Annotated in this window: 38 protein-coding genes and 1 pseudogene; 22 read left to right on the plus strand and 17 right to left on the minus strand. The window is 28.6% G+C overall.

Going from position 1 to position 51,779, the window contains the following annotated elements; all coding sequences use genetic code 11:
* The 3 genes from ACH2BC_RS06470 to ACH2BC_RS06480 all read right to left on the minus strand — a co-directional run.
* A partial coding sequence (locus ACH2BC_RS06470) for a hypothetical protein (protein WP_395053171.1) occupies positions 1-1,563 on the minus strand: 1,563 nt, incomplete at its 3' end.
* On the minus strand, positions 1,556-6,565 hold the full coding sequence (locus ACH2BC_RS06475) for a translocation/assembly module TamB domain-containing protein (protein ID WP_395053172.1): 5,010 nt from the start codon (positions 6,563-6,565) through the stop codon (positions 1,556-1,558). The genes ACH2BC_RS06475 and ACH2BC_RS06470, both read right to left, overlap by 8 nt.
* 85 nt (positions 6,566-6,650) lie before the next feature.
* Positions 6,651-7,895, minus strand: coding sequence for an NAD(P)/FAD-dependent oxidoreductase (locus tag ACH2BC_RS06480; RefSeq protein ID WP_395053173.1), 1,245 nt, complete (start codon positions 7,893-7,895; stop codon positions 6,651-6,653).
* Positions 7,896-8,040: 145 nt separating this feature from the next.
* On the opposite strand from ACH2BC_RS06480, the gene ACH2BC_RS06485 reads away from it, so the two are divergent.
* The 6 genes from ACH2BC_RS06485 (at position 8,041) to ACH2BC_RS06510 (ending at position 12,301) form a co-directional block, all read left to right on the plus strand.
* Positions 8,041-8,511, plus strand: coding sequence for a transcriptional regulator (locus ACH2BC_RS06485; protein WP_395053174.1), 471 nt, complete (start codon positions 8,041-8,043; stop codon positions 8,509-8,511).
* 2 nt (positions 8,512-8,513) lie between these two features.
* Complete coding sequence (locus ACH2BC_RS06490; protein WP_395053175.1) at positions 8,514-9,155, plus strand: nucleotidyl transferase AbiEii/AbiGii toxin family protein; 642 nt, start codon at positions 8,514-8,516, stop codon at positions 9,153-9,155.
* Positions 9,152-9,535, plus strand: a complete 384-nt coding sequence (locus ACH2BC_RS06495; RefSeq protein WP_395053176.1) for a DUF2809 domain-containing protein — start codon at positions 9,152-9,154, stop codon at positions 9,533-9,535. The genes ACH2BC_RS06490 and ACH2BC_RS06495 overlap by 4 nt, the downstream gene beginning before the upstream one ends.
* Before the next feature lie 278 nt (positions 9,536-9,813).
* Complete coding sequence (gene dnaK, locus ACH2BC_RS06500) at positions 9,814-11,700, plus strand: molecular chaperone DnaK (protein ID WP_395053177.1); 1,887 nt, start codon at positions 9,814-9,816, stop codon at positions 11,698-11,700.
* 167 nt (positions 11,701-11,867) lie between these two features.
* Positions 11,868-12,104 carry a DUF4258 domain-containing protein gene (locus ACH2BC_RS06505; RefSeq protein ID WP_395053178.1) on the plus strand — a complete coding sequence of 79 codons (237 nt, stop codon included), beginning with the start codon at positions 11,868-11,870 and terminating at the stop codon, positions 12,102-12,104.
* 2 nt (positions 12,105-12,106) lie between these two features.
* Positions 12,107-12,301, plus strand: coding sequence for a DUF2283 domain-containing protein (locus tag ACH2BC_RS06510; RefSeq protein WP_395053179.1), 195 nt, complete (start codon positions 12,107-12,109; stop codon positions 12,299-12,301).
* Positions 12,302-12,354: 53 nt separating this feature from the next.
* Here the strand turns inward: ACH2BC_RS06510 and ACH2BC_RS06515 are convergent, their stop codons facing one another.
* On the minus strand, positions 12,355-13,242 hold the full coding sequence (locus ACH2BC_RS06515) for a Brp/Blh family beta-carotene 15,15'-dioxygenase (protein WP_395053180.1): 888 nt from the start codon (positions 13,240-13,242) through the stop codon (positions 12,355-12,357).
* Between the two features lie 111 nt (positions 13,243-13,353).
* Between ACH2BC_RS06515 and ACH2BC_RS06520 the strand changes: the two genes are divergently transcribed.
* Positions 13,354-14,085 carry a bacteriorhodopsin-like gene (locus ACH2BC_RS06520; protein WP_395053181.1) on the plus strand — a complete coding sequence of 244 codons (732 nt, stop codon included), beginning with the start codon at positions 13,354-13,356 and terminating at the stop codon, positions 14,083-14,085.
* 128 nt (positions 14,086-14,213) lie between these two features.
* A complete protein-coding gene (locus ACH2BC_RS06525) occupies positions 14,214-14,810 on the plus strand; it encodes a hypothetical protein (RefSeq protein WP_395053182.1) in 597 nt (198 codons plus the stop codon).
* Between the two features lie 69 nt (positions 14,811-14,879).
* Here the strand turns inward: ACH2BC_RS06525 and ACH2BC_RS06530 are convergent, their stop codons facing one another.
* A complete protein-coding gene (locus ACH2BC_RS06530) occupies positions 14,880-18,350 on the minus strand; it encodes a hypothetical protein (RefSeq protein WP_395053183.1) in 3,471 nt (1,156 codons plus the stop codon).
* 162 nt (positions 18,351-18,512) lie between these two features.
* On the minus strand, positions 18,513-19,574 hold the full coding sequence (locus ACH2BC_RS06535) for a glutaminyl-peptide cyclotransferase (RefSeq protein WP_395053184.1): 1,062 nt from the start codon (positions 19,572-19,574) through the stop codon (positions 18,513-18,515).
* Between the two features lie 564 nt (positions 19,575-20,138).
* On the opposite strand from ACH2BC_RS06535, the gene ACH2BC_RS06540 reads away from it, so the two are divergent.
* The 5 genes from ACH2BC_RS06540 (at position 20,139) to ACH2BC_RS06560 (ending at position 25,093) form a co-directional block, all read left to right on the plus strand.
* Positions 20,139-20,705, plus strand: a complete 567-nt coding sequence (locus ACH2BC_RS06540; RefSeq protein ID WP_395053185.1) for a helix-turn-helix domain-containing protein — start codon at positions 20,139-20,141, stop codon at positions 20,703-20,705.
* An 11-nt stretch (positions 20,706-20,716) separates the two neighbouring features.
* Positions 20,717-23,983, plus strand: coding sequence for a PAS domain S-box protein (locus tag ACH2BC_RS06545; protein WP_395053186.1), 3,267 nt, complete (start codon positions 20,717-20,719; stop codon positions 23,981-23,983).
* A gap of 4 nt (positions 23,984-23,987) precedes the next feature.
* Positions 23,988-24,419 carry a response regulator gene (locus ACH2BC_RS06550; protein ID WP_395053187.1) on the plus strand — a complete coding sequence of 144 codons (432 nt, stop codon included), beginning with the start codon at positions 23,988-23,990 and terminating at the stop codon, positions 24,417-24,419.
* 157 nt (positions 24,420-24,576) lie between these two features.
* Positions 24,577-24,822: a hypothetical protein gene (locus ACH2BC_RS06555; RefSeq protein ID WP_395053188.1), complete on the plus strand. Its 246-nt coding sequence runs from the start codon at positions 24,577-24,579 to the stop codon at positions 24,820-24,822.
* A 112-nt stretch (positions 24,823-24,934) separates the two neighbouring features.
* Positions 24,935-25,093, plus strand: a complete 159-nt coding sequence (locus ACH2BC_RS06560; protein WP_395053189.1) for a lmo0937 family membrane protein — start codon at positions 24,935-24,937, stop codon at positions 25,091-25,093.
* Between the two features lie 65 nt (positions 25,094-25,158).
* On the opposite strand, the gene ACH2BC_RS06565 is transcribed toward ACH2BC_RS06560, so the two are convergent.
* From ACH2BC_RS06565 to ACH2BC_RS06575, 3 genes are all read right to left on the minus strand, one after another.
* Entirely contained in the window at positions 25,159-30,270 is a 5,112-nt protein-coding gene (locus ACH2BC_RS06565; protein ID WP_395053190.1) for a T9SS type B sorting domain-containing protein, read from the minus strand.
* Between the two features lie 87 nt (positions 30,271-30,357).
* Positions 30,358-31,173 carry an ABC transporter permease gene (locus tag ACH2BC_RS06570; protein WP_395053191.1) on the minus strand — a complete coding sequence of 272 codons (816 nt, stop codon included), beginning with the start codon at positions 31,171-31,173 and terminating at the stop codon, positions 30,358-30,360.
* Between the two features lie 37 nt (positions 31,174-31,210).
* Positions 31,211-32,104: an ATP-binding cassette domain-containing protein gene (locus tag ACH2BC_RS06575; RefSeq protein ID WP_395053192.1), complete on the minus strand. Its 894-nt coding sequence runs from the start codon at positions 32,102-32,104 to the stop codon at positions 31,211-31,213.
* A 198-nt stretch (positions 32,105-32,302) separates the two neighbouring features.
* Here ACH2BC_RS06575 and ACH2BC_RS06580 point away from each other — a divergent pair, with 198 nt between their 5' ends.
* Together ACH2BC_RS06580 and ACH2BC_RS06585 are read left to right on the plus strand one after the other, a co-directional pair.
* Entirely contained in the window at positions 32,303-33,340 is a 1,038-nt protein-coding gene (locus tag ACH2BC_RS06580; protein ID WP_395053193.1) for a quinone-dependent dihydroorotate dehydrogenase, read from the plus strand.
* 63 nt (positions 33,341-33,403) lie between these two features.
* A complete protein-coding gene (locus tag ACH2BC_RS06585; RefSeq protein WP_395053194.1) occupies positions 33,404-34,267 on the plus strand; it encodes a hydroxymethylglutaryl-CoA lyase in 864 nt (287 codons plus the stop codon).
* Positions 34,268-34,745: 478 nt separating this feature from the next.
* On the opposite strand, the gene ACH2BC_RS06590 is transcribed toward ACH2BC_RS06585, so the two are convergent.
* Entirely contained in the window at positions 34,746-35,444 is a 699-nt protein-coding gene (locus tag ACH2BC_RS06590) for a DUF3307 domain-containing protein (RefSeq protein ID WP_395053195.1), read from the minus strand.
* A complete protein-coding gene (locus tag ACH2BC_RS06595) occupies positions 35,441-36,130 on the minus strand; it encodes a fumarate hydratase (RefSeq protein ID WP_395053196.1) in 690 nt (229 codons plus the stop codon). Before ACH2BC_RS06595 ends, ACH2BC_RS06590 begins: the two co-directional genes overlap by 4 nt.
* Positions 36,131-36,495: 365 nt before the next feature.
* Here ACH2BC_RS06595 and guaB point away from each other — a divergent pair, with 365 nt between their 5' ends.
* Entirely contained in the window at positions 36,496-37,968 is a 1,473-nt protein-coding gene (gene guaB, locus ACH2BC_RS06600) for an IMP dehydrogenase (RefSeq protein ID WP_395053197.1), read from the plus strand.
* 1 nt (position 37,969) lies between these two features.
* Here guaB and ACH2BC_RS06605 read toward each other — a convergent pair whose 3' ends face one another.
* The 4 genes from ACH2BC_RS06605 to ACH2BC_RS06620 all read right to left on the minus strand — a co-directional run bounded on the left by ACH2BC_RS06605 (position 37,970) and on the right by ACH2BC_RS06620 (position 41,951).
* Entirely contained in the window at positions 37,970-38,527 is a 558-nt protein-coding gene (locus ACH2BC_RS06605; protein WP_395053198.1) for a hypothetical protein, read from the minus strand.
* 3 nt (positions 38,528-38,530) lie between these two features.
* Positions 38,531-39,724 (minus strand): AAA family ATPase, encoded by a 1,194-nt coding sequence (locus tag ACH2BC_RS06610; RefSeq protein WP_395053199.1) that lies wholly within the window; start codon positions 39,722-39,724, stop codon positions 38,531-38,533.
* Positions 39,725-39,788: 64 nt separating this feature from the next.
* Positions 39,789-41,132: an adenylosuccinate lyase gene (gene purB / locus ACH2BC_RS06615; protein ID WP_395053200.1), complete on the minus strand. Its 1,344-nt coding sequence runs from the start codon at positions 41,130-41,132 to the stop codon at positions 39,789-39,791.
* A 126-nt stretch (positions 41,133-41,258) separates the two neighbouring features.
* Positions 41,259-41,951, minus strand: coding sequence for an NAD-dependent deacylase (locus ACH2BC_RS06620; RefSeq protein ID WP_395053201.1), 693 nt, complete (start codon positions 41,949-41,951; stop codon positions 41,259-41,261).
* 123 nt (positions 41,952-42,074) lie between these two features.
* Here ACH2BC_RS06620 and ACH2BC_RS06625 point away from each other — a divergent pair, with 123 nt between their 5' ends.
* From ACH2BC_RS06625 to secDF, 6 genes are all read left to right on the plus strand, one after another.
* Positions 42,075-42,734, plus strand: coding sequence for a TrmH family RNA methyltransferase (locus tag ACH2BC_RS06625; RefSeq protein WP_395053202.1), 660 nt, complete (start codon positions 42,075-42,077; stop codon positions 42,732-42,734).
* Between the two features lie 247 nt (positions 42,735-42,981).
* Positions 42,982-43,656 carry a chitosanase gene (locus ACH2BC_RS06630; protein ID WP_395053203.1) on the plus strand — a complete coding sequence of 225 codons (675 nt, stop codon included), beginning with the start codon at positions 42,982-42,984 and terminating at the stop codon, positions 43,654-43,656.
* A 544-nt stretch (positions 43,657-44,200) separates the two neighbouring features.
* Positions 44,201-44,662 carry a hypothetical protein gene (locus ACH2BC_RS06635; RefSeq protein ID WP_395053204.1) on the plus strand — a complete coding sequence of 154 codons (462 nt, stop codon included), beginning with the start codon at positions 44,201-44,203 and terminating at the stop codon, positions 44,660-44,662.
* 5 nt (positions 44,663-44,667) lie between these two features.
* Positions 44,668-45,000, plus strand: coding sequence for a hypothetical protein (locus ACH2BC_RS06640; RefSeq protein ID WP_395053205.1), 333 nt, complete (start codon positions 44,668-44,670; stop codon positions 44,998-45,000).
* A 921-nt stretch (positions 45,001-45,921) separates the two neighbouring features.
* Positions 45,922-46,905: a patatin-like phospholipase family protein gene (locus ACH2BC_RS06645; RefSeq protein ID WP_395053208.1), complete on the plus strand. Its 984-nt coding sequence runs from the start codon at positions 45,922-45,924 to the stop codon at positions 46,903-46,905.
* Positions 46,906-47,127: 222 nt separating this feature from the next.
* Positions 47,128-50,157, plus strand: coding sequence for a protein translocase subunit SecDF (secDF, locus tag ACH2BC_RS06650; protein ID WP_395053206.1), 3,030 nt, complete (start codon positions 47,128-47,130; stop codon positions 50,155-50,157).
* 364 nt (positions 50,158-50,521) lie between these two features.
* Here the strand turns inward: secDF and lgt are convergent, their stop codons facing one another.
* Both lgt and ACH2BC_RS06660 read right to left on the minus strand, forming a co-directional pair.
* Positions 50,522-51,445: a prolipoprotein diacylglyceryl transferase gene (gene lgt, locus ACH2BC_RS06655; protein WP_395053207.1), complete on the minus strand. Its 924-nt coding sequence runs from the start codon at positions 51,443-51,445 to the stop codon at positions 50,522-50,524.
* A 75-nt stretch (positions 51,446-51,520) separates the two neighbouring features.
* Positions 51,521-51,779 (minus strand): annotated as a pseudogene (locus tag ACH2BC_RS06660) (alpha/beta hydrolase); the annotation flags it as partial.

The following is a 51,779-nucleotide window of genomic DNA, read 5'->3' on the forward strand; positions in this document are numbered from 1 at the left end:
TTTCATAGTATTGGTAAAACTATAAGTGTAGGTTGGACCAAAAATTAACTGTTTTTCTACAACATTTTTTAATGATTGATTATTTTCTGCTTGTTGATTGTATAAATCTGTAACATTTTGCGGACTAGAATAAGTAATTTCAGTTACATTAAACTGGTGTTCTTTTCGTTCATTTTCTTTCCAAGAATAACCAAATGCACCTTTAAATGTTTGTAAAGAATATAATTTTATCCTTTTTTGAAACTCATAACCTATTGTTGCTTTGGTTCTAGGTACAAATCCGCTTGACGATACAAATTTAAAAGGAGAAATTATTCTTGGCCAAATTAAGTTGGCTTCTGTACCAAATCTATACACATTAAATCCGTTATTTTCGCCACCAAGTTGCACTTCAATTCCACCAAATGCTGAAATACTTAACATTTCTGCACCACGAAATGTGTTTCTATTACTCCAATTAATGTTTAATTCAGTTCCAGTATAATTGGCAGAATTTGTCTTAGCCAAAATTTCAATTCTAAAAGATTTTCTCGGTAAAGGCGTTAAATAATAATAAGCATCAAGATAATTTCCAAGCGTATCTGAAACTACAAATTGGTTTTTTACAAATTTAAAAGTTCCCAAAGTAACCAATCTGTTCAAAGATAAATTATGATTGGTTCTGTTGTATAAATCGTCTTTTTTAAAGTATAAAGTTCTATCAAAAATTCTTGGTTTAAACGTTCTTGCAGTATCATAAATTGTAAAATCATTATATTTTTCGGGTTTTGTAATGCTATCCGTTGCTAAATTATAATTGGGATAAATAACTATCTTATTAATTCTATAAGCTGTTTTTGCCTTTTCTGGAGTTTCGTTTTTAACCTTTAAAATTAAATCTACTTCGTGTTTTGCAACTGTACTGTCAACTTGAACCTTTAAATAATCAGCATTAAAATAAAAAAAACCTTTTTCTTTTAATCGAGTATCAATTCTTACTCGTTCATTTTTAATAATATCTAAATCGTAAGCATCGCCAATTTTTAACAAACTTTTTATTTGAATTTCGCTAATAGCAGATGCTATTTCACTACTGTCTTTAGGAAATTGAACCGATTTTATTTTGTATTGCTGTTTAGGATTTACAGTATATTCTGCAATTGCTTTTTTTCCAGTTTTGGTGCTGTCTGCATTTGTTCTTGCATTAAAATATCCTTTATTTTCTGCATAATTCTGAATCAAGTTTTTGTTGTATTCTAAATCTACTTGACTAAAAAAAACTGGTGCTTCGCCAACTTTATTTTTTAACCAATATTTAAAACCTTTTTCTTTTTTAACTTCTCCAACAAGATTGTAAATAAATAATTTAGGTCGTAATCCAAATATTTTTTTATTAGGTTTTGGTCTCAATAAAGCAGTCATTTTCGAGTTTAATTCTTTGCTTTCTTTTTTAGAAATGTCTTTTCTGTCAACTTTTATTTTTCCTCCAACATACAATAATTCGCCTTCTGGCAAATATTTTGTATTGCTACAAGCCGAAATTATTAATGAAATTAGGGTTATATAAATTATTTTTTTAATCATTATTTTTCTTTTTACTGTCTTTTTCAATTGCTTTATTTTTCTGAAAAATCTCTTTAAACTTATTGTAATCTATAGTTATAATAAATCCAACTCCGGTTTCTATAACCTGACCTTGCAAAGCAACTTGATACATGTTTTTTCTGTAAGCACGAATTTTAAATCGTCCATCTTTAGAAAGTTGATAATCGGCAGAAATGTCTCCTGCAATATTATTAGTTTGTTGGTTTTCTTGTTTCGGACCTTCAATTCCAAAGCTACTTCCAATAGTAACTTTCAATCGGTCATTCAATAATCGCTTAGATAATCCAACATTTAAATCTGTTTTATTTTCTTTTTTTCCTGTTGTATAATCTTCGGTTGCGTCCAAATCAAAGTCTACTTCAAATCCTTTAATTAAATCGCCAGCCAAATTATTAAGTTGTTGCGATAACAATTTTGTTGCACTTTCTCTAGCTAAATTTGAAGCTGTTGTTCCGCCACTTTCGCTAGAAAAAGGATTTTCTCCAACAAAACGGCTTAGTAAAAGCAAGGCAAAAACTTGTTTGTTTAATTCTTCTGGTTCTTGTCTTAGCTGTGCTAATTTTGCATCTGTAGCAGTTATTATTTCTGTAGAAACAGAGTTGTTTCCATCCGGTAAAACAATATCAAATGAAATTTCTGGCTTCAATAAATCGCCTTTCATTTTTAATTCTGTTTCAAATGGAATTTTTTGTTTGTAAGTATTTCTTAGCTCTTCAGAAATATTACTTAGTTGATTATCAAGTAAATCTAATGGCGAAGCTTCAATTTTATAAACTGCGGTTATGCTAACATCGGCAGTTGTTGGTTCGCCAGTCCAAAGAATATAACTACCAGATTTTATATCAAATTTTCGTTTTACTAAATTAAAACTTAATTCATAACTTCCTTCGCTAAGTTCGTATCTTCCTGTTAATGTTGTTTTACCAGAGGCATCAATTCCGCCAGTAAGTTGTGCTTCGCCTTTTAATCTTAAAAAATCTCCATTGGCTTTATCAATTACCAAAGACAATTCGGCTTCTTTATCAACTTCAATAGCTACCGAAGCATTAATACCTTTAATTTCGGTTTTACTTAACGTTTCTACTAGTTCAATTGTAGTAATTAATTTGGGTTGATCTTGATCTATAAATTCTACAATTCCTTCTCTATCAGCAATTGATGGATCATCTTGTGGAAGTACAACTGTAAATTTAGTTTCTTTATTTACTTTGATTTTTCCATCTACAATTGGATTATTCATTGTACCTTTTATTTGCAAATCGTTATCTAAAAACAATTCGCCATAAAAATCTTTATTGTCTTTTTCTTTAGAATTTACGACTTTAAAATTATCAGCTTTTACAGTTAAATCAAATTCTAAATTGGTTAAATCTTCTGAATTTAAATAACCATTTAAAACCAAATCGTTATCTTTTTCATCCTTAATTGTAAAATTAGAAAATGAAATTCTATTAGTAGAAAATGAAATTTTATCATTCATCGATTTGAATTTAGAATTTAATTTTGTGGCAGTAAAACCAACATCATTAAACTTTAAATCGCCTATTATTGTTGGGTTTGTAGCTTTTCCAGTAATTTTTAAATCTCCATTTAAAAAACCTGTACTTTCTTTTAAATTTCCAGAAGTAAAACCTTGAATACTTTTAATTGTAAGTTTTTCAATATTCAAATTCATATCTAACGAACTTGTATTGGTTTTATAATTTCCAGTTAATTTAAGATTATTATCTTGACCTGTAAGTTCAATAGAAGCGTTGTATGTTGATGCAATTTTGTTATCAACTTTAATCTTTAAATTTCCAACAGTATCTTTTTGAAAACTAAAATTTTCTATATTTAAATCAGATGTAAAAATTGGAGATTTCTGTAAATCTTTTATTAATGCATTTCCGTTTATTGTTCCGCCAATTTGTAAGTCGCTTTTTTGTGCAATATTGGTTATAGTTTCTATTTCAAATTCTTTAAAATCAACAGATAATGGAGCATTTTGTTTTTCAGATGCTGATTGAAGTTGGATTGAATTTGTACCTTTATTCAAATTAAAATCGGTAATGTAAATTCCGTTTTTACCAAATCTAATTAAATTTTCTTCGGATAAATTCCACTTTTCATAGTTCAAAAGTAAATTAGTTGAATTTAAATTTATATCTGAATTTCCATTAGAAGATTTTAAATTTCCAGCAATTAAATAACGTTCCACATCTTTTAAATCTTTTAATTGCAAAGTGTAATCTACTATATTTTTTTCTACTTTTCCATAAAGATTGGTATGTGGTAATTGTAAATTTGCATTTTCTACATCATCTACAACTAAGCTGTAAACTAAAGCATTTTCAATAGTTTCTACTTTTAAAATCGCTCCAGAAATTTTATTTGTACCATAAACAACTCTCGGAATTGAACCATTAATTACTATAGAATCGTTTACAGAATTGTATTTTCCAGAAATAGTAATTGGTTCTAGACTTTTTAAATCTGGAATCAACTTAAACAAAATTGGACTGTCTTTTATGTCAATTCCAAAATCAAATTGTTGTTTTTGCGAAGCAATTTTAGATGTTTTAGAATTAGTATTGTAATAGTTAGAAATTGATTTTTGAAGTGCATTACCTATTTGAGATAATTTATAATCGCCATCAATAAAGCCGTTTGCAAATTGAGATTTTAAGGATATTGAATTTTTATCAGCATTAGAAATAGCGATTATAGAAATACTATCCAACACAAATTGGTCTTTTTCATTGGCAATTATAAATTTGTTAGAAATTACTTTTCCGTTTAAATTATCAATGTCTAACGATTGAAAATCGGCATCAATACTTCCTCTTAATTTTAAAACTCCTGCGTGAAGATTTAACTTATTAAGATCAGCAATATCTATGTTTAAGTTTAATTTTCCTGATGGATATTTATCGTTTAAATTTCCGCTAGAAACTAAATCAAAAACTAAATTTGGATCTTTGGCATTGGCTTTTAAATTGAAAATTCCTTTATTTATTTTGCCATTTAATTTTATATTTTGATAGGTATAATTATTAAAATTTGCTTTTTTAATAATTCCATCAACAATTGCATTGGCGTTTTTAGGATTTAAACTTGAACCTTTTACATTGGCATTCAACGTGATTTTTCCAACCGATTTATTCTTGATTAATTTGCCTAAATCAAAATTATCAAATTTGGTTTGTGCATTATATTTTTCTTGATTTTTTCTTCTTTGGTCAAATGTGGCTTTGATTTTGGTATTACCAAAACTACTTGTAAGATTTAAATTAGTAGCAAAATTATTAATTGTTCCTTTAAAAGTTCCTTTGGTAGAAAATTGATTTGGAAGTTCAATGGTATTTGGAATAGAACCTTTTGGTGCAAAAGAATAAATGTCTTTCGATGTAGATTGTAATTTTTTAATATTCAAATAGAAATATGCTTTGTCAACATCTGGCAAACCAATAATTCTTCCGCTTGCATTTATTTTTGTAGTTCCAATTCCAGAAACTTCTAGATTTGGAATTGAAATGTCTTTAATTTTTCCAGAAATTTGAGAATTTATTGATAAAAGTGCATTTTTATTTTTATCAAATGGATTTGTGTTTTCTAGTGTTGGCGCAAATAATAAAATATCTTTTAAAGCAATTTTGCTATTTTTTAAATTGGCTTTTACATTCATTTCACCCAAATTTTCTTGAATACTTGCAATTGATGGATAACCAATAATTATTTCATCTCTTACTTCGGTTTGAGACGTTTTTAAATACAAATTTTTTAAAGAAATGCCTTTATTATCTAAGTAAACAAAATCTGTTTTTAAAGCTTTTATGTCTAAACCGCTTTTATCTGTTACAGTAAAAGAATTTATTTTTCCAGAAGTAATTAGTTTTGAATAATTAATTTCATCAGCATTTAAATTAAAGTTTTTAATATCTAAATGATTGTAATCCATTCCTTTATTTGTGGCAACAGCACTTTCATCATCAAATTTAAAATCTATTTTTTGTAAATTTGCTTTGCTAATTTTTACTTTCCAATTGCTTGATGTTGGAGTAGCAGTAAGATTGTTTTGAGCAACTATTTTTTCAATTTTACCGAGTTCAAGATTTCCTTTAATGTTTGATATTGCTAACGATTTAATATCGATTAATTCTTTTTGAAGGTTAATTTCATTGAAAGAAACCAATAGTTTTTCTAGTGAAATTTTAGTAGAAAGTTTAGAAATATCATTTTGATAATCAACATCAATTTTGGATAAATCTAATTCGTTGATTTTTATTTTTAAATTATTTTCTGATGAAGATTTTTTTGTAACACTATTATTTTGCGGAATTGAAATACCTTGTTTTAATTTGAATTTTAAGCCATTAAGTTTGACTTTTGGAATTTCAAAATTCATTTTATTCAAATCAAAAGTCTTTATTTTTGTGTCAAAATGGGTAATATTTGCAACAATATCATTTCCGGTAACGGCATCGTTAAATTTGAATTTTACATTATCTAAGTTTATTTTGTCAATAGAAAATTCCATTGGTGTTGCAGTTGTGTCTACTTTTTTTTGAGATGCAAATGCTTTAATAATATAATCAAAATTGAAAACTGCATTTTTATTACGAGAAATTGTTGCAGTAATTCCTTCTAAATTAACCGAATTCAATTCTACAACATTGTTAATTAATTTTAACAAGCTAATATCTACAGCCAATTTATTTCCTGCAAGAAGTGTGTCATTTTGTTGATCTTGAAAATAAACACCTTCAAGAATTACTTTTTTTGGAAAACTAATGTCAATTTTAGTAATGGAAACTTTAGTTTTTATTTTGCCTTCTAAATAAGTTACTGCTTTATCTTTGGCAAAATTTTGTATTGCAGGAATTTGAATTAATAGTAAAATTAATAAAAAAAGAGAAATTATAGAGACGAAAATCCAAGCAAGAATTTTTAACGATTTTCTAAAATATTTTTTTATTTTAACTCTTGTACTGACTTTCAAATTGCTTTAAATTAGTTTGTACAAAGTTCAATTTTAGTTAAATATAAAAGTTACATAATTATTTCTTAATGTTGCACAATTTAGGTTAAAAATTAGTTGTAATATTTTCGGCAACTAACCTACCAGATTTCATTGCAGCGTTGATTGAACCATTCAATAAATGATCACCACAAATGTAAAGTGAGTCGTTAATTTTAAAATTAGTTTCAGATAAATCATCTTTCAAAATTTCTAGATTTGGTAAGGCATAATTTATTTTATACACTTTTAATAATTTCCAATTATCAACTTGATTTCCGTACCATTGTTTTAATTCTGCTCTACTATTTTTGGCAATTATTTCATCACTTTCATTTATAATTCCGTTGCACGAAATACAAATTAAAACTTCATTATTTGGAGCATATTTAGGTGAAACATTGGTCATAACAGTTAAGTTATTAACCCATTTTTTATTTTTAGAAGCGTTCAAAACTACCACAGCTTTTTTAGTAGGAGCAACTTTGGTTGTAAAATAAATTGAAGTTACTTGATGTGATTTAGTTTGAGTTTTTGGAATATAATTTTTTGCAAAACTTGATGCTTCAGTTGCAATAATTATTTTATCTGATGTAAAAACTTGTCCGTTTTCAGTATGAATTGTATTGTTTTCTATTTTAGAAACTTTTACATTATATAGTATGGTATTTTCTGGTAACAACGAAACCAATTGTTTCGGAATTTCTTCCATTCCCAATTCTGGAATTGCAGCATCGCCTTGAGAAAACATTTTCATAACAAAATCGAACATTCTGTTGGAAGTTGAAAGTTCGTTTTCTAGAAAAATTCCTGAGAAAAAAGGTTTGTAAAATCGGTTAATCATTTTGTCACTAAAGCCGTATTTTGATAATTGCGAAAGTGTAGATTCCTCTTTTTGATTAAAGATTTCTGGAATTGTAATCTTTACTAATTTATTTTTTAAAAATAAGGTGTTTAATTTGTCTTTGATAGAACCAACTGGTGCAAAAAGTGTTGAAAATGTTGCTGATGGACGACGAAAAGGATCGGCAATTTCAAATTGTCCGCCATCGTAAAGCACTGTTGCGCCTGGCAAAAAACGTTTTAGATTTAGTTTTTCGTAATTTAATAACGCTTTGCACTCGGGATATTCTGTAAGTAAAACTTGAAAACCTCTATCCAATTTAAAACCATCAATAACATCAGTTTTTATTCTTCCACCCGCACGATCTGATGCTTCAAGAATTTGAACTTTAAATCCTTTTTTATGTAAATAAACTGCGGCGGTTAACCCAGAAATTCCTGCGCCAATTATTGTAATTGTTGGTTTCATTTTTGAAAAGATTGAATATTTTTCAAAATTAATTAATCTTTGTTACTTAAACTAAGTATGTTTGTTTTTTAATTATACAATAATTCTAAATTTCGATTTTTGTATTTTTTTTATTTATATAAACAAAATTGTTTACATTTGTTGTATGAAAACAATTCTTGACATTATAAAAGGAATGCATCCAGGACGATACGTTGATCGCGAATTGAAAAAGCGTGAAATAAGTAAGCGTCAATTTGCTTTGTCTATCAATGAGTATCCACAAACATTGGGCGCAATTATAAATGAGAAGCGAAGTATGAACGTTGATTTATCATTAAAAATTGAAGAAAAACTTGAAATAGAAGAAGGATTTTTAATGACTTTACAAGTTTTTTATGATATTAAAAAATCAAAGTATGATCCAGATTACAAACCAGATTTATCAAAAATTAGAAAAGGAACGTTTTGGGATACAACTTTTGAAAAAATAGATTGGAAATTAATGAAGATTGCTGTTATAACAAGAATTTTAGCATACGGAAATGATGAAGAGATAAATGAAATTAATCGTTTTTATGGAAGTAAATACGTTGATGAAATAAATAAAAAATTTCCAATACTTTTAACCAGATAATTATGTTTTGGAAGACTGTTTCACCGTTACTTGAAGAGATTTTAATAGATTTAATGACTGAACAATTATTTAATTCTTTTAAATTAGTTGGAGGAACAGCTTTGAGTTTACAAATTAATCATAGAATGTCTGTAGATATAGATTTATTTACTGATGCAGAATATGGTTCAATTGATTTTAAAGAAATTAGAAGTTATTTAGATAATAAATATCCATATTGTAGTTTTAGAAGTCTTGACAATGTTGCATTTGGAACCTATTTTGAAATTGGCTATTCCAAAGATAATTTTGTAAAAGTGGATTTGTATTACACTGATGATTTTGTTTTTGACATTGTTGTAAAAGACAATGTTAGAATGGCTTGTCAAGAAGAAATTATTGCAATGAAACTTAATGTAATTGTAAATACTGGAAGAAAAAAAGATTTTTGGGACTTACATTATTTTATTGACAAATATAATCTAGAACAAATGATTTCATTTTATGAAAAAAGATATTCTTACAATAATGATTCTGAAATTATTAAAAATAAAATTTTAGATTTTGAGTTTGCAGATAATGAATTAAATCCAGAATGTTTGTTAAACAAAAATTGGGAAGAAATTAAATTAGATTTTTTTATGAAATTTGGTCAAACTAAATGAAACTTAACTTCAACAAAAAATACTTTCTATTATTCATACTACTTTTTATAACCGAAGTTTTAATTGCGTTGTATGTAAACGATAGCTTTATTCGACCTTATTTTGGGGATTATTTGGTTGTATTTTTAGTGTATTGTTTTGTTATGAGTTTTTTAAAAGCAAATAAATATAAAATGGCACTTGCAGTTTTAGTATTTGCTTTTACGGTTGAGTTTTTACAATATGTTGATTTTGTTACTATTGTTGGCTTACAAAAATCTAGATTAGCACGAACTGTTATTGGAACTTCTTTTTCATTTGAAGATTTACTACTTTATTTTTTAGCGTATTTGACAATTACTTCTTTAGAAAAGTATTTGTCTAAATCTAGATCAATTTAATTTATACTACATTTTGTTTTAGCCCAGATTGAAGTGAAAATCCTTGTTTTAATTGCTTTGGGTTAAAACCCAAAGCAATTAAAATAAGATTGTAACGTAAAGCTGGATTGGCTTCTATAAATACTACTTCTATAAATTTTGTGTCAGTTTGTCAGATGAATAACTGTCAATTTATTACAAATATGACAATTTCATATCTTTTTTGCAATGGCACAATCATTGCTTTTTGACATTCAAGTTATAAAACTGAAATTTTCTAAAATTAATTAAATATAAAAATGGGAAAAATAATTGGAATTGATTTAGGTACAACGAACTCTTGCGTTTCTGTAATGGAAGGTCAAGAAGCAGTAGTAATTCCTAACTCAGAAGGAAAAAGAACGACACCATCTATCATTGCATTTGTTGAAGGTGGCGAAATTAAAGTGGGTGATCCAGCAAAAAGACAAGCTGTGACTAACCCAACTAAAACGATTGGTTCTATCAAACGTTTTATGGGACATACTTTTTCTGAAACTACAGAAGAAGCGAAAAGAGTACCTTATTCAGTAGTAAAAGGTGACAACAATACACCACGAGTTGACATCGATGGTCGTTTATATACAGCACAAGAATTGTCTGCAATGACACTTCAAAAAATGAAAAAAACTGCTGAAGACTATTTAGGTCAAACAGTTACAGAAGCAGTTATTACTGTTCCTGCTTATTTTAACGATGCGCAACGTCAAGCTACAAAAGAAGCTGGAGAAATTGCTGGTCTTAAAGTAATGAGAATTATAAATGAGCCAACTGCTGCGGCATTAGCTTACGGATTAGACAAAAAAGGAACAGATCAAAAAATTGCAGTTTACGATTTAGGTGGTGGAACATTTGATATTTCTATACTTGAATTAGGTGATGGAGTTTTTGAAGTATTGTCTACAAATGGTGATACACATTTAGGTGGAGACGATTTTGACCAAACAATTATTGACTGGTTGGCAGATGACTTTAAATCTGAAGAAGGAATTGACTTGAGATTAGATCCAATGTCATTACAAAGAATTAAAGAAGCTGCTGAGAAAGCTAAAATTGAATTATCATCTTCTGCTGAAACTGAAATCAATTTGCCTTACGTAACAGCTACGGCTTCTGGACCAAAACACTTAGTGAAAAAATTATCTAGAGCTAAATTCGAACAATTGTCAGATTCTTTAGTAAAACGTTCTATGGAACCAGTAGCTAAAGCGTTGAAAGATGCAGGTTTATCTACATCTGATATTGACGAAGTTATTCTTGTTGGTGGTTCTACAAGAATGCCAAGAATTGCTGACGAAGTAGAGAAATTCTTTGGTAAAAAAGCATCTAAAGGAGTTAATCCTGATGAAGTTGTTGCAATTGGAGCAGCAATTCAAGGTGGAGTTTTATCTGGAGATGTAAAAGATGTACTGTTACTAGACGTTACACCTTTATCTTTAGGAATTGAAACTATGGGTGGAGTTATGACTACATTAATTGAATCTAACACAACTATTCCAACTAAAAAGTCTCAAATTTTCTCTACAGCTGCAGATTCTCAACCAACTGTTGAACTACACGTTCTTCAAGGTGCAAGAGCAATGGCTGTTGATAATAAAACTATTGGTCGTTTCAACTTAGATGGTATTCCACCAGCACCAAGAGGAGTTCCACAAATTGAAGTAACTTTTGATATTGATGCTAATGGTATCATCAAAGTTTCTGCAACTGATAAAGGAACTGGAAAATCTCATGATATTCGTATTGAAGCTTCTTCTGGTTTAACAGCTGAAGAAATTGAGAAAATGAAAAAAGACGCTGAGGCAAATGCTGGAGCAGATAAAATTGCAAGAGAAAGAGCTGAAAAAATTAACGAAGCTGATAGTTTGATTTTCCAAACGGAATCTCAGTTGAAAGAATTGGCAGACAAAATTTCTGACGAGCACAAAACAGGCATTGAATATGCATTAACTGAATTAAGAATGGCACACCAATCGCAAGATGTTGAAGCTATCCAAAAAGGTTTAGACAATGTAAACGCTGCTTGGAAAACTGCTACAGAAGCAATGTATGCTCAAGGTGAAGCTGGACAAGCACAAGATGCTCAACCACAAGCTGAAGCTCAAGGTGATAATACACAAGATGTAGAATTTGAAGAGGTTAAATAAGCAGAGAATCAGTTTTGTGTAACAAAATTGTATGAATCGCTTATTCCGAGCTTGACTCGGAATCTTTTCAAATTAAATATAATTAGGAAAAACCGAGTAAGCAATTGCTCGGTTTTTTTATTTTTTTTTAAATTAAAATATATATATTTGTGTTATATAAATGATATATGCAGTTTGATTTTTCATTACATAGCTTGGAACAAATTGAATTACGTTCCATTTCTAAAGAAATTGTTGAATTTGTAATAAATAATCCAGATGATATATTATTAGATTCAGATAATCAACAAATATTTCAAAAAATTGTAGATAATTATTTATATAGAGTTTTTGTCAATAATGATAAAAATCCATCATTAATTAAAACAGTTTATAGAACATCTAAAATAACAAAATACTTGTAATTATGAAAGTTAAATATGATAAAGAAACAGATATATTATACATTACATTAAGTGATGATAAAATAGTTGAATCTGATGAAGAAAAAAAAGGTTTTATTTTAGATTATTCATTGAGTGGAAACTTAGTTGGTATTGAAGTTTTAAATGCTTCCAAATCATCTATTAATCCAGCTAAAGTAGAGTATGAAGTTGCATAGATATAGAATTAAATAAATAATAATAGTACCGAGTAAAAAATTACTCGGTTTTTTTATGCCTTGTTTTTAAACATTTTCAAAATTACCCAAGCATGCGGAAAAGTTATTGCAGCAAGAAAGGAAAAGAATAATGCTTCAAATAGTTTTTGATCTTTAAAAAAGTAATACAAAATTGCTATTCCAATTAAGGATATAATCCAATAAAGGAATGCCGATTTAAAATAAATTATAAAATTCTTGAATGAATAACTTCCATATAAAAATTTAATTTGATCATTTAATGACGGAATGCTGTGCCAAAGAATAAAGTAAATTGTGAAAGCCCAAATTAAACTTCCTACTTTAAATATAATTGCAAATACTAAAATGTACAATAACTGTTCTGGAATATTCTTTTTGAATGCTTCAGTTTTATTCGCAATAAATAGCATTAGAACTATCAATAAAAAAGTACTTATACTGAAAACTATATTTATAAATAACTCACTAATATACATGTTTGTAATTTTATATACTATATCAATAACTTCATTAGTATGAAAAACGAATAATAAAAAAAGAATAAATAAACCATAATTCAATTGAAATAGTATTGTAATTGCATTTGGTTGTTCTTCTTTTAATTTTTGCCAATGTTGTTCTCCAAAATGATAAGAACTAATTATAATGAATAAAAGCATTGCTAAAGAAGGCACGACTACAAATAATATAACAGCAGTAAGTACAATTACAACATATGAAACTAACAATTTTAAGAAAGATTTTGGTTTACTGGCAATATTTAATTGATTAATTAATACTAAATCGTTTGCGCCATGAAGTATCCCGAATGATAAAATCAATAAAAATCCTACAAAAAATTGTACGTCTTGATTTAAAAAAGAAGTTAACCATAAACCAATAAAACTCGACAGGATTGATATTTTCTGAATTTTTAACATAGATTTTAATATTTTGTTTAAAAGTAAATAAAAAAAATTAAACAAAATAATTTTATTTTTGTTTAATGTTTTATTAACTTTGCTAAACAATATTAATTAAATCTTTATTATATGTCAAATTTTATGTTTATTTCTGCAACTGTTGGTAAGTTGCTTCCTACTGATTATGTAGGTTTCACATTTTTTGTTGGTTGTATGGCTATGATGGCGGCATCGGCCTTTTTCTTTTTATCATTGAATCAATTTGATAAAAAGTGGAGAACTTCGGTTTTAGTTTCTGGTCTGATTACTTTCATTGCAGCAGTGCATTATTATTACATGAGAGATTATTGGGCTACGTTTCAAGAATCACCTACATTTTTTAGATATGTGGATTGGGTATTAACTGTGCCATTGATGTGTTTAGAATTTTACCTAATTTTAAAAGTTGCTGGTGCAAAAACTGGATTGTTATGGAAAATGATTTTTTATTCTGTAATAATGTTGGTTACTGGTTATTTAGGTGAAGCAGTATTTATGGATCAAGCTGCACTTTGGGGCTTTATTTCAGGAGTTGCTTATTTTGCAATAGTTTATGAGATCTGGTTAGGAAGTGCTGCAAAACTTGCTGCTGCTGCTGGAGGAAATGTACTTGCTGCACACAAAATTTTATGTTGGTTTGTACTTGTTGGTTGGGCAATTTATCCTTTAGGATATATGTTAGGAACACAAGGTTGGTATACAAATTTAATTGGTTCAGGAAGTGTAGATGTTGCATATAACATTGCTGATGCTATTAATAAAATTGGTTTTGGATTAGTAATTTATTCATTAGCAGTTAAATCTACATCTAACGCTGAATAAACCTTTTTTGTCCATTTTACTTACCATTTTAAGAACCGAACTAGAAATAGTTCGGTTTTTTTATTTAACAGTATCAATTTAAATAAATTTGTATATTGGTCAACTATTTTAAATTAAAAACTTTAAAAATGAAAAAAATATTTTTAGTAGCACTTGTTGTTCTTTTTAGTTCATCAATTTATTCTCAAAAAAAGAAAGTTGTAAAACCTGTAGCAACTAAAACTACTGCTGGATTAGCAAAAGTTGATAACTTGGTTGCAGAAATAAAAAGTGGAAATTTTCAAATTACAATTAATGAAAACGGAAAACCTAAAGATGCAATTATTATAAAATCTGTCGATGCTAAATTTGCTCCAACAGATTGTAAATTAACTTCTTTTACTGCTAATGGTGCCAAATTGTATTTGCTTGTTTGGAGTGAAAAAACAACTACTAAAACCGATTTAAAAACAGAGAATATTGTAACAATAAATTCTCAAGTTTATGATTTAGCAACTAAAACGCAAGTGTTTTCTAATTTTCAAACTACAAATAATATCACTGAGAAAGTGTTTCTTGATAAATTAAAAAATGCAAGTGAAACGCAAGAAAGAATAAGAAGAGAAGGTTTCGAATTTATATTAAATGCTGATAGTTCTATCACTCAAAAAAATAAAACACAAGAAAATAAGTGGATTTATGATGCTAAAGAGGTAAAATATAATGATGCTAAAAAGAAGAAATAAAAAAACTTCTAGTAATAAAAATATCCCAAAAAGTTAGGAAATTTTTGGGATATTTTTTTAAAACAACCATTATATTTTTTTAACCACAATTTTATTATCAATAGTTTTAATTTTTAGTAATAAAATCTGATTAGAATTAATACTATTTATTTTTGTTTCTAAAGTATCTAAATCTTTTTTATCAAATAATACTCTTCCTGTAGCATCATAAATCTGTATTTGTATAATTAAATTATTTTTAGATTTTACAATCAATTCTTTTTTCTCTATAAAAGCAATGACATCATCAGAATTAAAACTAGAATTTATATTAGAAAGTAAACCATATTGATATTGAATTTCAAATCTATTTGCAAAATTTCCAGCATTTGAACTAAAAGAATACGGTTCAGTTTTTAAATTATGAATTGTATTTAAATCATTATCTTTTATAAAAATATCTTGATTGTTTTCAAATAGTCCATCCAATTGATTTATAGAAATAGTATAAACATCAACAACATTAGTTTTAAAATTTAAAGGAAAACTATCATAATCTGTAAATGTTGGTCGTGCTTGAATTGACAATTCTTTATTATCAACAACAGATGTTAATGAAATAACATTATCATTAAAATGCAATCCATCTTTTCCAGAATCATAACCTGTAGTTGCATTATCAACATAGGCAATTAATTGTTGACCAAAATTAATATTGGAACTATTTTTTAATTGCAACCAAAATCTATCAATATTAGTTGGTAATTGTGATGACGAATTTTTAAAAAATTGATTAACATTATCAGAAGATCGCATAGCGTTAGTAAAATTAACTTCAGTAGCTCCAGATTTTGCCTGAACTAAAAATCCTTGACCAACAGAAATTAAATTATCATTAATATATGTATGTCCATTGTTAACAGTACTTCCAACAGTTGTGCAAGTAGAGTAGGATACAGGATTATTATCATCATTGGTTTTTCTCCAAAACCATAATGTTCCTTCAATATTTGAACTATTTGAATTTATAAAATCATCAATTTTTATAGCTGATGGATAAGGATTTCCGGTTGCATTATGTCTTGTAGTTGCACTTCCACCATCAGTTAAACTAAAAGAAATGTTACCATTATTTGGAACTCCAGTAAACTGTCCATTATAAATTGTTGCCCAAGTTGGATGATTGTTTGGTACACGAATTAAATAACCTTTTGCAGTAGCAAAATTAGTTGCAGATGGTGATGAGATTACATTATACAAATTAGTCAATGTATTAAAAAAGTAAAATCGATTACTTATTGTTAATGGAGAAAAATTAAATAAATTTTGTCCAACAACTGGCGTTGACCACATGGTATAATCTAATCTTTTTAATGCTGAACTACTTCGTTTTACAGTAATGTTACCAGAATTTGATACATTTTGTGTTTGCAACAAATTAGAATTATTTTCAAATGTTAATGTACCACCAATTACAGATACACTTCCTAAAAGTTGCATGTCATGATTGGAATTAACAACAACATTTCCAGAATTTACAATACAAGAACATCCAGAAATATCTGCTACAGAATTGTAATTTCCATTGAAAATTAACGTTGTATTTCCAGAAGGAAAAGCATCCCAAGAACTTCCATTCCAAGTTGAATTTCCAGCAGAAATTGTAATATAATTTGAATAAATACTACTACAACTTCCGTTTTGAACAACAGCTCTAAAATAAGTTGTTGTAGTAATAATTCCTATAGAAATTCCGGTTAAAGTTGAATTTGTATTTGCAATATTTGTTGGAGATGTAAAATTACTATCTGTAGATTTTTGCCACATTAATACTGTTCCAACATTTCCTGATAAGATTAAATCATTAGGATTAGTTCCAAAACATATAGTTTGATCGTTTGAAACTATTCCTCCAACAGAAAGTGGTGTAATTGAAACACTTACTACATTACTTAAAACAGTACTACAAACACCACTTTGAACTAAAACCCTAAAATATTTTGTAGCTGTTAAATTTCCAATTATTGTTCCAGAAAGTGTATTTGTTGTTTGCCCAGAAATGGATGTAAAACTCACATTATCATTAGAAGATTGCCATTGAATAGTTCCAATATTTCCAGCTAAAGTTAAACTTGAAGGTTGAAAACCAGAACAAATAGTTTGATTACTAGAAACAGTACCAGAAACAGAAGTCGGATTTACATTTATAGTAACTACATTACTAAAAACAGAAGCACAAACACCACTTTGAACTAAAGCTCTAAAATATTTTGTAGCTGTTAAATTTCCAATCGTTGTTCCAGAAAGTGTATTTGTAGTTTGTCCAGAAATGGACGCAAAAGTTACATTATCATTTGATGATTGCCATTGAATACTTCCAACATTTCCAACTAATGTTAAATTTGTTGGTTGCGAGCCAGAACAAATAGTTTGATTACCAGAAACAGTTCCAGAAACAGTTATTGGATTTACATTTATAGTAACAACATTACTAAAAACAGCAGAACAACCACCACTTTGAACCAAAGCTCTAAAATATTTTGTAGCTGTTAAACTTCCAATTGTTGCTCCAGAAAGTGTATTTGTAGTTTGTCCAGCAATGGATGTAAAAGTTATATTATCACTTGAAGATTGCCATTGAATTGCTCCAACATTTCCAGTTAAGGTTAAATTTGTTAGTTGATTTCCAGTACATATTGTTTGATTACCAGAAACAGTTCCAGAAACAGAAGTTGGACTAACAATAACAGCAATAGTTGCTTCATTAGTAAAACTAGAACCATTATAACTTGTTGTACATTTAAGTTTAGCAGTATAAGTTCCTAATTGCGCATTTGGTACAGTTGTATTTTGAGAATTTACTGTTGTTATTATTCCTGTTGGAGAAGTAATTGTCCAAGAATAAGTTAATCCTGTTCCTGGTGAACCTATTATAGAACCATTTAAATTTATGGTATTGTTTAGACAAACAGGAGAATTTGATGTTGGTACAGCAGTAATTGATCCGCCACCATTCATTAATTCTATAAATAAAACTCCAGAATTTCCTGCACCAGAGCAAGTGGCAATAACCGTTGCTCCAATTTTAATTGCTTGATTGTTAGTGCAACTACCAGAAAGCCCAAGTGGACCAACTTGAAATAGTGCATTAGTTGGCATCAATAAAGTTCCTTTAGATAAATATTCTATTGTTGCAGCTGGAGATAAACCAGGTGTAACTTTTATAAAATTAGCTTTAATATCAAAAAATGCGTTGTTTCCAGTACCATTTAATGACAATTTTCCGTTAATTATTAATTTAGGAAATGTAGTTGTAACCATTAAATTTGTAAAAGTAATAGTTGTTCCAGCTTGAATGGTTACATTATTTGTTCCAGAAAATTGTGCTGGATAACCTTGAGGTAGAATTCCAGTAGGTGTAACCCAAGCTGTTCCATTGTAATATTGCCAAGCAGATAAAGTTGTCCAGTTTCCAGTTGTTACAGAACGATAATCACCAACAGACTGACTGTGAGATAGCAGTACAAAAAATATAGCAAAAATTAAAAATATTTTTTTCATCATAATTTTAATATAAAATAGATATCAAATTTACTATTTTATTTTAAAAATTCGACAAAAGTATGTTTATTATCGATGAATAGATATTAAATCAGTTTAATGTAATATAAAGATTACATTGAAATTTTATTTCCATAAATTATTAGTAAGGATTACATTTTTTTACTTAATTGTAATTTCAAACATTTTATCCCAGTTTTTACCAGTTACAAAAAATGTTTTTGTTTTTTTATTGTAGGCAATTCCGTTTAAAACATCAGTATCTGGAAGCTTTGTTATTAATTTTTCTAATTTAGATAAATCTACAATTCCTTCAACCATTCCGTTTAAAGGATTAATTATAGCAATGGCATCTTTACCGTAAATATTTCCATATATCTTTCCTTCAACCCATTCTAGTTCGTTTATTTGCTTTACTTTATCTGTTAAATAATAAACATTAATGTAATCTACTTCTTTTAAATCATTTGGATTTAATTTATAAATTTTTTCACTTCCATCAGATTGATATAAATTTTTTCCATCGTTAGTTAAACCCCAACCTTCAATTTTTTTAAAGTATTGAAATGTTTTTACTTTTTCAAACGTAGTGGCATTATAAACATAACCTTCATTATTTAACCAAGTTAGCTGATACACTTTATTATTTAAAATGGTAATTCCTTCGCCAAAATAATCTTCGCCAAGTTCTACTTTTTTATATACTTTTCCAGTCTTGTAATCAGTTTTTCTTAAACTTGAAATTCCTCTAATTCCAGTTCCGTTTCCTGCGCCATTTCCAGTTCCTTCATACAAAGTATCATTAAAAAATTCTAAACCTTGCGTATATGCTTTAATGTCGTGCGGATAAGTATTAACTATTTCATAATCAAGAAGTTTAGGTTTTAAATTAGAAACCAGTTCTACTCTTGTTGAATCTATTTCGGTTTTTCCATTAAAAAAAACAGATGCTGTAATATTTTGATATCCTAATTTCTGATTTTTTAATTCAAATTTAAAATCACCAGAATTTTTAGATGAACCAATTTTTTTATTATTTATAGCATAAACCACACTATCAATTGTTTCATTTTCGTTGTTTATTACCGATAATAATAATAAATCTGAAGGATTATATTGTGTCTCAAGTTTACTTTCGTTAATACTAAAATAATTTTTTGTATCACCACAACTCATTATAGTAATTGCTAATAAAATGAATGCTAATAGGTTATATTTTTTCATAAAATGATTTTCAAATTCTAAAGTACAAATGTATTTATTATGTTGTTAATTTCTTGCAAAAAAATAAAAAGATTGTATATTTGCATCGGCAAGTCCTACACGACCAGCTCCTACAGAATCCTCCCGGATGGGAACATAGCAAAGGTATGCGGTTGAGCGGTGCGATGTAGGTCGCTTGCCATTTTTAATCTGAACTTGTTTTAGATTCTTTAATCTGAACTTGTTTCAGATTCTTTTCAAACTACATCTTCCTTTTTGGAAGATTTTTTTTGGAATTAAATTAAATTCTTTTTTATTTTAATTAAACTTAAAATACTCAATTTTAAATTTTTTTTTAAACTACATTTACAATTAATCTACATCTAGAAGTTTTATAATTCTATTTCATTAACGCCAGATAAAAAAAATCTGGTATTTTCTTCCTTTTATTAGTTGTAACGATAAATCTAAAAATATGTGATTTATGTAACTTTAATAATTAATTATACAAATTCATTATAAATACTAATTGCACTTTTGTTAGGTGTAATTTTATAATACATAATTTACATTAACCAAAAAAATATGAAATTATACATTAAATATATGGTAAGTAACCGTTGTAAGATGGTTGTAAAAGAAGAGTTGAAAAAAATAGGTCTTCATTTTATTATAGTTGATTTGGGCGAGATAGAAATTATGGAAACAATTTCAGATGAAAAGCGCGCTTTACTTAAAAAAGGTTTATTTGATTCTGGTTTAGAATTAATGGATGATAAACGTGCAATTTTAATTGAAAAAGTAAAAACTGTAATTATAGATATGGTGCATCATGCTGATGAAATGCCAAAGATTAATTATTCTGATTTTCTTAGCGAAAAACTAAACCACGATTATACTTATTTATCCAATATATTTTCTGAAGTAAAAGGAATGACCATTCAGCAGTTTATAATAAACCATAAAATAGAACGCGCCAAAGAATTATTGCTTTATGATGAATACAATCTTACTGAGATATCCTATAAATTAAATTACAGTAGTGTAGCACATTTATCCAATCAATTTAAAAAAGTAACTGGCTTAACACCATCAAGTTTTAAAAAATTAAAAGATAGAAGTAGAGTACCAATTGAAGAAATTGGAAACTAAATTTTAATTTTATGAAAAAAAATCTAATAAATAGCACTACAGGAGACAACAATAATCAAACATTTGCAACTAACATTTTTAGAAATGTACCTGTTGCTGTTGTTATTTTTCGTGGTAGCGATTTTATCATAGAATTTGCCAATGATTTTTATTTAGAAATTCTTAATAAAACAGATGCTATAATTGGTAAACCACTTTTTGAATCTTTTCCAGAGTTAAAAGAGCAAGGATTGAATGAATTACTAGAAAATGTAATGCTTACTGGCATTCCTTACAATGTAAAAGAACATGAACTTACAATAATAAGAAACGAAATATCAGAACAACTTTTTTTTAATTGTACTTACCAACCTTTATTGGAAAATGATGATATAGTTACTGGTGTAATTGTAGTTTTTTCTGAAATTACCGAACAAATTAAATCCCGAAGAGTGCTTGAAGACAATGACAAGCGTTTTCATTTAATGTTCTCTAATTCTCCTTTTGCATTTGCTATTTTAAAAGGCGAAGAAATGATTGTAACTCTTGCCAATGAAAGTATTAAAGATGTTTGGGGTAAAGGCAATGATGTAGTTGGTAAAACTTTGTTTGAAATTTTGCCAGAAGTTGTAGATCAAGGTTTTCCAGAAATAATAAATGAAGTTTTTACGACTGGAATTGCATTTTATGGTTATGAATATTCTGTAAGTTTGTTTAGAAATGAAACTTTAAATGAGTGTTACTTTAATTTTGTTTACCAAGCGTATCATGAAGTTGATGGAACAATTTCGGGAATTTTAATAATTGCCTATGAAGTAACTTCGCAAGTACTAGTAAAGAAAGCTGTTGCAGAAAGTGAAGAGAAATTTAGACGATTAGCCGATTTAATGCCAGTAAAAGTGAGTTATGGTGACAAATCTGGAAAAACTGATTATTATAATGAACGATGGTTGGAATATACAGGTAAAAATTTGGAAGAATTGGTACAATCCAATTGGGAATCAATTATTCATCCAGAAGATGCTGAAAAAGCTAGTAAAGAATGGCAAAGTTCGTTACTCAATAATACTAATTTTGAAATGGAAGTTCGTTACCTTGACAACAAAGGAAACTACAATTGGCATTTAAGTAAAGTTAAATGTGTTAAAGACGATGTTGGAGAAATATCACATTGGATTGGTACAAATACCGAAATTCAAAATCAAAAAAATGAAAATAAAGTTTTAGAAATTTCTATAAAAAATAGAACTGATGAACTTGTAAATGCTAATAAAAAATTAGAACAAAAAAATATAGAATTAGAAATTTCTAGAAAAAAATTACAGTTTGAATATTCTAGGAGTTTAATAGAAGCAAGTTTAGATCCATTGGTTACCATAAATAGTCATGGTAAAATTACCGATATGAATCAAGCTACTATAAATATTACAGGTTCTAGCAGAGAAGAACTCACCGATTCTGATTTTTTTGATTATTTTACCGAGTCACAAAAACCTAGAGAATTGTACTTAAAAATTTTTTCAAAAGGTGATTTAACAGATTTTCCATTAACAATTAAAAATAAAAATGGAAAATTAACTGATGTGCTTTTAAATGGCTCAACTTATAAAGATGAACTAGGCAATGTGCTTGGAGTTGTAATTGTTGCAAGAGATGTTACCTATCAAAAAATAATATCCAATCAACTTTATGAAGCTAAAGAACATGCCGATGTTTCTACAGCAATTGCAGAAGAAGCTTTGATTAAAGCAGAAGGAGCAACAAGAATTGCAGTAGATTCTGTAAAAGCAAAACAACAATTTTTGTCTAATATGAGTCATGAAATTCGTACACCAATGAATGCCATTATTGGTTTTACAAAAGTGGTTCTTAAAACAGATTTGAATGAAAAACAAAGAGAATATTTAAATGCAATTAAAACAAGTGGCGATGCGTTGATAGTTTTAATAAATGATATTTTAGATTTAGCCAAAGTAGATTCGGGTAAAATGTCGTTTGAGCAAGTTCCGTTTAAAATGGCACTTTCTGTTGAAGCAATGATTCATATTTTTGATATTAAAAGTCAAGAAAAAAATTTAAAATTAACTAAAGAATATCATTCAATAATTCCAGAAGTTTTAGTTGGCGATCCAGTTAGATTGCATCAAATAATTTTGAATTTAGTTAGTAATGCAATAAAATTTACATCAGAAGGAGAAATTATTGTTAGAGTAAATTTAATAAAAGAAACGATAGAAGAAGTTTTTTTAGAATTTGCAGTAGTAGATACAGGAATAGGTATTCCAGAAAATAAAATAGAAACAATTTTTGAAAATTTTCAACAAGCTTCTAGTGGAACTTCTAGATTATTTGGAGGAACAGGTTTGGGTTTAGCCATTGTAAAACAGTTAGTAGAAGCACAAGGCGGAACAATAACTGTTAAAAGTATTTTAGATAAAGGATCAACTTTTAGTTTTACACTACCATTTTTAAAAACAACTGCATTGGTAGAAAATGATTCAGAAACCTTAACTATTGATAATGAAAATACTAATATTAAAGTTCTAGTTGTAGAAGATATTGCGCTCAATCAATTATTAATGAGAACTTTACTTGAAGATTTCGGATTTGTTTGTGATATTGCTGCCAATGGTAAAATTGCAACTGATAAACTTGAAACCAATGAGTATGATATTGTATTAATGGATTTGCAAATGCCTGTAATGAATGGTTTTGAAGCCACTAGATATATAAGAAACACATTGCATTCTCAAATTCCTATTATTGCATTAACAGCCGATGTTACTACGGTAGATTTAGCCAAATGTAAAGAAGTTGGCATGAACGATTATATATCTAAACCTGTTGATGAAAAATTATTATACAGTAAAATTACAGGAATAGTAAAAAGAGTAACCAAAAAAGAGTTAGAGAAAGAGCAAAAAATAGTAGAATCAAACATTAAAAAATGTATAGATTTGAATTATTTAATGCAACGAACTAAATCCAATCCTGCATTAATGTCTGAAATGATTTCGTTGTATCTTGAGCAAACACCAACTTTATTAACTTTAATGCGAAAAAGTTACGAAAGTAAAGATTGGGCAACCTTATATTCTACAGTTCACAAAATGATTCCTTCATTTTCTATAGTAGGCATTCATCAAGACTTTGAAAACATGGCTAAGAAAATTCAAGAATATGCAAGTGAACAATTAGAAGAGAATACTGTAGCCGAGATGATTACCAAATTAGAAAACATTTGTTCACAAGCGTGTATTGAATTGCAAGAAGAATTACATATTTACAAAAAAAAATAAAATGATGAAAGAAGATAAAATAAAACTTTTTCTAGTTGATGATGATGCTTTGTTTTTAAAATCGTTAGAAATAGAATTTTTAGACCATGCCGATTTTGAAATTAAAACATTTTCATCTGGCGAACTTTGTTTGACCTCTATAAATGAAAATCCAGATGTAGTTATTTTAGATTATCACCTTGACGGAATTACAAAAGGTGCCATAAACGGATTGGAAACATTAGATAAAATTAAAGAATTTAATGAAGAAATTCCTGTAATTATGCTTTCCTCGCAAGATAAAATTGAAGTAGCTGTAGAATGTATGCTTCACAAAGCTACAGATTATGTTGTAAAAAGTGAAACTGCTTTTTTTAGACTAAAACAAATAATTACTAAAGTATTGCATACTCAAAAAATTGAAAAGCAACTCAATTGGTACATAGATAGAATGTAAATTATTTTAACAATATTGTAATAAAGCATCACATTTAGTGGTGCTTTTGTATTTTATTCTATGTTAAAGTGCGTTATATGTAACAAAATGGGTAAGATGTATAAATTATATGTCGTGTTTAAGATGCAACTTTGTAAAAGAAAGAAATAGTATAACAATGTCAGCATCATCACAAAATCACAAAATTGGTTTACCAGAAAATTCAATATCTGAAATACAAAAATGCATAGACATACATTATAAAATTTATTATTATCTTGAAAAAGCTTCTAAGCTTGAACTTGAAGCTATAAAAAGCAATATCGCTGGCAACATAAGTTCGGCTGGTAAGTTTAGTTTAAAGGCATCAGAAAATATTGAAATGGCTTTAAATCTTCAAAAAGAACTTAAACTATATTCTTAGCTTAGAGTATATGTGAATAATATAAATCTTTAAAAATAAACTGTAACGCATAGCAACGTGATTTTTTTGAAATTTGTAATTATAAATAAATCAAACCTTTAAATCAAAAATTATGAGTAATTTACTTTATCTAGTAGCAGTAGTCCTTATTATATTATGGGCATTAGGATTTTTTATGTATAGTGCTGGAGGCATTATTCATGTATTACTTGTAATTGCAGTTATTGCAATTATTTTAAGAGTAATTCAAGGTAAAAATCCGTTAAGTTGAAAATAAGTTAGTATTTTTAGTTGGTAAAAGAAAAACTGTTTAAGTACAGTTTTTCTTTTTTTTTGTTATCTTTTTAAAGTAAAATGTCCTTTCGCACTTCTGCCATCATCAAATTTTATACTATACCAATAATCATCTGATGGTGCCAAATTTTCGTTTATTGTTCCATCCCAACCGTTTCCAATTGGCGAAATTTGTTTTATCAATTTTCCATATCTATCAAATATATAAATGATTGAATCGGCATAAAAATCTTGATTTGCTCCTTTAATATTCCAAGTATCGTTAAAACCATCATCATTTGGAGTAAAATATTTAGGAACTCCTAATACTGATATTAATTGTTCTGCAATACCACAACCATTTAAATCTTTAACGTAAACGGTGTGAAAACCTATGGCAACATTTGTAAATAAATTTGAAGTTTGATAAGGTCCAAAAGATTCTTGAATACTGTAAACATAATCGCCACCATTTCCTGTAACATTTACTAAAACCGAATTACTATCAGATAAATCTATAATTTCAATTGTTTGAATAGTTGCAATAACTGATGCGGTTACTATAATTGTTCTAACACTTGAACAACCAAAAGTGTTAGTAACTTCTACAGTATAAGTTCCTTCTGTATTTACATCTAAAGTGTAATTTGTTGCTAACGGAATACTTGTTCCATTTAAAAACCATTGATAAATATAATCAGTTTGTGGTGTTCCATCTGTAATTGCTGCATCTAATGTTACTATAAAAGTTGGTAAATTTGTACAAACCAACTCGTTATCTTGACCATTTACATTCAAATTTATTTTTGGAATTGGATTTACTATAAATTTTAATTCTGTTTCGTCCCAACAAGTAGCATTTATAAAATTTGCAACTCTAACTGTTACTGTTTGTGTTGCTGTTTCAAATGGATTTGGTAATGTTGATGAGGTTGTACCATCAGCAAATGTATAAGTTACAACCATTCCTGTTTGACCTTGTAAAATATCAGATTGAATACTTGTAGTAACAAATGGATATTTTCCGTCTTGAAAACTCGGATCGGTTTCATTATTATCACATTGTGTTAATGCATTAATTGGTAAATCAAATGCTTGAGGTAGATCGTCAACTATAAATTTAAAAGTTCCAGTTTCATTACAAGGTGCATCACTTGCAACGGTTTCATTATTTTTTATGTAAACAGATATAATTTGTGATGTTGTAACTTGGTAAGTCGCAGGAAATGGACTTGGAATTATAGCTCCAGCTTGGTTTGTATAAACTATAGTTTTATTAGTTTGTCCACCCAAAAGAGTAGTTTCAAGAGTAGAAGTATTAAAAATTAAAATTCCATCTTGGTCATCATCGCAAGCTCTAATAATATTATTTACTCCAACATTATTTATAATTGGTAGTGCTTCTACAACCAAATCAAATTTTGTAAAACCAAAACAATCATTGGCAACTGTGCTATCAACTCTTGCCCAAATAGTTTGTGTATTTGGATAACCACTATTTCTATAATTAGAAATTGTAGCTATTGGAATTTCTAACGAGTTTCCGCTTGCATCTGTTTCTGCAAGAAAATCAGCTTCGTTTTTATAATATTTAATGGTATAATTTCCTCCACTTGGAAGTACATTAATAATTTGTGCTGTTGCAGAACTAAAATTGAATGTTGCAATTCCATCTTTATCATCATTGGCAATATCAACAAAATCATCACATTTTACAAAATCAATAATTTGAAATGAATTTGGAATTTGAGTAACAGAAACTATCAAATTCATTGTACAAACTCTATAACATCCATTTGCGTTTTCTACTCTTGCATAAACTGTAGTGTTTGTTGTTGTAAAAGCAATTGGATTTGAAATAATAAATGTATTGTTTTCAGTTTCTGCGGCACTTGAACTGGTATAATAAGTAAAAACTTCATTTACTGAGTTAGTAGAAATTTGATTGTTTTTTTGAGTTAAATTAAAATCAGAAATTCCATCAGTATCATCATCACATTGAATCAAAGTAATTGGAGTTGTAATTACAGGTAAAGCATTGATTTTTAAATTTGCAGCAGCAGAATATAATCCGCAAGTATTTCCAGTTCTGTTTAAAAACACTCTGTATTTATAATTATTCATAGTAATAGCAACGTTTAAAACTGATAATGTTGCATTATTTACTCCTGAATAATTAGCGTTATTAACAAGCATTGTCCAAGTTGTACCATCTACAGATTGTTCCCATTGGTAAGTAGAAATAGAAGTTGCATCTATAGTAAATGTTGCGTCTTCAAGCTCGCAAGTAATCGATTCTACAGGTTGCGATATAATAACAATTGGTGCAGCAATTGTATAATTATTGTTTGGATTTGTGTATGCAGTTCCACTTGAAACAGTTCCGTTTGCAGTAGTTGTTGGTGGAGAAGTTGTTCCTAAATAGCCATCGTTGTTGGCATCTGCAAATCCTGCTTCAATAACATCATTACATAAATCATTATCGCTATCAAGTTCTAAATAATTCAAAATTCCGTCGGCATCAGTATCAGCAATTGAATAATTTAAAATTCCACTATCGGGCAAAGTTTCTATTGAATTACTAATTCCGTTCGTTCCAAAATTTGTTCCATCAATCACACCATTATTATTGGCATCAATTGCATTGGTTCCAGATTCTTCTAAGTCGTAAATTCCATCGTTGTCTGAATCTAAATCTAAATAATTTGGAATTCCATCAGTATCATTATTTGCAGGTAAATTAGTTGTTGCAAAAATATCATCTAATCCATCATTATTGGCGTCGTTACCAGATAAAGGTTGAATAACTCCAGGTTGATTTTCTATAAAATCTGGAATTCCATCATTGTCAGAATCATAATCTTGACTATTAAAAACGCCATCACCATCAGAATCTAATCCTACACAACTGGCAACAAAATTTAAACTTACACGATTTGGAGTTAAATCTAACAAATTTTTATGAGTAAAACTTATTGAAGTTGCATTGTAGGTTTGAAATTTAAAAGTTCCAGTTCCAGATGCAAGTGGCGTTGTACTATTTAATCTAAAACGAATTTCAAACGAAGAAAATTGGGTAACATTATTTTCATAAATTCCGTCATAATTGGTATCAATTGACAATTGATTACTAGGATTTATTACAGTAATTGTTGTGTTATTTGGAGAATTTACAACATATTCAGCATTGGCATTTAATTCATCTGTTGGCGTAGAAGTTAAATTATATTGTAATGATAATGAAATAGGTTGTGTAAATGTTAATTTATAAGTTGCAAAACTTGTTTTTCCTGCTGGAATATCAGAAATAAAACTTCCGTTTGCATTTCCTGTAATTGGAATAGTACTTGCTGCTGTTGAGGTTGTTACTGTTCCTGTAAAAGTATTTCCGTTTATTGAGCCAGCATTTATATTGGATATATTTATAGATTGGTCTCCAAGTGATTCATTACAGTTGGAATTTCCATCGTTGTCTAAATCTATGTCAACATTATTATTAGAATTATCATTATCATCATTGTCTGGACAATTGCTTACAGGAATTTTATCAGAATCTTTAAAAATTCCACAAGCAGAAAGTGTAGCTTTTACATAATAAAATCCGGGTTGTGATGGAGTATATGAATTAGTATTTGCTCCAGCAATTGCAACATCATTAAAATACCATTGATACACATCAAATCCACTCAATGTATTTACAGACAATTCAACATTAGGAATACAATTGGTTTGGGTTAAATCAATTTCTTGAAAAGTAACTTCTGGTTTAAAAATAAATCCAGAATAATATCCACCAAAAGTTGCTGCGCCATCACTTCCATAAGCTGCAAGATACAATTCGCCAGTAGAAAATACAGAAACATTTCCTGTAAAACCAGTCATTACATAACATTGATAATTGGTATTTCCTGTAACAGAAGTTGGACCAACAACATTAATTGAACCTGGTAAAGATGATAAAGTATAAGAAACTCCATTTAAAATAAAATTTAAAGTAGCACCAGTAACTGTAGTTATTGTGACTCTTCCAGTAAAATCTCTTGCTCCAATGGCTTGAATATAAGGTATATTGTTTATTTCTTTAGGTGTTTGACAACTTAAAGGTGGTACAAAAAACATTTCTTGATTGGCTTGATCTGGTCTACTATCGTCGCCAACACATTGGTAAGCAAATAATGTTTTTTTTACTAAAGCTGTGCTATTGGTTTTAACATATAAATTTCCGCTACTGTCATAATCACTTCCAAGTAAATTAACATGTTGACCAGTATTTAAAGTGTAACTTGCAATTGTAGCACCATTTAAAAATATTTCGGTATTGTCTTGATTGGCAATTAATAATACACGTTCTACTTCATCTACGCCTGTACTTTTAACAAAAATATATTCGTCTCCAGTGCGTTCAGCAGGAACTATTTGATCAAAACCTAAATCTAAATTTCCAACAGCATTAGAACCACCAAATGAACCACAGTTTACTACAATTGGTTTATCAGAAATTATAGAGGAACCAATAAGCGCATCACGATTAGCATCTGTTGGACCTTGAACTGCAATGACATAACTTTGTCCAGCATTTAATGTTATACTAGAAGGAGTATTTCCTTCGCCAACATTATTTACTAAAACGGCTCCAATTTTAATGTTTCCAAAATTTACTACAGTATTATTTTCTGTAGCAAGAATGGAGGCAAATGTATAATGTCTATCATTAAAACTATTTAATAAATTATTAGTAAAACCACCAATTTTAAATTCGGTACCAAGAGCAGCTAAACCTTTAGAAACAATTTGGCTAGCTTGAAATCCTCCGCCTGCAATAACTCTAATGGTTACATAAATTAAATCTCCAGCTTCTACAATATAACCTCTATTATTTAAAATTTCACTCGCATTAGATTGATCTACCATTAATTGAGCAGAATTAGTAGAACCAATATCATACACAAATGGTACATCTCTAGAAACTGTTCCAGAAATTATTGCACCACCAATTTCTGTAATAGTAAAACTTACATTACTTGTACTTGGAGTAGAAATGTACATAAATTGTTCTTCTGGCGTAACGCTAGTAGAATTTGATATTGGTGGGATATAATGTGTTTTGCTAAATTGAGAAAAGCAATGACTTGATAATAAGAACGTTAAAGCAATGTAAAGTAAGCATTTTTTCATTTGATAAAATTAGTAATTAAATTACATTTAAAAAAAATATAACTACTTATTTGATAAATTTAACATTTAAAAATGCTTTGTTAATACTTATAAATCACGTCTTTTTAAAAGTTTATAGGATGAGAAAATGAATATTGAAATCCACACTAAAACTATTAATATTGAATACCAATGAACAGAATAATCTCTAATATTTGTTGAATCAGACAATTGACTTTCAATACTTTGTACAGTTTTAAATCTAGAGATAGGTTCTTTTATTAAGTTATACATTGATTCTAAAGGTAGAAAATCGGCAACCTTTTGAGGAATCTCTATCATATGCATTAAAACTTTTTCAAATACATACCAAATAAAAAGAAATCCAATTGCAAAAGCAGATCTTTTTACTAAAATCCCTAAAAACAAACAGAATGAGAAAAACCCAATTAATTTTACAAGATAGCCAAATAAATATATAATGTCCATAAACACTATACTTGTTTCGTTAAAAGATGAAAAACTATATCCTAAAATCAATGTCATTACAAAAACAAAAACTGTTGATAATAATGCAAATAAAATTACAGTATAAAATTTTGATAAAATAAATTCTTTTTTACTTAATCCGTCAATAAGATTTTGTTTTAAAGTTCCATAACTATATTCATTTGACATCATAGAAACTATAACAACTGCTAAAAAAAATTTAAATAATCCAGCTACAAAAGTGTTTAAATGCCAAATGAAAGGAAAATCATAAATTCCCATATCTGCCATTCTAAAGTCAATTCCAATAAATTTAAAATTTATCGAGCTAATTGCGGCAATTGATGATAATAATATGAAATAGCCAATTGTTAAAACTCTACTAGCTTTGTTTTTCCAAATTTTTTGTAATTCTATAGATAATAATCTTTTCATGATGTAATGTTTTTAAATAGTTTAGTTGTACTGATTTTTATTTTCCTGTAAGTTCTAAAAACTGCTCTTCTAGACTGTGTTTTCTAACTACAAGATGATTTACAAAAATGTTTTTACTAACTAAATATTTATTTATTTCAGATGGATTTACTTGAGATTTTGAAAACAAATGCACTTTTCCATCAATAATGGTATAATTTTCTTTTTCTAGATAACCTTCTAATGCATCAGTCAAACTTTTTAAATCGTCATGTTGCAACTCAACAAAACTCGAATTTTTAGACATTCCATCAACTAAACCTGTATATAAAATTTCTCCTTTTCTTAAAACCAAAACATGAGTACATACTTTTTCAACTTCATCAAGTAAATGCGAAGCCAACAAAATTGTAGTTCCTTGCGATGCAATTACTTTAATGATATCACGAATTTGATGAATTCCTTGCGGATCTAAACCATTTGTTGGTTCGTCTAGAATTAAAATTTCAGGATCATTTAACAATGCCGATGCTATTGCCAAACGTTGTTTCATTCCAAGTGAAAAAGTTCTAAATTTACTATCTTGTCTTTCTTCTAGACCTACAACTGCTAGTTTTTCTTGAACCTTACTGTAGTTTATGCCTTTAATTTTACATACCAATTCTAAATTTTCTTTGGCTGTCATGTAAGGATAAAAATTTGGACGCTCAATAATGGCACCCACTTTTTTCAATGCATCGTGAGTTTCCATTGTTCCTCCAAACCAAGAATATTCTCCAGAGGTTTTATTAACAACATTAAGTACAATTCCTAATGTAGTCGATTTTCCACTTCCGTTTGGACCAAGAATTCCGTAAACATTTCCTTTTTGTATTTCTAATGAAACATCTTTTACAGCTTGAATTTTGCCATAATTTTTATAAAGGTTTTTAATTGAAAGAATAGTTTCCACAGTTTAAATATTAAGATTCATAAGTAGGACGTTTCATCTTTCAATTTGTTACTTAAAATACTATTTATATTTAAAATAGAATATAATGTTCTGATTTTCAATTTTTAATTAAATAATTTAAAATACTATTTTATAAATTATTGATTATTCTTTCAATTGAAATCTATTTTATACTTTTGTACAACACAACTTTTTACAATGTATAAATTACTAATCCGTCCTTTACTTTTTCTTTTTGATCCCGAAAAAGTACATTATTTCACCTTTTCATTAATCAGATTTTTATCTAAAATACCCGGATTTTCGTCAATTTTCAAATCATTATATTTAGTAAATGATAAACGATTAGAAACAGAAGTTTTCGGATTAAAATTTCCAAATCCAGTCGGATTAGCAGCTGGTTTTGATAAAGATGCTAAATTATATAAAGAACTCTCTAATTTCGGATTTGGATTTATAGAAATAGGAACTTTAACACCAATTGGTCAAGAAGGTAATCCTAAAAAACGATTGTTTAGATTAAAAGAAGATTCGGCAATTATCAACCGAATGGGTTTCAACAATGGTGGCGTAAAAGAAGCTGTAGAACGATTAAAGAAAAATAAAAACGTATTAATTGGAGGAAATATTGGTAAAAACAAACTTACGCCTAATGAAAATGCTACGCAAGATTACGAAATTTGTTTCGAAGCACTTTTTGATTATGTAGATTATTTTGTAGTAAATGTAAGTTCGCCAAACACACCAAATCTTCGCGAACTTCAAGATAAAAAACCACTTACAGAACTTTTGCAAACAATTCAAAATAAGAATTTAGCAATGTGTCACACTGAGCGCAGTCGAAGTGCAAAACCAATACTTTTAAAAATCGCACCAGATTTAACTAATGAGCAACTTCTAGACATTATAGATATAGTAAACGAAACCAAAATTGCAGGTGTAATTGCAACCAACACAACCATTTCTAGAGATGGTTTAACATCAGAAAATAAAACTGAAATGGGTGGATTATCTGGAAAACCTCTAACCAATCGCTCTACAGAAGTCATTCGTTTTTTATCTGAAAAAAGTAATAAATCTTTTCCAATAATTGGAGTAGGAGGAATTCATTCAGCGCAAGATGCATTAGACAAACTAGAAGCAGGCGCAAGTTTAATTCAACTTTACACTGGATTTATTTATGAAGGACCAAAATTAATCAGAGACATTAACAAAGCAATTCTCAAAACAAAATAAAATAAAAAACTTTGTGTCTTAGTGTCTTCGTGGCAAAAAAAACTTATTATCTTAGCGACTTAAATGAAGCAAATAAAAATCATAGAATGTCCAAGAGACGCAATGCAAGGCATAAAAACGTTCATTCCAACAGAGCGAAAAGTGGCTTACATTCAGTCGTTACTTCGTGTAGGTTTTGATACTATTGATTTTGGAAGTTTTGTTTCTCCTAAAGCCATTCCACAAATGCAAGATACAGCTGAGGTATTAGCTCAAATGGATTTGTCAAAAACAACTAGTAAATTACTAGCAATAATTGCCAATACTCAAGGAGCAATTTCGGCATCGCAACACAAAGAAATTCAGTATTTAGGATTCCCATTTTCTATTTCCGAGAATTTTCAAATGCGAAATACGCACAAAACCATTGCCGAAAGTTTAATCACATTGCAAGAAATTCTAGAAATTGCTTATAAATCCAATAAAGAAGTCGTAACCTATATTTCAATGGGTTTCGGAAATCCGTATGGCGATCCATACAACGTTGATATTGTTGGTGAATGGACAGAAAAATTACATAAAATGGGAGTCAAAATTCTCTCACTTTCCGACACAATTGGCAGTTCAACACCAGAAGTTATCAGCTATTTATTTTCCAATTTAATTCCAAAATATCCCAAAATCGAGTTTGGTGCACATTTGCATACCACAAAAGAAAAGTGGCATGAAAAAATTGATGCTGCGTACAAAGCTGGTTGTCATCGTTTTGACGGCGCAATTCAAGGATTTGGTGGTTGTCCAATGGCAAAAGACGATTTAACAGGCAATATGCCAACCGAAAAAATGTTGTCCTATTTCACCGAGCAAAAAGTCAATACTAACACTAGTCCAATGAGTTTTGAAAGCGCTTACAACGTGGCTTCACGATTGTTTGGCGAGTTTCATTAATTCTGAACTAGTTTCAGAATCTCTCCAAATTTTCTTTTTTAGCAATCTCCAGCTATACATTCCAAGATTTTATCAATAATTCTTTTTTTGTAAGCACTAAAAAGAGCTTCCGTTGGTCGCTTTTTCAGTACAACAAAAAATAGAATTCATCAATAAAATGCTTTCCATTTCCATCTGGGCTAAGCCATCAATAATCATCAGTAATCAATCTGAAAATCTGTGAAAATCTGTTTAATCCGTAAAAATCAGTGGCAAATAAAATATAATTTGTCATTTCGACGCAGGAGAAATCACATTAACTTAATCATTATTATGTGATTTCTCTCAAAAGGTCGAAATGACAAAATTTAGTTAGATTTCATAAAATTTCAACACAATTAAATTAGTAAAAACGTGTCCGCTTTTTCGGTGGATTAATGCAATTAGTATAAGAGATTCTGAAACAAACTGAAATGAATTCAGTTCAAGAGTTCAGAATTTAGTAAAACTTTCCAATAACTAACCCAACCAACATAGCAATACCAAAACTAAGCATAGTTCCAATCAACACATATTCAGTCTTTATAGTATTGGTATCTTTATATCTCAAAATAGATTTTGCCGCAATTAAAAACCCAACTACTTCTAGTTTTCCAATAATTACAAAAGTCAAAACCAAAATTCGTTCTAAAATCCCAATCAACTTTCCAGCATTTTTCAATTCGGCAGTAGTGTCCGAAATACTTTCAATATTACCAACCACAAGTGTTTCTCTAATAAAAATATTGGCAGGTTTTATGCACAATAAATAACCAAGAATTATCGTCAACCATTTTATAGAAATAGGAATATTCCAAAGTAAATTCGATTCAAAATAGCGGTTAAAAATCCAAACAAAAACCCAAATTACAAATAAGTGCAAAATCTGATCAATAAAAAATGAAAACCGACTCGTGTTTAAATCTTTCTTCAATCCATCAATTAAATAATGAATAACAGCAATTGCCAAAGCGCAAAAAACAAAATTCACATCCATCGATAAAATCCAAGCGCAAGCAAATGTAATAATTGCGTGTTTCAACAAAAATTTGCTTTTAAAACCTTTTTCATTTTTCTCTTTAGAGCTAGCATCGGTTTGAAAAAAATAATCACTCAGCACGTGAGCAATTACTTGTAAAATAAGCAGTTTTACCATCATACTTTCATTTCTTTAAAGGTGAAATTAAAATATTTAACAGCACGTTCAATAGCATTCCAACCCACATTTGTTGAGTGTTGGTTCACCGCCGATTGTCTAATTTTTAGTTTTTCTGCAATAGCATCTTCGTTTAAACCAAGCAATTTATAGTACAAAATTTCACATTGTTTGGAAGTTGCTTTACTCATTAAAACATCAATTAATCCCAATATTGTATTCATATTATAGTTTAATGTTTCATCTGTAGAAACAAAAAACAAGGTGTTTTTAATTACAATTCGTTGCTTGTTGTGTGTAGTTTCTTCATTAATTTTTCGCCCAGATAAATAAATCGCTTCACCATCAACAATGCCTTTTTTAGCATCATAACGGCTTAGTTCACCATAACCCATTGCAATTCTAATTCCATGATTTTTAAAAGATTTGGTTCTGTTGTTCTCTAAGTTTTTAGAAAACGAAACCGATTTTATAAAGCTTTTTACTAGTAAAACTATCGCCAAAGCATCTTCGGCATTTTCTGAAACAATTTCTATAAAATCGCCTTTTACAATGCGTGCAAAAACCGAATACTCTTTTTTCATCTCAATAAAAAATGCTTTCAATTGTTTTTCTAACGCTGTTTTTTCAGCATCTTCCAAACTGGTGTAAGCAACAATATCGCCAGATATAACTACAACTTTCTTCATACAAAAATTATTTTAGCACAAAAATTACTATCAAATATACTATTTTATTTAATTCAATTTTAAATAAAAATTTAAAATTAAAATACAAATATAAGCTAATTAACTTATAAACTACTTTTATAAGCTTTTAAACTTATAAACTACATTTATAAGCGAATTAACTTATAAACCACATTTATAAGCGAATTCACTTATAAATACATTATTTCATGTCTGATTTTATTAAAACTTTCATCTTCCATTTTTGTCATACTGAGCTTGTTGAAGTGCGAAATTTTTCTTATATTTGCTCGCAATTTAACTACAATACTGAAACAAACTGAAATAAATTCAGTTCAAGAGTTCAGCATAAACTACAAATTGCAATGAAAGCACACACAACTAAAATCGTTGGCGAAGGTTTAACCTATGACGATGTTCTGCTAATTCCCAATTATTCCGAAGTTTTACCACGTGATGTCAATATTCAATCGAAAATTTCGAGAAATATTACGTTAAATGTTCCTATAGTTTCTGCTGCAATGGATACTGTTACAGAAAGTTCAATGGCAATTGCAATGGCGCAAGAAGGTGGAATTGGTGTTTTGCATAAAAACATGACTATTGAGCAACAAGCTGCCAAAGTACGAAAAGTAAAACGTGCCGAAAGCGGAATGATTATCGATCCTGTAACTTTACCATTAACAGCAACCGTTGGCGATGCCAAAATGATGATGAAAGAACACGGAATTGGTGGCATTCCAATAGTAGACGAAAACGGTTTATTAAAAGGAATTGCAACCAATAGAGATTTACGTTTTGAAAAAATAAATGCTCGTTCTATTCTAGAAGTAATGACTTCTCAAAATTTAGTTACTGCTGCAGTTGGAACTACGCTTCAAGAAGCAGAAGGAATTCTTCAAAAAAATAAAATTGAAAAGCTTCCTGTGGTAGATGAAAATTATAAATTAGTTGGATTAATTACTTTTAGAGATATTACCAAACTGACTCAAAAACCCAACGCCAATAAAGATTCTTTTGGACGATTACGTGTTGCTGCAGCACTTGGTGTTACAGCAGATGCTTTGGAAAGAGCAACTGCATTAGTAAATGCTGGCGTTGATGCAGTAATTATCGATACAGCTCACGGACACACAAAAGGTGTAGTTGATGTATTGAAACTTGTAAAAGCTAAATTTCCAAACCTTGATGTTATTGTTGGAAATATTGCTACAGCCGAAGCTGCAATTTATTTAGTAGAAAATGGAGCTGATGGAGTAAAAGTTGGAATTGGTCCAGGTTCAATTTGTACTACACGAGTTGTTGCTGGAGTTGGTTTTCCTCAATTTTCGGCAGTTTTAGAAGTTGCTGCTGCCATAAAAGGTTCTGGAGTTCCAGTAATTGCCGATGGTGGAATTCGTTATACTGGCGATATTCCAAAAGCAATTGCCGCTGGCGCAGATTGTGTAATGCTTGGTTCACTTCTTGCAGGCACAAAAGAATCGCCAGGTGAAACCATTATTTTTGAAGGAAGAAAATTCAAATCGTATCGCGGAATGGGTTCTATTGAAGCAATGGAAGATGGATCGAAAGATAGATATTTTCAAGATGTGGAAGACGATATTAAAAAATTAGTTCCCGAAGGAATTGTAGGTCGTGTTCCATACAAAGGTGAACTCAACGAAAGTATGCAACAATTCATTGGCGGACTTCGTGCCGGAATGGGCTATTGTGGTGCAAAAGATATTGCCACTTTACAAGAAACAGGACGATTTGTTAGAATTACCACTAGCGGAATTGGCGAAAGTCATCCACATAATGTTACTATTACTAAGGAAGCACCGAATTATTCTAGGTAGGTTAGAAAGAAATTAGTTTATCAAATTTTTTAATAAAATTTTTAAAATACAAACAATTTAATGTTTTTTCAAAATCTAGTAATTTAAAAATATCTGGATTATCTGATTCAGTATATTTTTTAGTATGATTTTTTAAAAATTCTTTAGGTTCAATAATTGTCGATACATTTTCGATATTATCAATATTAGTATTATATAATGAATTGAATGTTTGAATATCAGATAATATTAGGGCTTCAATCTCAAAAATATGCAATAATCTAATACCTTTTCTATTAATTACAGAATTTGATTTTGAAAAAAACTTTTGTCTTTCAACTCTTTTATTAAAATCATTATATAATGAATCTAAATCTCTGATTAAAATAACTAAATCGGGTTTTTCAAATTCAAATTCTTTTCTTAATAGACCAGTTATTTTATCATTATCTAACATTGAACCATTAATATTGTTTAACATAAAAAAGAAATTAAAATTTTCTTTTGGATACTTTTTTTCTAACAAGTTTTTTATTGATTGAGTATCATTAGGTGCTTCTCCAACTAATCCAATTTTCATAAACTATTTTTCTAAATTAGAATACAACCAATAGTCACTCAAAAAATAATCTTTAATATATTCGTTTGCCTTATTTAATTCATCTTTAGATAAGTGTCTTAATTTAGTACCTTCTTTTGGATTAGTTGAATAAGCAATTACAATTCTTTCTAACTCATTTTTATCCAGAATATCCAATGCTTGAGGAGAGTGTGTAGTGATAATAATTTGTTTATCAGAACTTTCTTCTTTTAAAAACTGCATTAATTTATGGAACTGATGTGGATGTAATCCTAATTCTGGTTCTTCTATAAGAATGATTTTACTAACTTTAGATTTATCAAAATAAAATCCCAAGCTTGTTGGTGATAAATTTGAATAAATATCATTTTCAAATACTTCTGAAATTATATAAAATAATCTTTTTGTTCCATCAGAAAGATTTGAAAAAGGATGCCAATTACCGTCAATTTTAAATTCTAAAAATATATTATTTATTGAAAAACTTTCATCTTCTAAAAAAATATTAAAATTATCGCTAAATTTTATATCTTCAATTGGAGAAAATTTTATTAGTACTTTCTTTAGTGATTCTATTTTTTTAGAAGATTCTTTAAAGAAAGATAATATTTCATCAATACTTAACTTTTTAAGCTCTTTAGAATTAAAAGAAATAAAAAAATCTAAAAGCATTAATCGAACAAAATATGGATTAGAAATGTTTCTAATAACATTAAAAACCTCATTAGAGATTTTATTTTTATTATCAAATTTAAACAAAAATGGTGTGTCAACAATTAAATATTCTTTAGGTATTCCGTGGCATAAAAATGTATTATTAAAAATAATATTATTTTCTAATAACTGATGCTCAATTGGAAGCGCTATTGACTCTTTTTTACTTTTTTTTGCAATAATTAGTTTGCTTTTAACAGTAGAATTTAATTTTTTAGTTTTGAATAAATCATCTGTATTAATTATTCCTTCTGAAACAATTGAAAATTCTTTTCCATTTTTAAATATTAAATTTGATTTAAAATTATTAAGTTCATCATATTTTAATGACAATACTTTATTAAAAAATTTTAAAAAATTTGTTTTTCCAGCAGCATTCTTTCCAATAATGATATTTATACCATTTTGAAATTCAATATTAACATCAATAATAGATTTAAACCCAGAAAGAGTAACTTCTTTTAAATAAAGATTATTTTCCATAAAATTATATAAGCATACAAATATACATTTAGAATTTCAAATTTTGAACAAGTATTATAAAATTTTAAATCCCCAAATAATTACTAGGAGAAATAACCATCAACTCATTCTTAATTTCATCAGAAATTTCTAAAGTCTGAATGAAATTATGAATTGATTCTTTATTCATTACCTCGTTAGTTCTTGTCAATCCTTTCAATGCTTCGTAAGGATTTGGGTAACCTTCTCTACGCAAAATAGTTTGTATTGCTTCGGCTACAACAGCCCAATTCTTATCTAAATCTTCGGCAAATTTTGGTTCGTTTAGTAATAATTTATTCAAACCTTTTAAAGTTGCTTCAAATGCAATTAAAGTATGACCTATTGGAACTCCAATATTACGTAAAACCGTACTGTCGGTTAAATCACGTTGTAATCTAGATAAAGGAAGTTTAGCAGAAAGATGTTCAAAAATGGCATTGGCAATACCTAAATTTCCTTCGCTATTTTCAAAATCTATTGGATTTACTTTGTGTGGCATCGCAGAAGAACCAATTTCGCCTTCCTTAATTTTTTGTTTGAAATAATCCATTGAAACATAAGTCCAAACATCTCTGTCTAAATCTATTATGATTGTATTTATTCGTTTTAAAGCATCAAAAAATGCTGCAAAATGATCGTAATGCTCTATTTGTGTTGTTGGAAATGAATGTTGTAAACCTAATGTTTCTTCCACAAAAGTGTTTCCAAATTTCTTCCAATCAATTGTAGAATAAGCAACATGATGCGCATTGAAATTTCCTGTTGCGCCACCAAATTTTGCTGCGAATGGAATGTTAAACAACAAACGCATTTGCTCTTCAAGACGTTCTACAAAAACTAAAAATTCTTTTCCAAGTCGAGTAGGAGATGCAGGTTGACCGTGAGTTCTAGCCAACATTGGAATGGCTGCCCACTCAATGGCAAGTTCTTTTAATTTGGCAATTAAAGCAATCAAACTTGGCAAATACACATTTTCAAAAGCTTCTTTGGTAGAAAGTGGAATGGCAGTATTATTAATGTCTTGAGAAGTCAATCCGAAGTGAATGAACTCTTTATATTGTGATAAATTTAGTTTTTCAAATTTTTCCTTGATAAAATATTCAACAGCTTTTACATCGTGATTGGTAGTTTTTTCGGATTCTTTTATCCAAAGTGCATCTTGGGTTGAGAAATTTAAATAAATATTTCTTAATTCTGAAAACACTTTAGCATTTACATTTTTTAATTGTGGCAAAGGCAATTCGCAAAGCGAAATAAAGTATTCAATTTCTACTAAAACTCTATACTTTATTAATGCTTCTTCAGAAAAATAAGCAGATAATGATTTGGTTTTACTTCTGTATCTTCCGTCAATTGGCGAAACTGCGTTTAATTCTGTTAGTTGCATTTTTGTTGTGTGTTTATTCTGAACTCTTGAACTGAATTTATTTCAGTTTGTTTCAGAATCTAGTTATTTAGAAGATGCAAAAATAGTTATAAGTTGTGAGTTGTGAGTTATGAGTTATGAGTTTTTTTAAATCAAATTCAGCAACTTATCTTTCAATAATGGCAAACCTTCACTAGCTTTTAGAGGAATAATTTCAACTTTATTGTGTACATTTTGCATAGTTCCAGGATTTGGATCAATATAATAAATAGGAATATTTGGTGGTGTATATTCAACCAAACCTGCTGCTGGATACACTTGAAGCGACGTTCCAATTACAGCAAAAAAATCGGCATTTTGAGTAATTTCTAATGCTTCTTTAAGTGCAGGAACATCTTCGCCAAACCATACAATATGTGGTCGCAATTGAAATCCGTTTTCATCAACATCAGTTTTATTCAAATCGGTTTTCCAATCTAAAATGTAATTTTTATCTTTTACACTTCGCACTTTAAATAATTCGCCATGAAGATGTAAAACATTTGTACTTCCAGCTTTTTCGTGTAAATTATCTACGTTTTGAGTAATTATATAAACTTCAAAATATTTTTCTAAATCGGCAAGAACTTTGTGTCCAAGATTTGGTTCAACTTCGTGCAATTGTTTTCTTCTTTGATTGTAAAAATCTAAAACCAACGCTTGATTTTTGCGCCAACCTTCTGGAGTTGCAACATCCATAACATTGTGTCCTTCCCAAAGTCCGTCAGAATCTCTAAATGTTTTTATACCACTTTCTGCAGAAATTCCTGCGCCTGTTAAAACAACCAATTTCTTTTTCATTTATGCTTAATTTACTTGTTTTAGATTTATTTAATAATCTAATATTTATTGTACTAAATGGAATTTATTTTAAAGTTTAAAGTTACTGTTTTTTACTATTTTTACCAAATAATATTTATTCAAATGGTCGATTTAGATTATCTAGCTTTTTTAGAAAACATACTTACCGAAAATAGAAAAGAACGCTTTTTGCAGGTTTTATCTAAACGTACCAATCATTTTACTATTGCAATGGAAGATATTTTTCAGTTGCACAATACCAGTGCGGTAATGAGAAGTTGTGAAGTTTTTGGAATTCAACAGCTCAATGTGATTGAAGAACGCTACACCAAATCTATTGATAAAGAAATTGCAATGGGCGCACAAAAATGGGTTGATGTTAACCGATTTGAAAGTATTTCTAATTGTATTTCCACCTTAAAAAGTAAAGGTTATCAGATAATTGCAACTTCGCCACACGAAAATGATTGTGATTTAGACAATTTTGATATCTCAAAACCAAGTGCTTTTTTCTTTGGTACAGAACGCGACGGATTATCAGATGAAGTGTTACAAAAAGCGGATGGTTTTTTAAAAATTCCGATGGCTGGTTTTACCGAAAGTTTGAATATATCAGTTTCGGCTGCAATTATTATTCAGAATTTAATGAGTCGTTTGCATAAATCTAACATCAATTGGCAATTATCTGAAGAAGATATTCTTGAAAAAAGATTGCTTTGGGCAAAGAATACTATTAAAGATATTAAACGAATTGAGGAACGGTATTATAAAATTAATCTTTAAAAAATTCAACTCCATTTTCTCCAACAAGATTCTTTCCTTTTTCTGTTTTTACTTCGAAATGGCCAAATTGCCAATGGTCATTAATTTGAATCCCAGTTAGCGCGGATATATCAACGCAACGATAGCGCGGATTTGCGACCGTGCCAAAAAAAAGAAAAAAATAAAATAAAAAAATAAGTAAAAACACCTAGAAAAAAACAAAATAATAATTTTAATTTTACTGTTAATAATTTAAAACCAATTTATTATGATAACAGCAACCCAAAAATCAAAAATTCTACAAGTAGTAAATGTTTTTGAAACTGGCACAAAACAAGGCAAGTATGATATGCTTGTAATTTATGCTGATGGAAGTAACAATTCTAGACAAATTACCTATGGCAGAAGCCAAACTACAGAACAAGGTAATTTAAAAGCATTATTGCAATTGTATATTGTTAAAAATGGCAAGTTTGCAGTGCAATTTCAACCATTTATTAAAGATATTTGTAAAAAATCATTGGTAGATAATGTTGCATTTAAAAACTTGTTACGTCAATCGGCACGCCAAGATGTAATTATGCAACAAAGTCAAGACGAGTTTTTTGATAAACTATATTACCAACCAGCACAACATTTTTTTGAAAAAAATCTTTTTAAAAATGCATTGAGTATGTTAGTAATTTATGATAATTACATACATTCTGGTAGTATTCCTGCATTTTTAAGAGAACGTTTTCCAGAAAATATTCCATTAAACGGCGGCGATGAAAAAAAATGGATTAAACAATATGTAGATACCCGTCACAATTGGTTAGCAAATCATTCTAGAAAAATTTTACAAAAAACCATTTACAGAACAAATTGTTTTAAAAACTTGATTGCATCTAGTAATTGGGATTTGTCTAAAGTTATTGATGCCAATGGTACTTTAATTTCTTAACTATTATTTGATGTTAAATTTTGAATTTTATGCAATATTTAATTGATATTTAGGTTTTTAAATTATTGAATGTGTTTTTGAGATTCTTCCTTCGTCAGAATGACAAGTTTGAGGTTAACATTTACTTTAAATTAGTAAAATTTCAAAGCATTTAATTCGTGAGAATTTGTGCAATTTGTGGTAAAATTTAAATATATTCTTATTTTGTAAGGATGACATGATTTTTGTTAGTGATAACTTTGAATTAGTGAAATTTCAAAGCATTTAATTCGTGAGAATTGGTGCAATTTGTGGTAAAATTTAAATAGATTCTTTTTTTTTTAGGATGACATGATTTTTGTTAATGATAACTTTGAATAAGTCGAATTTTAAAATTTTTAATTCGTGAGTATTGGATTAATTCGTGTTAAAGGTTTTAAGAGATTCTTCCTTCGTCAGAATGACAAGATTATATTTAAAAATAGCATAAAATTAGTGAAATTTCAAAGCATTTAATTCGTGAGAATTGGTATAATTCGTGTAAAAAACAATAAATTTCTGTACAATGAAAAATCTAAAAATTAAAATTTCACTATTTTTTTCAATAATATTAGTATCTTGTACATCAACAAGAACAGCACTTTTTGATCAATATTCCTATAAAAAAACTACCGAATTAAAAGTAGAAACATCCAATTTAATAGACAAAGCAACAACATCTTATAGTGCAAATAAAGTACAAATAGACAAGTTACTTCTTGATATAGAAAAACTAGTAGAATACGAAAAAAACAAACCCAATAACGAAATCACATTTGCCATGTGGACCATTTTAAATGACAAAGAGAAAAACTTGTTGGCAGGATTTTTTAAACGTTGGGAAGAAAAAGATAAATTGTCTGCAACATTTTCGCAAGAAGCTAAAAAACAAGTAATTGAAGCATTTGATTTGTTAATTCAATACGAAGTAAAAAAAGATAAAGAATCGGCAAACTTACTTCTAAATCTTATAAACAGTCAAAAATAAAAGTTATGAATATAGAAAAATTATTAGCCGAAATTAAAGCACAATTACTAGAGCTTTTAAAAGAAAATTATAAAGATTTTGTACCCCAATTAGAAAATGATATAACTAATTTTTTAAAGCAATCTAAAGTAAAATTAGAACGTTGGACATTGCTTTTAGTTGATAAATCGTTAACTCAAGATGACTTTGAATGGTTGGTAAAAAGCCAAAAAAACTTATTGGTTTTAGAAGCTTTACAAACCGCAGGATTATCAAAAATTAAGTTGAATAATTTAAAAAATTCCATAATTAAAGTTATTATAAATACAACAGCAAAGGCAGTTTTGGTTGGATTGTAGTTGTTTAAGAAAAGATCTTTGTTAGAATTTTATTTAAATTTTTAAGTTTGGTGAGATTCTTCCTTAGTCAAAAAGACAAGTTTGAGGTTAAAGTTTACTTTAAAATCAGTGAAATTTTAGACTTTTTAATTCGTGAGAATTGGTGTAATTTGTGGCTAAATTTTTTATAATTGTATGGTGAGATTCTTCCTTCGTCAGAATGACAAAATAGCGGTTAAAGTTCACACTAAATTAGTGAAATTTTAGAGTATTTAATTCATTAGAATTGTTGAAATTTGTGGCTAAATTTTTTATAATTGTATGGTGAGATTCTTCCTTCGTCAGAATGACAAAAAAGCAGTTAAAGTTTACACTAAATTAGTGAAATTTTAGACTTTTTAGTTCGTGATAATTGGTGTAATTTATGGCTAATTTTTTTGTAATTGTATGGTGAGATTCTTCCTTCGTCAGAATGACAAAGTATCGAAAAAAGTTTACGTTAAAATTTGTGAAATTTCAAAGTATTTAATTCGTTATAATTGTTGTGATTTATGGTTAAATTTTTTGTAATTGTATTGTGAGATTCTTCCTTCGTCAGAATGACAAAAAAGCAATTAAAGTTTACTTTAAAATTTGTGAAATTTCAAAGTATTTAATTCGTGTTAATTCGTGAAATTTGTGTAGAAATTTTTTGTAATTGTTTGGTGAGATTCTTCCTTCGTCAGAATGACAAAGTATCGAAAAAAGTTCACTTTAAATTAGTGAAATTTCAAAGTATTTAATTCGTGAGAATTAGTGAATTGAAAATCATCGAATACAATAATAAATAATTACTAATGAGATAAATTCGTGTGAAAATTATTAATGAAATTCGTGTCAAGAAAATATATGGCAAAAAAAATAAGAATATTAAGTTTAGATGGAGGATGAATTAGAGGAATAATTTCATGTGTAATCCTTAAATACATAGAAGAACAACTTCAACAATTAGATAATCCAAATGCTAAATTGGGCGATTATTTCGATTTAATTGCCGGAAGTAGCACAGGCGGAATTCTAGCAGCAATTTTATTATTTCCAGACAATGCCAACAAAGCAAAATTCTCTGTTCAAGAAGCATTAGATTTATATGCAAAACGAGGCGATGATATATTTGATGTTCCGTTTTGGGAAAAAATAATCAATCCTTTCGGACTTTTTAACGAAAAAATATCAGAAGATAATTTAGAACAACAATTGTTTGAAGTATTTGGAAATCTAGAACTTAAAGATTTCATAAAACCATCACTAATAACATCTTACGACATTGTTCAGCGTAGAGCAAAGTTTTTTACAAGTCATGATGCCAATGAATCATTAGAAAATTTTTACGTAAAAGATGTTTGTAGAGCAACATCGGCAGCACCAACTTATTTTGAACCTGCGCAAATAAAATCGCTTTACGGTCAAGAATTTACGTTAATTGATGGTGGAGTTTACGCCAATAATCCAACTTTGTGTGCCTACGCCGAAGCGCGAAAAATACAGTTTTCTAGAATTTTAAACGATCTTGAAAAACCAGACAAACCATCCATTAAAGATATGATTATCATTTCTGTTGGTACAGGAACAGTTTTAAAAGAATACCAATTTGAATACCTAGAAAACGCAGGAAAACTAAAATGGATAACTCCTTTAATAGATATGCTACTTTCGTCAAATGTAGAAACGGTAGATTATCATTTACGAAAAATGTTTGAAACTTTAAGCGCAAGAAATCATAAAAATTACCACAGATTGATGCCCAATTTACAAAATGCCTCTCCAGAAATGGACGATACTTCTCCAGAAAATATTTTTGAACTACTTCAAGCCGGATTTTCATTTGTCAATGAAAACAAAGAACATTTAGTTACTATTGCAAAGAAATTAATTAAGAATAAGTAAGATAAATTGGTATAATGCCAAAAAGTGCAACTTTACACTCATTTTTTTTGATATTAATGTGTAAATAATTTGTTAATCTTTCGGTTAATTATATATTTGCACGTTTCAAAAAATGTGTGCTTCATTAATATATTGTATATGCATTGAAACTCAATTGTTTATCAATTAGTTCACATTTTTTAAAATCCAAACCAAACAAAAATTAATTAATTTTTAGTAATAATGCAGAATAAAGGACTTATTAAATTTTTCGCAATTCTATTTGCACTGGTAAGTATTTACCAACTTTCTTTCACTTTTGTTGCCAATGGAGTGAAAAACGATGCTAAAGCATTTGCTACAGCAAAACTTAGCGAATTAAAATCTAAAGGTATCGCTAAAGATAAATTGCCTGATGGAAATTCTTTAGAAGTAAAATACCTTGACTCAGTTAAAAAAGTTGAAGTTTACGATATGGGTTTTACAAGTTTCAACTATGATGAAGTTAGTAAAAAACAAATTAATAAAGGTTTAGATTTAGAAGGTGGAATTAATGTAATTCTTCAAATTTCTGTTAAAGATATTCTTAAAGGATTGGCAAATGAGTCTAAAAATCCTGTTTTTGTTAAAGCTTTAGATCAAACTGCCGGAATTAGAGAAGGTAACGAACCTTATTTAGATGCATTTTTTAGATCATTTGAATCTGTAGCTGCAGGTACAAATACTAAATTAGCTTCGCCAGATATTTTTGCAAATAAAAATTTATCTGACGAAATTAACTTTAAAATGACTGATAGTGAAACTAAAAAAGTTATCAGAAAAAAAGTTGACGAATCTGTAGAATCTGTTTTTGGAGTATTAAGAAAACGTATTGACAAATTTGGAGTTACGCAACCAAACATTGCTAAACTTGGGCAAACCGGAAGAATTTTAATTGAACTTCCTGGTGCAAAAGACGAAGATAGAATTAAAAAATTAGTTTCAAGTAGAGCTCAATTAGAGTTTTGGGAAACTTATAAAATTGAAGAAATTGGTGGTTTTCTTGAAGCTGCAAATAATGCTTTAAAATTAACAGAAAAAAATGTAAAAGTTGTTACTCCAGTTGTACCTACTGATACATTAAGTAATTTAATTACAGATAAATCTAAAGATTCTGTAAAAGAAGGAGAAAAAGCACTTGGACCTTTATTAGAAAAATTTGTTTCTGGTGGTGGTGGACCAATCTTAGGAATTGTTGCTGAAAAAGATACTGCTGCAATTAGTTCTTATTTAAAAAGAAAAGATATTGTTGCTTTAATTCCAGCAGACAAACGATTTGTAAAATTTGCTTGGGGAAAAGAAACAGAAACTGTTGACGAAAAAACTAAAAAGTCTACTACGACTTTTGAATTATATGCTTTAAAAGGAAATAAAGACAATAAAGCACCAATAAGTGGTGGCGTTATTTCTGATGCTAGAGATTCTTTTGATCAATTTGGTAAACCATCGGTTTCAATGCAAATGAATGGTCAAGGCGCAAGAGCTTGGGAACAAATGACTGCTAAAGCTGCTGCACAAAAAAGCTGTATTGCAATTGCACTTGATAATGTTGTATATTCTGCTCCAACTGTAAATGAAGCCATTGCTGGTGGAAGTTCTATTATTTCTGGAACATTTGATATTTTAGAAACACAAGATTTAGCCAACGTTTTAAGAGCTGGAAAACTTCCTGCTGCTGCAGAAATAATACAATCGGAAGTTGTTGGACCATCACTAGGAGAAAAATCAATTAAAGCTGGTTTAATATCTTCTTTAGTTGGACTTTTACTAGTATGTTTATGGATGGTTTTCTATTATGGAAAAGCTGGTTGGTATGCAAATGCTGCATTATTAGTTAACTTACTTTTATTATTTGGTGTTATGGCGAGTTTCGGATTCGTATTAACATTACCTGGAATTGCTGGAATCGTGCTAACTTTAGGAACAGCGGTTGATGCAAATATTATTATTTACGAACGTGCCAAAGAAGAACTTAGAGAAGGAAAATCTCTTGGAGAAGCTGTAAAATCTGCTTACGGTTGGAAAGGTGCAATGCGTTCTATTATTGATGCCAACGTTACTCACGTTTTAACTGGAGCAATATTATTTATATTTGGAACAGGACCAATTCAAGGTTTTGCTTTAACTTTATTAATTGGTATTTTTACATCATTATTTACATCAATCTTTATTGCAAGAATTTTTATTGATAGAGACGTTACTAATGGTAAAGAGTTAACATTTTCAACATCGATTACTAAAAATTGGTTTACAGGTTTCCATTTTGATTTCTTAGGAGCAAAAAAATGGACTTATGCAATATCAAGTACAGTAATTATAGTAAGTTTCATCTCATTTTTTACTAATGGTTTAGATCAAGGTGTTGATTTTGTTGGAGGAAGAACTTTTCAAATTAGATTTGAAAAACCAGTAGAATCTACTCAAGTTTCTGAAGAATTATCTGCAGCTTTTGGAACTCCAGTTGAAGCAAAAGTATTTGGCGATAACAATCAGTTAAAAATTACAACTAAATATAAAATTGAAAAAGAAGGATCAGAAGTTGATAAAGAAGTTAATGTAATTTTACATAAAACATTGTCTAAATATTTTACTAACACAGATTATAATAAATTTACAAATTCTTACGATGGTAAAGAATTAGGAGTTTTACAATCATCTAAAGTTGGTGCTTCAATATCTGAGGATATAAAAACCAATTCGTATTGGGCAGTTCTTGGTGCAATGGCAGTTATTTTCTTGTACTTAATGATTTCATTTAGAAAATATCAATATTCTCTTGGTGCAATTGCTGCAGTTGCGCATGATGTTATTTTCGTATTAGGTATTTATTCTTTATGTTATAAATTTATGCCTTTCCACATGGAAATGGATCAACACTTTATTGCCGCAATCTTAACCGTAATTGGATATTCTATGAATGATACAGTAATTGTATTTGATAGAATTAGAGAATTTGTTGCAGGAAAAAGAAAAGGTACTTTTAAAGATGTTGTAAATGCATCAATTAACACAACTTTGTCAAGAACAATAAACACTTCATTAATGATGATATTAGTGTTATTAACAATGTTTATCTTTGGTGGTGAATCAATTAGAGGATTTATATTTGCCATGTTAATTGGTATTGTAATTGGAACTTATTCTTCATTATTTATTGCAACACCAGTTTTAGTTGACTCAATGAGTAAAAAAGACGTTGCAGAAATTGAAAAGCGTCATACAGAAGCAGCTTAATTTTAAGCAAACAATATATAGAAACTACCTTAGAAATAAGGTAGTTTTTTTTTGATTAAATTTAATAGAGTACTTTAAAAAATTAAAAGTATTTTGTGAAATTATTTAGTAACAAATGGCTTGGTCTTTATTTATCAACCATTTTCCTGCCTTGCATTCTATTTCCGATGAAAAATCGGAAGATGCCATTTCAGTCAGGGTTAAATAAGTTATGTATTGAATTTTTATTCTCTATCTTAATCTAGTTATTTTTACGAAATCAGTACAGCCAATAATTTTTTTATAGATTAACACTCAATTTGTATAATAAAAAAAAGAGCACTAAAATTTAGCACTCTTTTAAAAATATAAGTTTAAAATGATTTTAATTTAAAGTAATTTCATTTCTTTTTGCTCTAAAAACAAAGTAAATACCAGCAATTACAAACGGAATACTCAACCATTGTCCTGTAGATAATACAGTTAATCCTTGTATTTCTTCAATTCCGCCTTGCTTACCTTTTACATATTCTACTACAAATCTAACAGACCAAAGTAAAATTAAGAAAACTCCAAAAATTAACCCTTGTTTTTCTGCAGCTTTTGTTTTCCAATAAAGAAATAAAAGAATAAAAAATACAAAAACATAGCAAAAAGCTTCATACAATTGTGCAGGATGTTTCATCGGAACTTCATTTAATAAATCTATAAATTTAGAATTGCTTGCAATTGCTTCATAAGCTTTGTCAGAGTCTACAATTTGTGTTCTTTTCACAGCATCTTGTGGAGTAAAATAATCTCTAATAAATTTAACTCCATAAGTTGTATTGGTTGTTTCAACACCAACAATTTCTGAATTAAAAAAGTTACCTAGTCTAACAAATATTGCTCCACTTGCAACAGGAATAACAACTCGGTCTAATACCCAAAGTAATGGTTTATTGATGACTTTTTTACTGTAAAAATACATTACAATTATCATTGATATTGCTGCGCCATGACTCGCCAATCCTGTAAAACCTGTAAAATGAAATTCTGGTTCAAATTTTACAGGCAATAAAATCTCACCAAGGTTGTTTCTAAAATAAGGCCAATCATAAAAAAATACGTGCCCAAGTCTCGCTCCAACTAATGTAGCAAGTACAGACCAAACAAAAAGTGTATCTAGTTTATCAATTGATTCGTTTTCTTTTTGAAATATTTTTTTCATTATGTACCAACCTAATCCAAATGCTACTACAAACATTAAGCTGTAGTATCTTATTGTTATTGGTCCTAAATGCATTCCTTCTGATGGATTCCAAATCATTTGTTGTATTATTTTAAAATTTAAAAAGTCAAATTTAGTTTTTTAAAAACTATAAAATCTAAAAATTTTGTTATTCTATTTATAATTTCGTTTTGCCCACATTCTGCTTGGTTCAATCCATTCATTTAATGGTTTAAATAAAAATCCGTGTTTAAGATTTGTATTGAGTTCTATTTCTTTAAATTGATTTATTTTTAACTTTGAAGTAATTTTTCTTTGCATTGCCGAAACTCCATAAAAATCAGATTTTTCATAAATGCTTAAAATGTTTCCACAAAAATTTATCTCTGGATAATTTTCAATATCAGTATCTTGATAACAACCAATAAATACA

Source organism: Flavobacterium sp. (genome assembly GCF_043760115.1).
Taxonomy (GTDB): domain Bacteria; phylum Bacteroidota; class Bacteroidia; order Flavobacteriales; family Flavobacteriaceae; genus Flavobacterium.

What these genes read in the sequence shown, in the direction of transcription:
- dnaK (WP_395053177.1), top strand. Translation starts at nt 9,814, where the DNA reads ATGGGAAAAATAATTGGAATTGATTTAGGTACAACGAACTCTTGCGTT.
- purB (WP_395053200.1), bottom strand. Translation starts at nt 41,132, where the DNA reads ATGCAACTAACAGAATTAAACGCAGTTTCGCCAATTGACGGAAGATAC.
- lgt (WP_395053207.1), bottom strand. Translation starts at nt 51,445, where the DNA reads ATGATTTGGAATCCATCAGAAGGAATGCATTTAGGACCAATAACAATA.
- ACH2BC_RS06635 (WP_395053204.1), top strand. Translation starts at nt 44,201, where the DNA reads ATGAAAAATCTAAAAATTAAAATTTCACTATTTTTTTCAATAATATTA.
- ACH2BC_RS06555 (WP_395053188.1), top strand. Translation starts at nt 24,577, where the DNA reads ATGTCAGCATCATCACAAAATCACAAAATTGGTTTACCAGAAAATTCA.
- ACH2BC_RS06520 (WP_395053181.1), top strand. Translation starts at nt 13,354, where the DNA reads ATGTCAAATTTTATGTTTATTTCTGCAACTGTTGGTAAGTTGCTTCCT.
- ACH2BC_RS06545 (WP_395053186.1), top strand. Translation starts at nt 20,717, where the DNA reads ATGAAAAAAAATCTAATAAATAGCACTACAGGAGACAACAATAATCAA.
- guaB (WP_395053197.1), top strand. Translation starts at nt 36,496, where the DNA reads ATGAAAGCACACACAACTAAAATCGTTGGCGAAGGTTTAACCTATGAC.
- ACH2BC_RS06505 (WP_395053178.1), top strand. Translation starts at nt 11,868, where the DNA reads ATGCAGTTTGATTTTTCATTACATAGCTTGGAACAAATTGAATTACGT.
- ACH2BC_RS06595 (WP_395053196.1), bottom strand. Translation starts at nt 36,130, where the DNA reads ATGAAGAAAGTTGTAGTTATATCTGGCGATATTGTTGCTTACACCAGT.
- ACH2BC_RS06560 (WP_395053189.1), top strand. Translation starts at nt 24,935, where the DNA reads ATGAGTAATTTACTTTATCTAGTAGCAGTAGTCCTTATTATATTATGG.
- ACH2BC_RS06570 (WP_395053191.1), bottom strand. Translation starts at nt 31,173, where the DNA reads ATGAAAAGATTATTATCTATAGAATTACAAAAAATTTGGAAAAACAAA.
- secDF (WP_395053206.1), top strand. Translation starts at nt 47,128, where the DNA reads ATGCAGAATAAAGGACTTATTAAATTTTTCGCAATTCTATTTGCACTG.
- ACH2BC_RS06525 (WP_395053182.1), top strand. Translation starts at nt 14,214, where the DNA reads ATGAAAAAAATATTTTTAGTAGCACTTGTTGTTCTTTTTAGTTCATCA.
- ACH2BC_RS06610 (WP_395053199.1), bottom strand. Translation starts at nt 39,724, where the DNA reads ATGGAAAATAATCTTTATTTAAAAGAAGTTACTCTTTCTGGGTTTAAA.
- ACH2BC_RS06550 (WP_395053187.1), top strand. Translation starts at nt 23,988, where the DNA reads ATGAAAGAAGATAAAATAAAACTTTTTCTAGTTGATGATGATGCTTTG.
- ACH2BC_RS06640 (WP_395053205.1), top strand. Translation starts at nt 44,668, where the DNA reads ATGAATATAGAAAAATTATTAGCCGAAATTAAAGCACAATTACTAGAG.
- ACH2BC_RS06620 (WP_395053201.1), bottom strand. Translation starts at nt 41,951, where the DNA reads ATGAAAAAGAAATTGGTTGTTTTAACAGGCGCAGGAATTTCTGCAGAA.
- ACH2BC_RS06490 (WP_395053175.1), top strand. Translation starts at nt 8,514, where the DNA reads ATGTTTTGGAAGACTGTTTCACCGTTACTTGAAGAGATTTTAATAGAT.
- ACH2BC_RS06605 (WP_395053198.1), bottom strand. Translation starts at nt 38,527, where the DNA reads ATGAAAATTGGATTAGTTGGAGAAGCACCTAATGATACTCAATCAATA.
- ACH2BC_RS06590 (WP_395053195.1), bottom strand. Translation starts at nt 35,444, where the DNA reads ATGATGGTAAAACTGCTTATTTTACAAGTAATTGCTCACGTGCTGAGT.
- ACH2BC_RS06585 (WP_395053194.1), top strand. Translation starts at nt 33,404, where the DNA reads ATGAAGCAAATAAAAATCATAGAATGTCCAAGAGACGCAATGCAAGGC.
- ACH2BC_RS06630 (WP_395053203.1), top strand. Translation starts at nt 42,982, where the DNA reads ATGATAACAGCAACCCAAAAATCAAAAATTCTACAAGTAGTAAATGTT.
- ACH2BC_RS06480 (WP_395053173.1), bottom strand. Translation starts at nt 7,895, where the DNA reads ATGAAACCAACAATTACAATAATTGGCGCAGGAATTTCTGGGTTAACC.
- ACH2BC_RS06530 (WP_395053183.1), bottom strand. Translation starts at nt 18,350, where the DNA reads ATGAAAAAAATATTTTTAATTTTTGCTATATTTTTTGTACTGCTATCT.
- ACH2BC_RS06565 (WP_395053190.1), bottom strand. Translation starts at nt 30,270, where the DNA reads ATGAAAAAATGCTTACTTTACATTGCTTTAACGTTCTTATTATCAAGT.
- ACH2BC_RS06535 (WP_395053184.1), bottom strand. Translation starts at nt 19,574, where the DNA reads ATGAAAAAATATAACCTATTAGCATTCATTTTATTAGCAATTACTATA.
- ACH2BC_RS06540 (WP_395053185.1), top strand. Translation starts at nt 20,139, where the DNA reads ATGAAATTATACATTAAATATATGGTAAGTAACCGTTGTAAGATGGTT.
- ACH2BC_RS06510 (WP_395053179.1), top strand. Translation starts at nt 12,107, where the DNA reads ATGAAAGTTAAATATGATAAAGAAACAGATATATTATACATTACATTA.
- ACH2BC_RS06495 (WP_395053176.1), top strand. Translation starts at nt 9,152, where the DNA reads ATGAAACTTAACTTCAACAAAAAATACTTTCTATTATTCATACTACTT.
- ACH2BC_RS06580 (WP_395053193.1), top strand. Translation starts at nt 32,303, where the DNA reads ATGTATAAATTACTAATCCGTCCTTTACTTTTTCTTTTTGATCCCGAA.
- ACH2BC_RS06625 (WP_395053202.1), top strand. Translation starts at nt 42,075, where the DNA reads ATGGTCGATTTAGATTATCTAGCTTTTTTAGAAAACATACTTACCGAA.
- ACH2BC_RS06515 (WP_395053180.1), bottom strand. Translation starts at nt 13,242, where the DNA reads ATGTTAAAAATTCAGAAAATATCAATCCTGTCGAGTTTTATTGGTTTA.
- ACH2BC_RS06485 (WP_395053174.1), top strand. Translation starts at nt 8,041, where the DNA reads ATGAAAACAATTCTTGACATTATAAAAGGAATGCATCCAGGACGATAC.